49 protein-coding genes and 2 pseudogenes (1 of these 51 only partly in view) are annotated in these 56,775 nt (G+C 71.1%); 22 read left to right on the top strand and 29 right to left on the bottom strand.

Annotated features, from left to right (window positions below):
- From AB0O67_RS07235 to AB0O67_RS07220, 4 genes are all read right to left on the bottom strand, one after another.
- Positions 1-61 carry the beginning of an Nramp family divalent metal transporter gene (locus AB0O67_RS07235; protein WP_365447085.1) on the bottom strand. The gene continues 1,268 nt to the left of window position 1, outside the view, so the window shows 61 of its 1,329 coding nt (coding positions 1-61); the start codon lies at positions 59-61; its stop codon lies beyond the left edge, outside the window.
- Positions 62-205: 144 nt separating this feature from the next.
- Positions 206-700, bottom strand: coding sequence for an ATP-binding protein (locus tag AB0O67_RS07230; protein WP_365447083.1), 495 nt, complete (start codon positions 698-700; stop codon positions 206-208).
- An 88-nt stretch (positions 701-788) separates the two neighbouring features.
- On the bottom strand, positions 789-1,652 hold the full coding sequence (locus AB0O67_RS07225) for an MEDS domain-containing protein (RefSeq protein WP_365447081.1): 864 nt from the start codon (positions 1,650-1,652) through the stop codon (positions 789-791).
- Between the two features lie 347 nt (positions 1,653-1,999).
- A complete protein-coding gene (locus AB0O67_RS07220) occupies positions 2,000-4,345 on the bottom strand; it encodes a LuxR C-terminal-related transcriptional regulator (protein ID WP_365447079.1) in 2,346 nt (781 codons plus the stop codon).
- Between the two features lie 356 nt (positions 4,346-4,701).
- On the opposite strand from AB0O67_RS07220, the gene AB0O67_RS07215 reads away from it, so the two are divergent.
- Positions 4,702-6,054, top strand: a complete 1,353-nt coding sequence (locus AB0O67_RS07215) for a M14 family metallopeptidase (RefSeq protein ID WP_365447077.1) — start codon at positions 4,702-4,704, stop codon at positions 6,052-6,054.
- A 24-nt stretch (positions 6,055-6,078) separates the two neighbouring features.
- Here AB0O67_RS07215 and AB0O67_RS07210 read toward each other — a convergent pair whose 3' ends face one another.
- The 6 genes and pseudogenes from AB0O67_RS07210 to AB0O67_RS07185 form a co-directional block, all read right to left on the bottom strand.
- Positions 6,079-6,633 (bottom strand): hypothetical protein, encoded by a 555-nt coding sequence (locus AB0O67_RS07210; protein ID WP_365447075.1) that lies wholly within the window; start codon positions 6,631-6,633, stop codon positions 6,079-6,081.
- A gap of 33 nt (positions 6,634-6,666) precedes the next feature.
- A pseudogene (locus tag AB0O67_RS07205) lies at positions 6,667-6,831 on the bottom strand (ATPase); the annotation flags it as partial.
- 198 nt (positions 6,832-7,029) lie between these two features.
- Complete coding sequence (locus AB0O67_RS07200; protein WP_365447073.1) at positions 7,030-8,505, bottom strand: gluconate:H+ symporter; 1,476 nt, start codon at positions 8,503-8,505, stop codon at positions 7,030-7,032.
- A 153-nt stretch (positions 8,506-8,658) separates the two neighbouring features.
- Positions 8,659-9,069, bottom strand: a complete 411-nt coding sequence (locus AB0O67_RS07195; RefSeq protein WP_365447071.1) for a RidA family protein — start codon at positions 9,067-9,069, stop codon at positions 8,659-8,661.
- A complete protein-coding gene (locus tag AB0O67_RS07190; protein ID WP_365447069.1) occupies positions 9,066-9,827 on the bottom strand; it encodes an IclR family transcriptional regulator in 762 nt (253 codons plus the stop codon). The genes AB0O67_RS07195 and AB0O67_RS07190 overlap by 4 nt, the downstream gene beginning before the upstream one ends.
- Positions 9,824-11,278: a sugar kinase gene (locus AB0O67_RS07185; RefSeq protein ID WP_365447067.1), complete on the bottom strand. Its 1,455-nt coding sequence runs from the start codon at positions 11,276-11,278 to the stop codon at positions 9,824-9,826. The genes AB0O67_RS07190 and AB0O67_RS07185 overlap by 4 nt, the downstream gene beginning before the upstream one ends.
- Before the next feature lie 138 nt (positions 11,279-11,416).
- On the opposite strand from AB0O67_RS07185, the gene AB0O67_RS07180 reads away from it, so the two are divergent.
- From AB0O67_RS07180 to AB0O67_RS07160, 5 genes and pseudogenes are all read left to right on the top strand, one after another.
- Positions 11,417-12,703, top strand: a complete 1,287-nt coding sequence (locus AB0O67_RS07180) for an amino acid deaminase (protein ID WP_365447065.1) — start codon at positions 11,417-11,419, stop codon at positions 12,701-12,703.
- Positions 12,704-12,713: 10 nt separating this feature from the next.
- Positions 12,714-14,330: a D-aminoacylase gene (locus AB0O67_RS07175; RefSeq protein WP_365447063.1), complete on the top strand. Its 1,617-nt coding sequence runs from the start codon at positions 12,714-12,716 to the stop codon at positions 14,328-14,330.
- A 251-nt stretch (positions 14,331-14,581) separates the two neighbouring features.
- Complete coding sequence (locus AB0O67_RS07170; RefSeq protein ID WP_365447061.1) at positions 14,582-15,793, top strand: pyridoxal phosphate-dependent aminotransferase; 1,212 nt, start codon at positions 14,582-14,584, stop codon at positions 15,791-15,793.
- A 101-nt stretch (positions 15,794-15,894) separates the two neighbouring features.
- Positions 15,895-16,311, top strand: coding sequence for a hypothetical protein (locus AB0O67_RS07165; protein WP_365447059.1), 417 nt, complete (start codon positions 15,895-15,897; stop codon positions 16,309-16,311).
- A gap of 257 nt (positions 16,312-16,568) precedes the next feature.
- A pseudogene (locus AB0O67_RS07160) lies at positions 16,569-17,123 on the top strand (hypothetical protein); the annotation flags it as partial.
- 139 nt (positions 17,124-17,262) lie between these two features.
- Here AB0O67_RS07160 and AB0O67_RS07155 read toward each other — a convergent pair.
- The gene (locus AB0O67_RS07155; protein ID WP_365447057.1) at positions 17,263-19,101 is read right to left on the bottom strand and encodes a phosphoenolpyruvate carboxykinase (GTP); all 1,839 of its coding nucleotides are present in this window, start codon (positions 19,099-19,101) and stop codon (positions 17,263-17,265) included.
- 326 nt (positions 19,102-19,427) lie between these two features.
- Here AB0O67_RS07155 and AB0O67_RS07150 point away from each other — a divergent pair, with 326 nt between their 5' ends.
- The 3 genes from AB0O67_RS07150 to AB0O67_RS07140 all read left to right on the top strand — a co-directional run bounded on the left by AB0O67_RS07150 (position 19,428) and on the right by AB0O67_RS07140 (position 21,648).
- Positions 19,428-20,141 carry a hemolysin III family protein gene (locus AB0O67_RS07150; protein ID WP_365447055.1) on the top strand — a complete coding sequence of 238 codons (714 nt, stop codon included), beginning with the start codon at positions 19,428-19,430 and terminating at the stop codon, positions 20,139-20,141.
- A gap of 103 nt (positions 20,142-20,244) precedes the next feature.
- Positions 20,245-20,883, top strand: coding sequence for a TetR family transcriptional regulator (locus AB0O67_RS07145; RefSeq protein WP_365447053.1), 639 nt, complete (start codon positions 20,245-20,247; stop codon positions 20,881-20,883).
- Positions 20,884-20,916: 33 nt separating this feature from the next.
- Positions 20,917-21,648 (top strand): Mut7-C RNAse domain-containing protein, encoded by a 732-nt coding sequence (locus AB0O67_RS07140; protein ID WP_365447051.1) that lies wholly within the window; start codon positions 20,917-20,919, stop codon positions 21,646-21,648.
- Here AB0O67_RS07140 and AB0O67_RS07135 read toward each other — a convergent pair.
- The 5 genes from AB0O67_RS07135 to AB0O67_RS07115 form a co-directional block, all read right to left on the bottom strand.
- Entirely contained in the window at positions 21,645-24,047 is a 2,403-nt protein-coding gene (locus AB0O67_RS07135; protein WP_365447049.1) for a galactose oxidase-like domain-containing protein, read from the bottom strand. The two genes, AB0O67_RS07140 and AB0O67_RS07135, sit on opposite strands and share 4 nt — an antisense overlap.
- On the bottom strand, positions 24,044-25,246 hold the full coding sequence (locus AB0O67_RS07130; RefSeq protein ID WP_365447047.1) for a glycosyltransferase family 2 protein: 1,203 nt from the start codon (positions 25,244-25,246) through the stop codon (positions 24,044-24,046). Before AB0O67_RS07130 ends, AB0O67_RS07135 begins: the two co-directional genes overlap by 4 nt.
- The gene (locus AB0O67_RS07125) at positions 25,243-26,892 is read right to left on the bottom strand and encodes a phospholipid carrier-dependent glycosyltransferase (RefSeq protein WP_365447045.1); all 1,650 of its coding nucleotides are present in this window, start codon (positions 26,890-26,892) and stop codon (positions 25,243-25,245) included. Before AB0O67_RS07125 ends, AB0O67_RS07130 begins: the two co-directional genes overlap by 4 nt.
- Positions 26,889-28,151, bottom strand: a complete 1,263-nt coding sequence (locus AB0O67_RS07120; protein WP_365447043.1) for a glycosyltransferase — start codon at positions 28,149-28,151, stop codon at positions 26,889-26,891. Before AB0O67_RS07120 ends, AB0O67_RS07125 begins: the two co-directional genes overlap by 4 nt.
- Before the next feature lie 194 nt (positions 28,152-28,345).
- Complete coding sequence (locus tag AB0O67_RS07115) at positions 28,346-30,379, bottom strand: thioredoxin domain-containing protein (RefSeq protein WP_365447041.1); 2,034 nt, start codon at positions 30,377-30,379, stop codon at positions 28,346-28,348.
- Positions 30,380-30,573: 194 nt separating this feature from the next.
- Between AB0O67_RS07115 and AB0O67_RS07110 the strand changes: the two genes are divergently transcribed.
- Positions 30,574-33,774 carry a tetratricopeptide repeat protein gene (locus AB0O67_RS07110; protein ID WP_365447039.1) on the top strand — a complete coding sequence of 1,067 codons (3,201 nt, stop codon included), beginning with the start codon at positions 30,574-30,576 and terminating at the stop codon, positions 33,772-33,774.
- Between the two features lie 291 nt (positions 33,775-34,065).
- Here the strand turns inward: AB0O67_RS07110 and AB0O67_RS07105 are convergent, their stop codons facing one another.
- Complete coding sequence (locus tag AB0O67_RS07105; RefSeq protein ID WP_365447037.1) at positions 34,066-34,326, bottom strand: hypothetical protein; 261 nt, start codon at positions 34,324-34,326, stop codon at positions 34,066-34,068.
- Positions 34,319-35,179 (bottom strand): mycothiol conjugate amidase Mca, encoded by an 861-nt coding sequence (mca, locus tag AB0O67_RS07100; RefSeq protein WP_365447125.1) that lies wholly within the window; start codon positions 35,177-35,179, stop codon positions 34,319-34,321. The genes AB0O67_RS07105 and mca overlap by 8 nt, the downstream gene beginning before the upstream one ends.
- Positions 35,180-35,347: 168 nt before the next feature.
- Between mca and AB0O67_RS07095 the strand changes: the two genes are divergently transcribed.
- Positions 35,348-35,746, top strand: a complete 399-nt coding sequence (locus tag AB0O67_RS07095) for a DUF4307 domain-containing protein (protein WP_365447035.1) — start codon at positions 35,348-35,350, stop codon at positions 35,744-35,746.
- 168 nt (positions 35,747-35,914) lie between these two features.
- Positions 35,915-36,415, top strand: a complete 501-nt coding sequence (gene greA / locus AB0O67_RS07090) for a transcription elongation factor GreA (RefSeq protein ID WP_365447033.1) — start codon at positions 35,915-35,917, stop codon at positions 36,413-36,415.
- Positions 36,416-36,563: 148 nt separating this feature from the next.
- Here greA and AB0O67_RS07085 read toward each other — a convergent pair whose 3' ends face one another.
- The 3 genes from AB0O67_RS07085 to ilvA all read right to left on the bottom strand — a co-directional run bounded on the left by AB0O67_RS07085 (position 36,564) and on the right by ilvA (position 39,867).
- Complete coding sequence (locus tag AB0O67_RS07085) at positions 36,564-37,409, bottom strand: ABC transporter permease (protein ID WP_365447031.1); 846 nt, start codon at positions 37,407-37,409, stop codon at positions 36,564-36,566.
- Positions 37,406-38,428, bottom strand: coding sequence for an ATP-binding cassette domain-containing protein (locus tag AB0O67_RS07080; protein ID WP_365447029.1), 1,023 nt, complete (start codon positions 38,426-38,428; stop codon positions 37,406-37,408). The genes AB0O67_RS07085 and AB0O67_RS07080 overlap by 4 nt, the downstream gene beginning before the upstream one ends.
- A 209-nt stretch (positions 38,429-38,637) precedes the next feature.
- Complete coding sequence (gene ilvA / locus AB0O67_RS07075; RefSeq protein WP_365447027.1) at positions 38,638-39,867, bottom strand: threonine ammonia-lyase; 1,230 nt, start codon at positions 39,865-39,867, stop codon at positions 38,638-38,640.
- A 161-nt stretch (positions 39,868-40,028) separates the two neighbouring features.
- Between ilvA and AB0O67_RS07070 the strand changes: the two genes are divergently transcribed.
- The 3 genes from AB0O67_RS07070 (at position 40,029) to AB0O67_RS07060 (ending at position 41,532) form a co-directional block, all read left to right on the top strand.
- On the top strand, positions 40,029-40,535 hold the full coding sequence (locus AB0O67_RS07070; RefSeq protein ID WP_365447123.1) for a MarR family transcriptional regulator: 507 nt from the start codon (positions 40,029-40,031) through the stop codon (positions 40,533-40,535).
- Positions 40,536-40,766: 231 nt separating this feature from the next.
- Positions 40,767-41,270: a sigma factor-like helix-turn-helix DNA-binding protein gene (locus tag AB0O67_RS07065; RefSeq protein ID WP_365447025.1), complete on the top strand. Its 504-nt coding sequence runs from the start codon at positions 40,767-40,769 to the stop codon at positions 41,268-41,270.
- A gap of 13 nt (positions 41,271-41,283) precedes the next feature.
- On the top strand, positions 41,284-41,532 hold the full coding sequence (locus AB0O67_RS07060; RefSeq protein ID WP_365447023.1) for a hypothetical protein: 249 nt from the start codon (positions 41,284-41,286) through the stop codon (positions 41,530-41,532).
- Positions 41,533-41,535: 3 nt separating this feature from the next.
- Here AB0O67_RS07060 and AB0O67_RS07055 read toward each other — a convergent pair whose 3' ends face one another.
- The gene (locus AB0O67_RS07055) at positions 41,536-42,696 is read right to left on the bottom strand and encodes a cystathionine gamma-synthase (RefSeq protein ID WP_365447021.1); all 1,161 of its coding nucleotides are present in this window, start codon (positions 42,694-42,696) and stop codon (positions 41,536-41,538) included.
- Between the two features lie 184 nt (positions 42,697-42,880).
- Here AB0O67_RS07055 and AB0O67_RS07050 point away from each other — a divergent pair, with 184 nt between their 5' ends.
- The 3 genes from AB0O67_RS07050 to AB0O67_RS07040 all read left to right on the top strand — a co-directional run bounded on the left by AB0O67_RS07050 (position 42,881) and on the right by AB0O67_RS07040 (position 46,463).
- Entirely contained in the window at positions 42,881-43,999 is a 1,119-nt protein-coding gene (locus AB0O67_RS07050; RefSeq protein ID WP_365447019.1) for a hypothetical protein, read from the top strand.
- 153 nt (positions 44,000-44,152) lie between these two features.
- Positions 44,153-44,818 (top strand): peptide-methionine (S)-S-oxide reductase MsrA, encoded by a 666-nt coding sequence (gene msrA / locus AB0O67_RS07045; protein WP_365447017.1) that lies wholly within the window; start codon positions 44,153-44,155, stop codon positions 44,816-44,818.
- A gap of 421 nt (positions 44,819-45,239) precedes the next feature.
- Entirely contained in the window at positions 45,240-46,463 is a 1,224-nt protein-coding gene (locus AB0O67_RS07040; RefSeq protein WP_365447015.1) for an FG-GAP-like repeat-containing protein, read from the top strand.
- A gap of 7 nt (positions 46,464-46,470) precedes the next feature.
- On the opposite strand, the gene AB0O67_RS07035 is transcribed toward AB0O67_RS07040, so the two are convergent.
- Complete coding sequence (locus AB0O67_RS07035) at positions 46,471-47,388, bottom strand: helix-turn-helix transcriptional regulator (RefSeq protein WP_365447013.1); 918 nt, start codon at positions 47,386-47,388, stop codon at positions 46,471-46,473.
- 171 nt (positions 47,389-47,559) lie between these two features.
- Between AB0O67_RS07035 and AB0O67_RS07030 the strand changes: the two genes are divergently transcribed.
- Together AB0O67_RS07030 and AB0O67_RS07025 are read left to right on the top strand one after the other, a co-directional pair.
- A complete protein-coding gene (locus AB0O67_RS07030; RefSeq protein ID WP_365447011.1) occupies positions 47,560-48,600 on the top strand; it encodes an NAD(P)-dependent alcohol dehydrogenase in 1,041 nt (346 codons plus the stop codon).
- A gap of 167 nt (positions 48,601-48,767) precedes the next feature.
- Complete coding sequence (locus tag AB0O67_RS07025) at positions 48,768-49,151, top strand: VOC family protein (RefSeq protein ID WP_365447009.1); 384 nt, start codon at positions 48,768-48,770, stop codon at positions 49,149-49,151.
- Positions 49,152-49,234: 83 nt separating this feature from the next.
- On the opposite strand, the gene AB0O67_RS07020 is transcribed toward AB0O67_RS07025, so the two are convergent.
- The 5 genes from AB0O67_RS07020 to AB0O67_RS07000 all read right to left on the bottom strand — a co-directional run bounded on the left by AB0O67_RS07020 (position 49,235) and on the right by AB0O67_RS07000 (position 54,641).
- Positions 49,235-50,005, bottom strand: coding sequence for an antibiotic biosynthesis monooxygenase (locus tag AB0O67_RS07020; RefSeq protein ID WP_365447121.1), 771 nt, complete (start codon positions 50,003-50,005; stop codon positions 49,235-49,237).
- Between the two features lie 366 nt (positions 50,006-50,371).
- On the bottom strand, positions 50,372-51,055 hold the full coding sequence (locus AB0O67_RS07015) for an ABC transporter ATP-binding protein (RefSeq protein WP_365447007.1): 684 nt from the start codon (positions 51,053-51,055) through the stop codon (positions 50,372-50,374).
- 155 nt (positions 51,056-51,210) lie between these two features.
- Complete coding sequence (locus tag AB0O67_RS07010; protein ID WP_365447005.1) at positions 51,211-52,656, bottom strand: ABC transporter permease; 1,446 nt, start codon at positions 52,654-52,656, stop codon at positions 51,211-51,213.
- Positions 52,657-52,806: 150 nt separating this feature from the next.
- Complete coding sequence (locus tag AB0O67_RS07005) at positions 52,807-54,057, bottom strand: Ig-like domain-containing protein (protein ID WP_365447003.1); 1,251 nt, start codon at positions 54,055-54,057, stop codon at positions 52,807-52,809.
- Positions 54,058-54,296: 239 nt separating this feature from the next.
- Positions 54,297-54,641, bottom strand: coding sequence for a hypothetical protein (locus AB0O67_RS07000; RefSeq protein ID WP_365447001.1), 345 nt, complete (start codon positions 54,639-54,641; stop codon positions 54,297-54,299).
- A gap of 110 nt (positions 54,642-54,751) precedes the next feature.
- Here AB0O67_RS07000 and AB0O67_RS06995 point away from each other — a divergent pair, with 110 nt between their 5' ends.
- Both AB0O67_RS06995 and AB0O67_RS06990 read left to right on the top strand, forming a co-directional pair.
- Positions 54,752-55,126, top strand: a complete 375-nt coding sequence (locus tag AB0O67_RS06995) for an LPXTG cell wall anchor domain-containing protein (RefSeq protein ID WP_365447000.1) — start codon at positions 54,752-54,754, stop codon at positions 55,124-55,126.
- A 56-nt stretch (positions 55,127-55,182) separates the two neighbouring features.
- The gene (locus AB0O67_RS06990) at positions 55,183-55,989 is read left to right on the top strand and encodes a hypothetical protein (protein ID WP_365446998.1); all 807 of its coding nucleotides are present in this window, start codon (positions 55,183-55,185) and stop codon (positions 55,987-55,989) included.
- 52 nt (positions 55,990-56,041) lie between these two features.
- Here the strand turns inward: AB0O67_RS06990 and AB0O67_RS06985 are convergent.
- Positions 56,042-56,775: aromatic amino acid lyase (locus AB0O67_RS06985; RefSeq protein ID WP_365446996.1), on the bottom strand; the 734-nt coding region annotated here is incomplete at its 5' end.

Raw genomic sequence — 56,775 nt, 5'->3', positions numbered from 1 at the left:
ATTCGGAGTTCGGGCCGGGTGCCGCCCCGGCTTCACTGGTGTTTCCCGTGGTGTCCGCCATGCACGTCAAGTAAGCCCATGGACGGTCGGGGGACAAGAGGGCGTGCGGGATCTTCACTCGATGTGTCCGCCGACCCGGGAAACGCCCGGGAACGGGGACGGGCCCCGGCGGACGGGAGTGCCGCCGGGGCCCGGAACGGGCGCGTCACGGCTGTCGCCGACCGCAGCCGTCGCACGCGCAGGTGCCGAGCTCGAACCAGACGGTCTTGCCCGGCCCGTCCTGGTGGCAGCCCCAGCGCCGGGCGAACGCCGCCACCAGGAACATCCCCCGGCCGCTCTCCGAGGTGCCCGCGTCGAGCACCTGCGGGACTCGCCGGCCGCCGTCGGCGACCTCGCAGCGCAGGACGCCGTGGGCGGCGGAGAGGGTGAGCCGGAAGCGGCTGGCGGCGTGCAGCAGGGCGTTGGTGGCCAGCTCGCTGACCAGCAGCTCGGCCGTCGCCGCGAGGTCGGCGCCGGCACCGTCCCCGTCGGCCAGCCCCCAGCACTCCAGCTGCCGCCGCACCTGCGCGCGGGCCTCCCGGACGGCGGACGGACGCGGTGGGTACTCCACGCTCAGGTGGCCCGCGCCTAGGGGCGGTTGAGGATAGACGCCGTAACGGGGGTCGGGACCCGGGCGGCCGGTCCCGGAGAGTTGCAGCATGCCTTCAGGGTGCGGCGTGCCGGATCCGGGGCGCACGGGGAGGACTACCTGATTCCATACCTGCCTGGGAGCGCGCACACGGATCGGGCTACGCGTACTGCAGGCGCACGACCGCGCCCGCCTCGTCGTCGCGTACGTCGACGTACGCGCACACCTGCCGCGCGAACCACAGCCCCTGTCCGGGGGCCGGCTCCGCGGTGGGCGGCGGCACGAAGCCGGCCAGCGGGTCGTCGACGCGGCGCGGTGAGCGCAGTTCGCAGACGCAGCCGGGCGCCTCGCCCCACAGCAGGACCTGGCTGACCGGGTCGAGCGGGTCCGCCGCCTCGGAGACGGCGGCGGCGAACAGCTCGGCCTCGGCGGCGGGCAGGCCACGGCCGGCGGCCCAGGTGCGCACGGTGTGCGGTTCGGGAGCGGGCAGCGGGTGCGCGTCGTGCGGAACGGGCGAGAGGGGTACGGCGTCCAGTTCGGCGGCGATCCGCAGCGGGTCCTCGTAGACGCCGGTGCCGGGGTGGGCACGGCGGGCGGCGGCGACCACGGCCGGGCCCGCGGTGCGGGTGTCGTACGCGCACAGGGCGGTGGTCGCGAGCGGGGCGAAGAGGAGGTTGGCGAAGGCCTCGTAGCGGATCCACTCGGTGCTCTCGCGGACTGAGCGTCCGGCACGGCCGCCCCAGTCGGGTTCCATCAGCAGGTGGATACGGCCCTGGGGGCCGGCGTGCGCGGCGAGGTAACCGGCGCCCTGCGCCACGGCGTTGGCGGCGGATCCGCTGTACCACTCGGTGTGCGGCACGAAGCCGAGGTGCCGCGCGTCCCCGCCGAGGGCGTCACGGAGCAGGTCGAGCTTGCCGGGGGCGGCGATGGCGACGGGTGGGGGCTCGTCGGGAGCGGCGAGCCCTTCGGCGAGGAAGGGCAGCGCGGCGGCGACGAACTCCTCGTCGGAGGCGAAGACGGCCATACGGTGATCGAAGGTGCCTGGGGCATGTGCGGACGGGGTGGGCATGGGAGTCCTGTCGGTTGCGGTGGGTGGGGCGGTGGTACGGGTTGCGCTGTGGCGCGGGTGGGGCGGTGGTACAGGCGGGGTCATGCCGCGGGCGGCCAGAGGTGCGGGTCGCGCGGTGGGCCGGGTGCGGCGGTGGTGCGGGCGGGCGAAAGTGCGCGGCGGGGCCGTGGTGCGGGTCACGCGGTGGGCCGGGGTGGCCGGTCGTGCAGGTGACGCGGTGGTACAGGCGGGGCGGTTGGCCGGGGTGGTCGGAAGTGTGGGTGGTGGGGTGGCCGGAGTTGTCGGCGGGTCGGGTGGGGTGGTCAGCGTCGGGCGGTGATCCAGGAGGCGATCTGGCTGCGGTTGCTGAAGCCGAGCTTGCTGAGGATGCGTTCGACATGGCCCTCCGCGGTGCGGCGGGCGATGACCAGGCGGTCGGCGATCTGCTGGTTGGCGAGACCCTCGGCGACCAGTTCGGCGACCTGCGTCTCGCGGCGGGTGAGCCGGACGCCGGGGTGGCCGCGTTCGGCGGTGGGTCGCTGTCCGGGGCCGTGCGGCTCGCGGCGTTGCTCGTCCAGCGCGTAACCCACGATGCCGGTGAGGCCGAGGGCGGCGCCCTCCTCGTACGACCGCTCGTAGGCGGCCGTGCCGAGGGCTTCCCGGCACCGGGTCTCGGTGCCTCGCCGGGTGGCGCCGAGGGCCGCGGAGCCCCACCGGTCGCGGTCGACGTCGGCCCATACCCGGTCGGCGCCGCCGAGCAGCACGGCCGCGCGGTCGTGGGCGCCGTCGCGGCCGGCGATCTGCGCCAGCAGGTCGAGGGTGAGGCCGATGCCGGTGACGTCGTGGACGGCGAGCTTGAGGCGCAGGGCCTCACGGGCGTGCCGTTCGGCCCGGCGGTGGTCCTTCTTCACGGTGTGGGCGAGGGCGAGCATGCGGTGCACGTACGACAGCACCCACTCCTCGCCGTGCCGCTCACACAGCCGCCGGGTCTCCTCGCTGACCGCGATGGCCTGGTCGGCCTCGCCCAGGAAGCCCAGCGCGCAGGCGAGTTCGACGCGGTCGAGCCCGGCGAGGCTGAGGTGCTGGCCGGGGACGCGGCCACGCGCGACGCCGGCGCGGAAGTGTGCGAGGGCGGCCGGCAGGTCGTCGCTGAACAGCAGGATGACGCCGAGCACGTACTCGGCGTGCGCCGCCTCGGCCTCGTCCCCGAGCCGCCGGGCCAGCGTCCGCGCCTCCTCGGCGCGCCGGCGACCCCGGGTGAGGTCCTCGGGGCAGCCGGCGAGCAGCCCGGCGACCCACAGCGCACGGGCCCGCTCGGGCGTGGGCTCGGGGGCGGCGTCGAGCGCCCGGTCGAGCCAGTACCGGCCCTCCCGCGGCGCGCCACAGGCATGCCAGTAGAACCAGAGGGTGCCGGCCAGCCGCAGGGCGGCGAGTGCGTCGTCGGGGGTGGTGGGCTCGTCCAGGCCGAAGGCCAGGGCGGCGCGCAGGTTGTCCTGGTCGGCGTGCAGCCGGGCCACTATCTCGCGCTGGCCCGGTCCGAACCAGGCCTTTTCGCAGGCCGCGGCCCGTCGCTGCATCCAGTCCCGCTGCCGCCGCCGGGTGGCGGGTTCGTCGCCGGGGAGTTCCCGGAGATGTTCCAGACCGTAGTGGCGCAGGGTGTCGAGGAGGCGGTAGCGCACGCCGTCCGGGCCGGGCTCACGGCACAGTACGGACTTGTCGACCAGGCCGGCCACGGCCTCCATGACGTCGTACGACCGGATCCGCTCGCCGTCCGCGCACACCGCCTCCGCGGTCTCCAGGTCGAAGCCCCCGGCGAGCACCGACAGCCGCGCCCACACCAGTTGTTCCGGCCCGGTGCACAGGTCGTGGCTCCAGTCGACGGCCGCGCGCAGCGTCCGGTGCCGGGGCAGGACGGCGGGGCTGCCCGCGGACAGCAGGCGGTAGCGGTCGTCGAGGCGTTCGAGGAGCTGCTCGACGGACAGGACGCGCATGCGGACGGCGGCCAGTTCGATGGCGAGCGGCAGACCGTCCAGGCGCCGGCACAGGCGGGCCACGGCGGGCCGGTTGGCGGGGGTGAGGCGGAAGCCGGGCACCACGGCGGCGGCCCGGTCGGCGAACAGGGCTAGCGCCGGGCCGGGTCCGGCGCCGGACGGGTCGCCGTCCGGGTCCGGCACGGGCAGCGGCCGTACCTCCAGGAGGTGCTCCTCGGTGAGCCCCAGCCGGTGCCGGCTGGTGGCGAGCACCCGGACGCCGGTGGTGCCGCGCAGCAGCGCCGCCGCCAGGTCGGTGCAGGCGCCGAGCAGATGCTCGCAGTTGTCGACGACGAGCAGCAGCCGGCGCTCCCGCACCTGGGCCACCAGCGCGTCCAGTGGGGGCTGCGCGGAGTGGTCGTGCAGGCCGAGGGCGTCCGCGGCGGCGACCGGTACGAGTGCCGGGTCGTGCAGGCCGGAGAGGTGGACGACGTGCACGCCGTCGGGGAAGGCGCGGGCAACGCGGGCCGTGATGCGTCCGGCGAGCCGGGTCTTGCCGACGCCGCCGGGTCCGGTGAGCGTGACCAGACGAGCCCGGGCCAAGAGCTCGCGGCCTTCGGCAAGTTCGGCCCGACGGTCGACGAAGCTGGTCGTCTCGACCGGCGGCCGGCGGTCCCGTCGTGGCGCTGATCCGCCCATGATCAGCCAGTCCTTGGGAGGTGGGTGAGGTCGTGTGCGCGCACCTCACTCTTCCGCCATGTGTACATATATGCACGCGCCGGTCACACCGGCGGGTGGTATTTGCCGGGGACCCATTCCGGCGGGGCCGGCCCGCGTACACTGCGCGGCTCTCCACCCGGCGTCGGGGCGCGGCCGTTTTCCGCCGGTTTCCGGGCGGCACTTCAGGGACTGCTCTTGACCTGCTCATGCCAGGACCGCACGATGAGCGCCACACCCGCACCAGAACCTCGTACGTCGCACGGAAGAACCACCCCCACAGCTCCACTCCCCCACTTCCGGAGAATCCGGAACTCCTGGAGATCCAAGGAGACTTCATGCGACTTCGTATCCGCGGCTCAGGCGTTGGAAGCGACAGACGCACCGCCGCGCTCGCCACCCTGCTGGCCCTCGCTCTCGCGGCCCCGCTCTCGTCGTCGGCCTCCGACGCCACGGCCGACAGCGCGGGCAGGGCGGCGGCCTCGGTGGACGACATCCGCCAGTACGAGATCCACACGCACTCGACCGCCGAGGACCGCACGGCGATCCAGCGGACGGGCGTGAGCGTGGACGACGCCGACGACCACACCGTCGTCGTCTCCGGCCGCGCGGACCAGATCAAGAAGCTGCGCTCGCTCGGCTACGAGATCACCCCGCTCGGCGCCGTCCCCGATCGCTCGGCCGGCGAGGACGACGTCCGGCTCTTCGACTTCCCGTCCGCCGACTCCCGCTACCACAACCACGCGGAGATGACGAGCGAGATCAACTCCGTCGTCGCGGCGAACCCGGGCATCGTCAGCCAGCGCGTGATCGGCACGTCGTACCAGGGCCGGAACATCGTCGCCGTCAAGATCAGTGACAACGTCGGCACGGACGAGGCCGAGCCCGAGGTGCTGTTCACCCACCACCAGCACGCCCGTGAGCACCTCACCGTCGAGATGGCGCTGTATCTGCTGCGCGAGCTGACGTCCGACTACGGCACGGACTCCCGCGTGACCGACATGGTGAACAACCGGGAGATCTGGATCGTCCCCGACCTCAACCCGGACGGCGGCGAGTACGACATCGCCTCCGGCTCGTACCGGTCGTGGCGCAAGAACCGGCAGCCCAACTCCGGTTCGTCGGCGATCGGTACGGACCTGAACCGGAACTGGAACTACCGGTGGGGCTGCTGCGGTGGCTCGTCCGGCTCGCCGTCCTCCGAGACGTACCGCGGCGCGGCGGCCGAGTCGGCGCCAGAGGTGAAGGTCGTGGCCAACTTCGTACGCAGCCGTGTGGTGGGCGGGAGGCAGCAGATCAGGGCCGGGATCGACTTCCACACGTACAGCGAGCTGGTGCTCTGGCCGTTCGGGTACACGTACTCCGACACGACCACGGGGATGACGGCGGACGACCGGAACGCGTTCGCCACGGTGGGCCAGAAGATGGCCGCGAGCAACGGCTACACGCCTGAGCAGGCCAGCGACCTGTACATCACGGACGGGTCGATCGACGACTATCTGTGGGGCTCGCAGAAGATCTTCGCGTACACCTTCGAGATGTATCCGCGTGGGTCCTCCGGGGGTGGGTTCTACCCGCCCGACGAGGTGATCGAGCGGGAGACCTCACGGAACCGGGACGCGGTGTTGCAGTTGCTGGAGAACTCGGACTGCATGTACCGGTCGATCGGGAAGGAAGCCCAGTACTGCTAGCCCAGTACTACTAGCCCAGTACCGCTAGTCGCCGTCCTCGGCGTCCGCTTCGAAGTAGGCGTCGAGGACCTCGTCCAGCTGTTCGTCCCAGTGCTTGTGCTGGGACTTCGACTTGGCCTCGATCTCGATCGGGTACCAGCGGCGCTCCGGCGTGTGCACGGTCACCGTGAACCGCTTGCCGAAGCGCGGGGACTCCGTCTCGATCGCGCCGATCTCGTCCCAGCGGAACTCACAGCTTTCTTCGTCGAGGCTGAGGCGTACGCCCTTGGCGTCGGCGACGACGCGGGCCCGGCGGTCGGCGGCCTCGAACACGGGGCCGCCGGACACCTCCGCGACCTCGGCGTCCTCCGCCTCCGCGACCTCGGCGTCCTCCGCGTCTTCCGCGGCCTCGGGCTCCTCGGGGTCCGCCGGTGCGGAGGCCTCCTCGGCGGCCTCCTCCTCGACCGGGGCCGCGTCCTCGGGCTCGGCGGCCTTCTCCGGGCCGGTGAGCCCGGGGATGTGGGCCGGGTTCACCCCGGCGTCCAGGGGCTGACTGCTCGTACCTATGCGCTGCTCCACAGCGGGCAGTATGGCGGACATCGCTGTGCCATGGGGCGCCGGGGGCGGATGAGGTCACTCGTCCATGCCGACGATCCTCCGTGACGGAGTGGCCGCGCCCGGCGCCGCGGTCGGCACCGCACGGCCGGCCGGCACCGCCCGCTCCCGGCCCCACGCGCGGATCTCCTCGATCTGCTCGGGGTTGACCCGGCTCAGCGGCACCGTGTTGGCGAAGGTGTCCAGAACGAACGACGGCTCCCGTGATCGAGCGGGTGAGGCGGCGGCGACGGCATGACGATCGGCATCGCACCGCCCCGTGCCCCACACAAGCCCGTTCCGCCCTTCCATTGCAGCGCACGGCCCGGTCGCGAACGGGGCGCAAACAGGGCGCGTCCAGGGCCGGACACGGCCCTGGACGCGCCCCTCGCACAGCACCGTCTACACGAAGAGGCTGAGCACCGCCGCCGCCACGAACCCGGCGACCGACAGCACCGACTCCAGCACCGTCCACGTCTTCAGCGTGTCCCGCTCGCTGATGCCGAAGTACTTGGCGACGATCCAGAAGCCGCCGTCGTTGACGTGCGAGGCGAAGATGGAACCCGCGGAGATGGCCATGATGACCAGGGCCACGAACGCCTGCGAGTGGTCGCCCTCCGCCAGCAGCGGGGCCACGATGCCCGCCGTCGTCACGATCGCCACCGTCGCCGAGCCCTGGGCGACCCGCAGGACGAGCGAGATCAGGTACGACAGGACGATCACCGGCAGGCCGACGTCGTTGAAGGTGTCCGACAGGGCCTGCGCCACGCCGCTCGCCTTGAGGACGGCGCCGAAGACGCCGCCCGCGCCGACCACCAGCAGGATGTTGCCGACGGGCTTCAGCGACGAGGTGGACACCGTCTCCAGCGACTTGCGCGACCAGCCGCGCCGGATGCCGAGCAGGTAGTACGCCAGCAGCAGCGCGATGGTGAGGGCCACGAACGGGTGGCCGAAGAACTCGATCACCGAGCGCGGGGTGGAGGGATCCAGCGCGATGGAGGAGAAGGTGGCCGCGAGGATCAGGACCAGCGGCGTGCCGATGATGGTGAGGACGGTGCCGAGGGCGACCGGCGCCTCACGGGGCTCCGTGCCGCCCGCACGCTGCTCGTCGAGCACGGCGCGCCTGGCCTCCTCCGCCGCCTCGGCCATGTCCTGCGGGACCGGCACGAAGATCCGGCGGCCGATCCACGCCGAGTACGCCCAGGCGGCCAGTACGGCGGGGAGGCCGCAGACGATGCCCATGAGGATGACCCAGCCGAGGTCGACGTGGAGCAGACCGGCGGCGGCGACGGGACCCGGGTGCGGGGGCAGGAAGGCGTGGGTCATCGACAGGCCGGCCAGCAGCGGCAGGCAGTAGAGCAGCACCGACCTGCCGGAGCGCTTGGCGGCCGCGTACACGAGCGGCGCCAGGACGAAGATGCCGACGTCGAAGAAGACCGGGATGCCGAAGATCAGGCCGGTGAGGCCCATGGCGAGGGGGGCGCGCTTCTCGCCGAAGAGGCCCAGCAGGCGCGAGGCCAGCACCTCGGCGCCGCCGCTGACTTCGAGGATCGCGCCGAGCATGGTGCCCAGGCCGATGATGATCGCGACATGGCCGAGGATGCCGCCCATGCCGGACTCGATGGTGGAGACGGCGTCGGACTTCTGGACGGTGCCGAAGAGTTCGGTCACCGACAGGCCCGCCATCAGGCCGACGGCGATGGAGACCGCGAGGAGGGCGACGAACGGCTGGAGGCGGACCTTGATGATCAGGAAGAGCAGCAGTGCGATGCCGATCGCGGCGACGGTCAGGAGGCCTGCCGTGCCGTCGACGAGGAGGAGCAGCCCGCCCGTGTGGGGTGGGGTCTCGGGGGCCGGCGCGGCGGATATGTAGGACATGCGGAGGTCCTCTGCGTAAACACATGGTGCTTTCGGGCATGGGGGATCACGGCACGGCGCCCAAGGGGAGAGGGCGCCGTGCCGTGACGGCAATCGGTGTGCGCGTGATCGAGGGGGCTGAACGGGCCAGGAGACCTGAGGGTCTGTCAGGTGTCAGCCCAGGACGGCGAGGGCGTCGATCTCGACGAGGAGGCCGGCGGGCAGTCCGACGTAGACGGTGGTCCGTGCGGCCGGCGGCTGGGTGAGGCCCTGCTCCTCGAAGTAGGCGTTGTAGATCGCGTTCATCTCCGCGAAGTGGTCCACGTCCGTCAGATAGACGCGGATCATCATCGCGTCGTCCCAGGAGGCGCCGCCCTCCTCCAGGATCGCCTTGACGTTGGCGAGCGTCTGGAGGGTCTGCTCACGCAGCGTCGGGCCGGCCGGCGTCGGGGGCTGCCCCTCGACCGCGGGCAGGAAGCCCACCTGGCCGGCGACCTGGAGGATGTTGCCCTTCTTCACGCCGTGGGAGAACTTCGCGGGCGGGGTGGTGTGGGTCTTGGGGGTGAGGGCGGTCTTCTCGGTCATGCCAGCTCTTTCGTCGGGGTCCTGCCGGAGTACTCGCCGCTGATGGCGTCCGCCGTGCGGCGGACCAGCGGGAGCAGGGTGAGGAGTTCGTCGCCGGTGACGACGACGTTGGGCGCCGAGACCGACATCGCGGCGACGACCCGGCCGTCCGCGCCGCGGATCGGTGCGGCGACGCAGTTGATGGACTCCTCGTGGCCACCGAGGTCGGTGGCCCAGCCCTGTTCGCGCACCTTGGCCAGTTCCCGGAGGAAGGCCTCGGGGTTCGGTGTCGAACGGGCCGTGTACATGGGGTAGTCGAGCTTCTCCGCGAGGGCGCGGCGCTCGTGCTCGGGGAGGTCGGCGAGCAGCAGCTTGGCGACGGCGGCGACCGTGATGGCGACGGGTTTGCCGATCCGCGAGTACATCCGCACCGGGTAGCGGCTCTCGACCTTGTCGATGTAGAGGACCTCGTTCTCCTCGTACACCGCGAGGTGCACGGTGTGCCCGCACTGCTCGTTCAGCCGGACGAGGTGGGGGTGGCCGATCTCGCGGATGTCGAGGTTCTCCATCGCCTCCTGGGCGAGGGCGAAGAGGCGGGCGCCGAGGCGGTAGCGCTGGTCGGACTGGCGGTAGACGAAGCCGTGCTCGTGCAGGGTGCGCAGGAGGCGGAGCGCGGTGGACTTGTGCACGCCGAGCCGGTCGGCAACCTGCCCGAGGTCGGCGGGGCCCTCCGCGAGCAGCGGCAGGATGCTCAGCGCGCGGTCGACGGTCTGACTCATGGCGTACGTCCCTCCTCGGGGGCCCGATCAACGGCGTGCGTCCAGCCGGGGCCGAGTCGAAGTGTCCCCCACGCGTCGTCGTCCAGGGCCGCGAGCCGGTCGGCGTGGTCCCGCGTCGGAGGGGTGGCGAGGTCGCCGGGGACGGTGAGGGCGGCGGCGGCCATGAGATGCCCGTGCCGCAGCCGGTCCCGGGTGGGCAGGTCGCGCAGGGTGGCGGAGAGGAACCCGGCGGCAAAGGCGTCCCCGGCCCCCACCGCGGCCGCGACGACGACCGCGGGCGCGGGCACGAAGGTGACTGCGCTGCCCCGGCCCGGCGCCGTGGCCGGGGCAGCGCCGGACGCATGGCCCGGCCCCGACTGGGTGACGCCCGCGTCCACCGGCGGCGTCCCGGCGGCACCACCGCCCGTGGCAGACGAACCCGGCCACCCGCCCACGTCACCCGCGCACCCCGACACCACCGCTTCCCCCGAGTCGCCCGCGCGCCCCGGCACCACCGCTCCACCGGAGTGGCCCGCGCACCCCGACACCACCGCTCCGCCCCCGTCGTCGGCACGCACCACCGCCCCGCCCGAGTCGCCCGCGCGCCCCCACACCGTCGCCCCCGCCGCCCCGTCCCGCACGGCGCCCGGCTTCGGTGCCGGGGCCGGGGCCGGCTCGGTCGTGTGGGGCGGGGGCGGCGGGACGTCGGCCCCGGCCGCTCGTGGTGCGGTGTGCTCGAAGGCCGTCGCCCCGCGTGCCCCGTCCTTCACCACCAGGACAGCCGGCTCAGGCAGCAGCGCGCGGATCGCCGCCGCGCCGCCCGTCACGCCCCAGGCCTCCTCCGCCTCGTCCTCCCCGACGAACACGATGTCCGCGCGCCGCGCCAGTTCCAGCAGGACCCGGGCCCCGTCGGCGTCCCGCCACAGACCGGGCCGGTGGTTCACGTCGAAGGAGATCAGCGGGCGCCCCGCCGTGGGGGCGGTCAGTTCGCGCAGCAGGCGCAGGCAGTCCGCCGACAGCGCGGCCGTGATGCCGGAGAGGTGGAGGACGCGTGCGGCCCGGATCGCCGCCATGTCGACGTTCTCCACGGTCATGGCGGACGCCGCCGAACCGGCCCGGTAGTACGCCACCTCGTGGCCGTCACCGGCCCGGTCCCCCGCCGTACGGAAGTACACGCCGGTCGGACGCGCCGAATCCCGCCGGACCACCGACACGTCGACGCCGTACGCCCCGATCGCCTCGACCAGGTGGTCGCCGAAGCCGTCCTCGCCGACCCTGCTGACCCATCGCGTCACGTGTCCGGCCGCCGCCAGCACGCAGGCCACGTTGGACTCGGCGCCGCCGATGCCGCGTTCGAAGGACGGAACGTCGGCGAGGCGCCCTGGACGCGAGGGCAGGAACGTGACCATGGACTCGCCGAGCGCGACGACGTCCACGACGTCGGGGGCGGTGCAAGGGCCGTTGGCGGTCACGATGGTCAGGGCTCCTCGTCGACGTCGCGGGTCGCGGCGGCTCCGTTGACCCCGCGTTGGCCGAGATGTTAGACAGCAGTAAGCGACATACGCAATGGACGTTGCATTCAGCGCAACGCACCAGATCAGGGAGGCTCCATGGCCCTCGACCCCGGCGGCACCGCCACCGAAGCGCTCGCCGCCCTCGCCGAGGAACGCGTCGACCACCGCTTCAAGGGCCTCCCGCCCGACGCCGACGGACTGACCGTGGCGGACCTCGCCGCCCAGCGCCGCAACCTCTTCACCGGCGGCTTCAGCACCCCGGTCCTCGCCCTCTCCGCCGAGCACCTGGAGCACAACCTCCGGCTCATGGCGACGTACACCGAGCGCCACGGCCTCGCGTTCGCCCCGCACGGCAAGACCACGATGGCGCCGCAGCTCTTCCAGCGGCAGATCGACAACGGCGCCTGGGGCATCACGCTCGCCGTGCCGCACCAGGTCCGGGTGGCGCGGGCGTTCGGAATCCGGCGGATCTTCCTGGCGAACGAGCTGGTGGACGCGGCGGCCCTGCGCTGGATCGCCGCCGAGCTGACCGGCGACCCTTCCTTCGCCTTCGTCTGTTACGTCGACTCCGTACGCGGCGTCGAGCTGATGGACGCGGCACTGCGCGGCACGCGACGCCCCGTGGACGTCGTCGTCGAGCTGGCCGCCGGTGACGGCGCCCGCACCGGCGTGCGCACCGAGGCGGAGTGCGCCGAGGTCGCCGACGCGGTGGCGGCCGCACCGGCCCTGCGTCTGGTCGGCGTCGCGGGCTACGAGGGCGAGGTGCCGGACGCGAACCCCGAGCGGGTGCACGCGTGGCTGCGCCGGCTGGTGGCGCTGGCCGCGGACTTCGACAAGGCGGGACGCTTCCAGGGGCTGGACGAGATTGTGGTCAGCGCGGGCGGCAGCGCGTGGTTCGACGCGGTGGCGGACGTGTTCGCGGAGATCCCCGGCCTCAGCGCACCGGTACTGAAGCTGCTGCGTTCCGGCGCGTACGTCTCGCACGACGACGGCCACTACCGCAAGCTGACCCCCTTCAACCGGATCTCGCGGGAGGGCGCCCTGGAGCCCGCGTTCCGGCTGTGGGCACAGGTGGTGTCGCGACCGTCGGCGGAGCAGGCCTTCGTCAACGCCGGCAAGCGGGACGCGGCCTACGACCTGGACCTGCCCTTCGCGCAGGTCGTCCGCCGGGACGGCACCGAGCGCCCGGCGACCGGCGTGGAGGTCACCGCACTGTCCGACCAGCACGCCTGGCTGCGCACCGCCCCGGAGACGGACCTGCGCGTCGGTGACTGGCTGGGCATGGGGCTGTCCCATCCGTGCACGTCGTTCGACAAGTGGCAGCTGATCCCGGTGGCCGAGGCCGACGGCACGGTCGTCGACTACGTCCGCACGTTCTTCTAGGAGGCCCGGCATGGCAGACCTCGTCATCCGTGACGCGGACGTCGTCGACGGCACCGGCGCACCCGCGTATCGCGCCGATGTGGTGGTGGACGACGGCCGGATCGTCTCGATCGTCAAGGAAGCGGCGGCGGCGGGCTGCCAGCGCCCCACCGCGACCAGGGAGTTGGACGCGGAGGGCCTCGTCCTGTCCCCCGGCTTCGTCGACATGCACGCCCACAGCGACCTCGCCCTGCTGCGCGACCCCGACCACAGCGCGAAGGCCGCACAGGGCGTGACCCTCGAAGTGATCGGGCAGGACGGGCTGTCGTACGCCCCCGTCGACGACCGCACGCTCGCCGAGGTCCGCCGCGCCATCACCGGCTGGAACGGACACGGCGACGACATCGACTTCGACTGGCGCTCGGTCGGCGAGTACCTGGACCGGCTGGACCGGGGCATCGCGGTCAACGCGGCCTATCTGATCCCCCAGGGCACGGTCCGCGCGCTGGCCGTCGGCTGGGAGGACCGGGAGGCCACGCCCAAGGAGCTGGACCGGATGCGCCGGCTCGTGGCGGAGGGCCTGGAGCAGGGCGCGGTCGGCATGTCGTCCGGGCTCACCTACACGCCCGGCATGTACGCCGCGGACGCCGAACTGACCGAGCTGTGCCGGGTGGTGGCGGAGTACGGCGGCTACTACTGCCCGCACCACCGCTCCTACGGGGCCGGGGCCCTTCAGGCGTACGAGGAGATGGTCGCCCTGACCCGGGAGGCCGGCTGTCCGCTGCACCTCGCCCACGCCACCATGAACTTCGGCGTCAACAAGGGCCGCGCGCCCGAGCTGCTGTCCCTGCTGGACGACGCGCTCGCCGCCGGTGCGGACATCAGCCTGGACACCTATCCCTACACCCCCGGCTGCACGACGCTGGTGGCGCTGCTGCCGAGCTGGGCGAGCGAGGGCGGGCCGGACGCGATCCTGCGACGGCTGACGGACGACGCGACGGCCGAGCGGATCCGCCACGACCTGGAGGTCGTCGGCGCGGACGGCTGTCACGGCGTACCGGTCGAGTGGGAGACGATCGAGATCTCCGGGGTGACCGACCCGGCCCTGGAGGCGTATGTCGGCCGTACCGTCGAGGACTCGGCGGCCCTGCGCGGCGAGGCCCCCTGGGTCATCGCGCGCCGGCTGCTGGTCGAGGACCGGCTCGGGCCGACGATCCTCCAGCACGTCGGCCACGAGGAGAACGTCCAGGCGATCATGCGGCACCGGGTGCACACGGGCGGCTCGGACGGCATCCTCCAGGGCGCCAAGCCGCACCCGCGCGCGTACGGCACGTTCCCGCACTACCTCGGCAGGTATGTGCGGGAGCTGGGGGTCCTGTCGCTGGAGGAGTGCGTGGCCCGGCTGACGGGGCGCCCGGCGGCTCGGCTGCGGCTGCCCGACCGGGGTGTGGTCCGCGAGGGGTACCGGGCCGACCTGGTGCTCTTCGACGCGGTCACGGTCGCGGCGGGCTCCACCTTCGACCAGCCGCGCAAGCTCCCGACGGGTATCCCGCACGTGCTGGTCGACGGCCGTTTCGTGATCGAGGACGGCCGGCGGACGGACGTGCTGGCGGGGCGGGCCGTCCGCCGGACGCCCGCCCTCGGCTGAGTCACGGCTCGGGCAGGGCGCACCCGCCCGCGTAAGGGTCCAGCTTGTCGTCGATGCCGAAGCAGGCGGCGAGCAGCGTCGTCTCCGACGGAGACGTCCGTGTCGGTCATCGTCGAGTACGCGATCACCCTGCCTTGCCATGCCCATTTTCAACACGGAAGAGTGAAGGAACAAGGAGGCGTCCATCCCTTTCGTCTCATGTGGCGGAAAGCACGAGCCGTGACGCGTTACGCGGCCGTAAGCTCCCAGACATGCAGGTGATCCAGTCGACGAAGCTCGCCAACGTCTGTTACGAGATCCGGGGGCCGGTACTCGAAGAGGCGATGCGCCTGGAGGCGGCAGGCCACCGCATCCTGAAGCTGAACACCGGCAACCCGGCCGCCTTCGGCTTCGAATGCCCGCCGGAGATCCTGGAGGACATCCTCCGCAACGTCTCGTCGGCCCATGGCTACGGCGACGCCAAGGGCCTGCTCGCCGCGCGCCGGGCGGTCGTCATGCACAACCAGACCCTCGGCATCGAGACGGACGTCGAGCACGTCTTCATCGGCAACGGCGTCTCCGAGCTGATCACCATGGCCATGCAGGGCCTCCTGGACGACGGCGACGAGGTCCTCGTACCGGCGCCGGACTACCCGCTGTGGACGGCCGCCGTGTCGCTGTCCGGCGGTACCGCCGTCCACTACCGCTGCGACGAGCAGTCCGACTGGATGCCGGACCTCGCCGACGTCGAGCGCAAGGTCAGCGACCGCACCAAGGCGATCGTGATCATCAACCCGAACAACCCGACCGGCGCGGTCTACGACCAGGCGGTGCTCAAGGGCCTGACCGACATCGCCCGCCGCCACAACCTGCTGGTCTGCTCGGACGAGATCTACGACAAGATCCTTTACGACGACGCCACGCACTTCCCGACGGCCGCGGTCGCCCCCGACCTGCTCACCCTCACCTTCAACGGCATGTCGAAGGCGTACCGGGTGGCCGGCTACCGGGTCGGCTGGATGTCGATCTCCGGCCCCCGCGCGCACGCGGACTCCTACATCGAGGGTCTGACGATCCTGGCGAACATGCGCCTGTGCGCGAACATGCCGGGCCAGCACGGCGTGGTCGCCGCACTGAGCGGACGCCAGTCGGTCAACGACCTGGTGCTGCCGGGCGGCCGTCTGCGGGAGCAGATGGAGGTCGCCCACGAGATGCTGACGCAGATCCCGGGCGTGACGTGTGTGCGCCCCAAGGGCGCCCTGTACCTCTTCCCCCGCCTCGACCCCAAGATCTTCAAGGTCAAGGACGACCGCCGGATGGTGTTGGACCTGCTCCGGCGCGAGAAGATCATGGTCGTGCACGGCACGGGTTTCAACTGGCCGGAACCGGATCACTTCCGGGTCGTCACGCTGCCCACGGTCGTGGACCTGCGGGACGCGATCGACCGGATCGGCAGGTTCCTGGACGGCTACAGCCAGCCCTGACGCTCACGCTGCGGATACGCGGCCGCCTCATTTGTGAACGAGCTCAACTTTAGACGAAATCCAAGGTAGGATGGCTTCTGCCAAGCACAGGAGGCCATCCCATGTACGAACCGATCCGCGCCAAGTCGGTCCACACGATGGCCGACGCCCCCTCCGACTTCCCTCACCGGTCTCGTGAGGAAGAGCTGGACATCCAGCTCGCCGGGCACCTCGCCGCACTGCTCGCCGTCACCGACGAGTTGCGCGCGCTGGCCCCTTCGGCCGACCTGGACACCGCTGCGGTACGGCTCGCGGAGCAGGTGGCCCGCCTGCGGGGAGGCAGTACGCCGGCCCGCACGACGGCGACGGCGACCGCCGAGCCGCATCTCGCCGCACTGCACCGGCGCGCCCACACCCTCGCCGGCCGGGCGCTGGTGGTCGCCGCGTCCCGGGCGGACACGGCGGTGGCGATCCTCACGGCCGAGCGGATGGACGCGCACGCGGCCGTGCTCGAACCTCGCGAGCTAGCCGCCCACTGAGCCCTTCCGGGCCCTCGACCGGCCCCGGTCCGCGTGCACCCGCAGCGACGCGCGGACCGGGTGCCACACACAGCGTCGGCCTTCGCCGACGCTGTTCGCCGTAGGACGCCTTGACGTCCTGCGGCCTTCCGGACTGGGTGGCTTGTCGCACAGTTCCCGGCGCCCCCTCACGGCGTTGCCGTGCCGGGACTGGTAAGTCACCCGTCGTTCACCCTGGACGCCGGGGAACGTCGGGTTCCGGGAGCACGCTCCCCGGCGTGAGACGAATCTCAGGGATTGTCCTCGCGGTGTTGCTGATCGGCGGCGTGGTGGCCGCTGTCGTGGCGGGCCGGGACAACGGGGACCAGGGCACGGCAACGAAGACCGTGCGTGGCGTGGTCGGGTCGGAGAAGGCGGAGTTCTTCGCCGATCCCCAGGTGGTGGACGCCCTTGCCGCCAAGGGCTACACCGTGAAGGCGGAGCCGTCCGGTTCGTGGGCCATGGAGGAGCTGGACCTCAAGGGCTACGACTTCGCCTTCCCGTCCAGCAAGGCGCCCGCCGACTCGCTCGCCGCCAAGTACAGGGCGCAGCAGCCGCTGCCGCGCCCCTTCTACTCGCCCCTCGTCGTCGTCGCCCACCGAGGCGCCGCCGAGGTGCTCCGGGCCAACGGGCTGGCCACGCTCGACGAGCCCCACCGCGGCACGCTGAAGATGGGCGCCTATCTCGACGCCGCCCGGGACGATCGCACCTGGCAGCAGCTCAAGGGGGCTAGCGAGTATGGGGAGTTGAGCGGCACGCTCTACATCGCCAGTACCGACCCCGTCACCCCCAACTAACAGGGGGCCGTGACAGCCAACGGCGAAGGCCGCGCACCCCGTTGTGCGCGGCCTTCACACCTGTCACCGCGGTCGGCCGTGACGATATTGCTGGTCAGGGCACGATCGGAGCCGGCCGCGGCGTCCTTGGGGGCGCTCAGCCCAGCCGCTGCACCAGCGCCCGGTACTCGTCCCACAGCTCCTTCGGCGTGTGGTCGCCGAAGGTGTTCAGGTGGTCGGGGACGAGCCCGGCCTCCTCGCGCCACACTTCCTTGTCCACGGTGAGCAGGAAGTCCAGGTCCTCGTCGGCCATGTCCAGGCCGTCGGTGTCCAGGGCGGCCCTGGTCGGCAGGACGCCGATCGGCGTCTCGACGCCCTCGGCCCTGCCCTCCAGGCGCTCCACGATCCACTTCAGGACGCGGCTGTTCTCACCGAAGCCGGGCCAGACGAACTTGCCCTCGTCGTTCTTGCGGAACCAGTTGACGTAGTAGATCTTCGGGAGCTTCGCCTGGTCCTTGTCCTTGGCGACATTGATCCAGTGGCCCATGTAGTCGCCCATGTTGTAGCCGCAGAACGGCAGCATCGCGAACGGGTCGCGGCGCAGCTCGCCCACCTTGCCCTCGGCGGCGGCGGTCTTCTCACTGGCCACGTTGGCACCCAGGAAGACGCCGTGGTTCCAGTCGAAGGACTCCGTCACCAGCGGTACGGCGGTGGCGCGGCGCCCGCCGAAGAGGATCGCGGAGATCGGCACGCCCTTGGGGTCCTCCCACTCGGGCGCGATGATCGGGCACTGCGCGGCCGGGACCGTGAAGCGGGCGTTGGGGTGGGCGGCGGGCGTGCCGGACTCCGGCGTCCAGTCGTTGCCCTTCCAGTCCGTCAGGTGGGCCGGGGTCTCCTCCGTCATGCCCTCCCACCAGACGTCGTTGTCGTCGGTGAGGGCGACGTTGGTGAAGACGGAGTTGCCCCACAGCGTCTTCATCGCGTTGGCGTTGGTGTGCTCACCGGTGCCGGGCGCGACGCCGAAGAAGCCGGCCTCGGGGTTGATGGCGTACAGCCGCCCGTCCTCGCCGAAGCGCATCCAGGCGATGTCGTCGCCGATCGTCTCGACCGTCCAGCCGGAGATCGTGGGCTCCAGCATGGCGAGGTTGGTCTTGCCGCAGGCGGACGGGAAGGCGGCGGCGACGTACTTGGGCTCAGCCCGGCCGGAAGCAAAGGGGGGCGGGGTGAGCTTGAGGACCAGCATGTGCTCGGCCAGCCAGCCCTCGTCACGGGCCATCACGGAGGCGATGCGCAGGGCGTAGCACTTCTTGCCGAGCAGGGCGTTGCCGCCGTAGCCGGAGCCGTAGGACCAGATCTCGCGGGACTCCGGGAAGTGGGAGATGTACTTGGTGCTGTTGCACGGCCAGGGCACGTCCTGCTCGCCGGCCTCCAGCGGCGCTCCGAGCGTGTGCACGGCACGCACGAAGAAGCCGTCGGAGCCGAGCTCGTCCAGGACGGGCTGTCCCATGCGGGTCATGGTGCGCATGGAGACGGCCACGTAGGCGGAGTCGGTGATCTCGACGCCGATCGCGGACAGGTCGGAACCGAGCGGGCCCATGCAGAACGGGACGACGTACATCGTCCGGCCGCGCATCGAGCCGCGGAAGACGCCCTTGTCACCGGCGAAGATCTCCCGCATCTCGGCGGGGTCCTTCCAGTGGTTGGTCGGGCCGGCGTCCTCCTCCTTCTCGGGGCAGATGAAGGTCCGGTCCTCGACGCGGGCGACGTCCGTCGGGTCGGAGGCCGCGTAGTAGGAGTTGGGGCGCTTGATCGGGTCGAGTTTGCGGAAGGTGCCCTTCTCGACGAGCTCCCCGCACAGGCGCTCGTACTCGGCCTCGGATCCGTCACACCAGACCACGCTGTCCGGCTCGGTCAGTTCGGCGATCTCGTTCACCCAGGAGATCAGTTCCTGGTGGTTGGTCGGGATGACGGGGGGAGCCGCGATGTCGCGCGCCACGATCGCTCCTAAATGAGGGATTTTTTTGTCTGTCTGCCCCGTGGGGGCCGCGACCCGGATGCTTCGCTTACTCCCTTTGGCGCTCATCCGGTGCCGACCGCACTCATTTGATCATCCGAGGTGTCCGCCCATTTGTCCAGAGGGCCGCCCACCTGAGCGGCGTGAGGAACGCCACCACCTCCATGTTCCCTCTCGTTTCTTTACGCGCACGTTGAGTTCGGATGACCGACCCTTGAGGGGTGCGGAATCCAACTGCCGTGAGATGATGGCCACTCCCGTGGGTGACCCGATTCGTAACCTACGGTTCCGTAGGTACGATGCGAGCCATGACTCCGTCCGCCTCCGACACGCCCTCGGACAAGCCGGTCGCCGACCGGATCTCCGAAGCGCTCTCCCTGCCGCATCCGATCAAGCCCAAGCTCCGCGGCTGGCTGCACCTCGGCATGTTCCCGGCGGTGGTGGTCGCGGGCCTGACACTGACCGCCCTCGCGGACTCGCCGCGCGGCCGCGTCGCCTGCGGGATCTACGCCTTCACGGCCTGCCTGCTGTTCGGCGTGAGCGCCCTCTACCACCGGGGCACGTGGAGCCCGCGGATGGACGGCGTACTGCGCCGCCTGGACCACTCCAACATCTTCCTGATCATCGCCGGCACCTACACCCCGCTGACCCTGCTGCTCCTGCCGGGCAGCAAGGGACGCTGGCTGCTGTGGGGCATCTGGGCCGCGGCGCTCGCGGGCATCGTCTTCCGCGTCTTCTGGGTCGGCGCCCCGCGCTGGCTCTACACGCCCTGCTACATCGCGATGGGCTGGGCGGCGGTCTTCTTCCTGCCCGACTTCATGCGCACCGGCGGTATCGCCGTCCTGGTCCTCGTCATCGTCGGCGGCCTGCTCTACAGCGCGGGCGGCGTCGTCTACGGCTTCAAGCGGCCGAACCCCTCACCCCGCTGGTTCGGCTTCCACGAGGTGTTCCACTCGCTCACGCTGGCGGCCTTCGTCGTGCACTACGTGGGGATCTCGCTAGTGGCCTACCAGCACTCGTAGGCGGTCCGGATCCCTGAGCCCAGCATGTGACAGCGACTGCCCTCTGGCAGTCGCTGCCATTTCAAGCCGATGTCATTTGATGGGGCTGCCCCGACGGCGGACAATGACCCCCATGATGGCAGCTCACCCCATCAGCCCCGCCGAACGCTCCCGGCCGGGACTCCGGGAGCGGAAGAAGATCAGGACCCGCGAGGCGATCCGCTCCGCGACGTACGAACTGATCGAGGAGCGGGGGTACGACGCCACGACGATCGAGCAGATCGCCGACCGCGCCGAGGTGTCGCCGTCGACCGTCCTGCGCTACTTCCCCGCCAAGGAGGACATCGTCCTCACGGACGAGCTCTGCCCCCTGCTACTGGCGCAGTTCCGGGCCCGCCCGGCGGACGAGCCCTGGCTGGACTCCCTGCGGAATGTCCTGCGCCGAGCGATCGACCACGGCATCGGCGAGCGGCCCGAGGTCACCCGGCTGCGCTGCCGGCTGATGGCGGAGGTCCCCGCGGTGCGCTCCCGGATGCTGGAGAACCTGGCGGGGACGGGGCACCTGCTCGGCGCCGCCATCGGCGAGCGCGCCGGACGGGACCCGGAGAGCCTGGAGGTGCGTGTCCTGACGACCTCCCTGCTCGCCGCCCTGACGGAGGTGGCCCAGTACTGGGCGCGCACCGGCTTCCGCGACGACCCGGCCGATCTGGCCGATCGCGCCCTGGCCGTCTACGACCCGGACCTCGGCGCCGAAAACCCCTGAGGCAGGCGCTTCCTCCCGTGGGATGCTGATCAGGTGAACCGACCCGAGATCCACGTCGAATTCGCCGCCGGACTGCGCTTGTTCGTACCGAACGGCCGGCGCCGCGGCGCCACCCCGGTCAGCACGGACGGGGTCTCGACGCTCGGCCATGTCGTCGAGTCGCTCGGCGTCCCGCTCACCGAGGTGGGCGCGCTCGTCGTCGACGGCCGCACAGTGCCGCCGGCCCACGTCCCGAAGGACGGCGAGACGGTCACCGTCCGCGCCGTCCGGCGCCCGCAGCAGATCGCGGGCGCCCCGCTGCGGTTCCTCCTCGACGTCCACCTCGGCACCCTCGCCCGCCGGCTGCGCCTGCTCGGAGTCGACACGGCCTACGAGTCCACGGACATCGGCGACCCGGCGCTCGCCGCCCGCTCGGCAGCCGAACGCCGCGTCATGCTCAGCCGCGACCGCGGCCTGCTGCGCCGCCGCGAGCTGTGGGCCGGCGCCTACGTGTACAGCACCAGCCCCGAGGACCAACTCCGCGACATCCTCGACCGGTTCTCCCCCGAGCTGCGCCCCTGGACCCGGTGCACCGCCTGCAACGGCCTGCTGCGGGAGGCCACCAAGCAAGAGGTGGCCGAGCAGCTCAAGGGCGGAACGCACCGGTCGTACGACGTCTTCGCGCAGTGCCGCGAGTGCGGGCGGGCGTACTGGAAGGGCGCGCACCACGAGCAGCTGGTGGCCATCGTGGAGCGCGCCCTCACCGAGTTCCCGAGCCGCGGCTAGCGCCGGCGCACATCACCCTTTCCGCAGGCCACGCCGTCCCGGTCGGGGTCGAGGCGCAGCGGGTCGTCCTTTCCGTTGACCTTCAGCCGGCCGTAGTCGTGCTGCTTCAGCCAGGTGCAGCGGGCCACCGTGGTCCTCTTCACCTCCGCCGGGAAGGCGGTCGGCACGCAGACGTTCGCGGAGCCGTAGTGGCGGTCGCAGCCGGCGACCGTGGCGGGGACCTTCTGCGAGGCCCGCTTCTTGCCGGGCCTGGTCACCTTGCCGGACAGGTCGTCAGCAAAGGAGTGCACGTGCGCGGAGGCGTCCGTCGCCCTCATGGCCTGCGGGCCCGACAGGTGCACCCACTTGGCGACCGACGGCACGCCGTTCGCGTCGACCGCGAAGAGCATGTACCAGCCGGGCGGAGCCATGTTGGGGTTGCTCGTCACGTTGAGGTCGATGTTGTCGCCGTCCACGCTCAGCGGCAGGTCCACGAACCGCTGGTTCGGGTCGGACGAGTGCGTCACCGCCGCCGGGCGGATCAGCTCGGCCTTGGCGATGGGCCGGTCGACCGTGATGCGCTGGGTGTCGCCGTAGGTCCACTGGGTGTCGATCACCGAAGTGATCGACGGGCGCTCGCCGTTGAGCAGGTACGGCGGGGTGTAGATGGACACGTTGTGGTTCCAGGTGCCGTTGCCCGGGTTGTCGCCGGTGGTCATCACCCGGCCGTCGGGCAGCAGGAACGCCGAGGAGTGGTAGCCGCGGGCCTCGGGGTCGGCGGCCACCGGGTCGAACGTGTTGGTGGCCGGGTCGTAGATCGACGTCTCGAAGACCGGGTTGGCACGGTTGTGCAGCGCGCCGCCGGTCTCCAGGACCTTGCCGTCCGGCAGCAGCACCGCGGAGACGTACATCTTGCCCTGGTTGCCCGTCTGCGGGACGGGCCCGTTGCCGAGGTCGACGGTGCCCTGCGGGATGGGCGGGCCGGCGACGTACGCCGGGTTCGGCTGCTTGAGGTCGATGACGTCGGTCAGCCGGTTCGCCACCGGGTTGGAGTCGATGTTGCCGCCGCCCAGGGTGAGCACCTTCTGGTCCTGCGCCGGGGGCAGCAGCACGCTCGCCGACTGGTCCCGCTCGTCCTTGTTCTGCAGGCCGGGCACCTGGGTGACGGTGTTGGCGCCGTAGTCGTAGATCGCGGAGCCGGTGCCGGGGATGTTGTTGCCGAAGACATGGCTGCCCGAGTAGAAGAGGCGGCCGTCCTGCATCAGGATCATCGACGGGTACAGACCCCAGTAGGACCAGGTCTGGTTGACCTTCCACAGCGGCTGCCACTGCTGCTCGTCGTCGGACCACAGCTCGGCGGTCACCGAGCCGGTCGAGTCCTCCCGCAGCCCGCCGAAGGAGATGACGTCACCGTTGCCGAGGATCGTCGCCGACGGGTACCAGTGCCCGTCGTTCATGTCGTTCGTCTTGATGTACGACTCGGTCGCGGGGTCGAAGATGTACGAGTCCTTGTACCCCTGGTAGCCGACCGTGCCGTCCGCCGACGGGTAGCCCTTGTTGCCGCTCATGATCAGCACCCGGCCGTCGGACAACTGCACGTGACCGGCGCAGAACATGTCGTCCGGCGTGGGCACGACCTTGTAGTTGCCGGTCTGCGGGTCGTAGACCGCGGAGGTGAACGTGCCCGCCTCGAACATGTCGGTGTCGTTGCCGGAGCCCGCGATCAGCAGCACCTTGCCGTTGTGCAGCACCACGGAGTGCATCGAGCGCACCGGGTTCTGCACCGGCAGCACCTCCCACCTGCCGTTGGCGCACTCCTGCGGCGTGCCCGTGCACTCCGGCTCCGGGACCGGCTCGGCGACCTGCTCCATCGTGTAGTCGTCGGTGGTCACGGAGCCGGTGCCGTAGACGGAGACACCCCAGGAGATCCGGTCCGTGCCCGCCGGGACCTCCGGCGTACGCACCGTGGCCTCGGTCCAGGGGCCCGCCATCTCCAGCGTCTTCAGGTCGGTCCAGTACTGCCAGCCGGCGGTGGCGTCGTGCCGGAACAGCGTGATGTTGGCGTCCGGCGTGGTCGACTTGTACCAGAGGCCCAGGTCGTACTGCTTGCCCGGCGTGACGACCGGCGCGCAGGTGGCGGACTCGGTGATCAGGGCCTTGCGGTCGCCCTCGACCCGCCGCGTGAGCGTGACCTTCATGGCCTTGCTGCCGGTGTGGGCGTCGGCCACCGTCTCGAAGGCGAAGTCGTTGTCGCCCCAGCCCGACTTCGACCAGCAGTACGGCATGTCGACGGTGCCCGCCGTCTCGAAGCCGGGGTTCTTGATGAGGTTGGCGGCGGACGCGGGCTGGGGTGCCGTCAGAAGCAGCCCGCCGGTGAGGCCCGCGACGGCCAGCAGTGCGGTTCTGCGTCTTGATCTCATGTGGTGCTCCTTGCTGTGCGGCTCCGTTTTCCGTGGCGGCCTGGACGGCGCGGGAGATACACCAGCGCTTCGGTCCCCACGAAGCGCAGGACGAAGGTGATGACGAGCGCCAGCGCGGTGGCAGGGAGCGCGCCCATCCCGAACGTGGCGACCAGCAGCGCGATCAGCGGGATACGTACCAGCAGGTCGGCGTTGGCGAGCAGGGCGAACCGCGCCGTGCGGTCGGCCCAGTGCCGGAACTGCCGCCGCTCACGGAACAGCAGCTTCTCGATGAGCAGGAAGTTCCAGGCCACGCCGAGCTGGTTGGCGAGAATCTCGGCGGGCAGGTAGTGCATCCCGGCCGCGGTGAGCGCCCACAGTCCGGCGAGGTTCGGCACGAAGCCGGTCAGCCCGATCAGCCCGAAGACGATCATGCGGGCGAGCGGGGAGGCCGTGCGCAGCCCGACCAGGTGCCGCAGGAAGCGCATCCCCTCCTGCGCGGTCGACTTGGACTCCCCGGCGAAGCGGTCCTGAAAGACGAACGGGACCTCGGTGACCCCACGGGGGCGGCTGCGCACCGCGAGTTCGAGGAGGATCTTGTAGCCGAGCGGCTGGAGGACGTCGGCGGTGACCGCGCTGCGGCGGATGGCGAAGAATCCGCTCATCGGGTCGCTGATGCCGTGCAGCCTGCGCGGGAACAGCGACTTCGTCAGCCAGGTCGCCACCCGTGAGACGGCCACGCGGTAGCTGCCGGCGAGTCCGGCGCGGCTGCCTCCCTTGATGTAGCGGGAGGCGACGACCAGTCCGGCGTTCGCCCGCTCCCCCGTCGCGACCAGCTCCGGCACCAGTGAGGGCGGATGCTGGCAGTCGCCGTCCATGACGACGATCCAGTCGGACCCGGCCGCCTTCATGCCCTCGACCACCGCACCGCCGAGCCCGCCCACGGGCTCCTCGCGGTGCAGCACGGTCACCGGAAAGGGACAGTCCTGGGCGGCCTTGTGGATCACCTCCGGGGTGTCGTCCGTGGAGTCGTCCACGAACACGACCTCGCAGGGCAGCCGGGACGGCACCGACTCGGTGATCTGGTGCAGCAGTTCACGGATGTTGGCGGACTCGTTGAAGGTCGGTACGACGATGGTGACGGCGCCCGGCTCGGGCACCTCGGCGGCGTACGCCGCCGGATCCCCGAGCTCGCCGGGGACCACTGACTCGTGGCTCATCGGTCGCCTCCCGTCCCGGCACCCTGGATCCGCCGGATCTCGATCCGGTCCTCACCGGCGCCGAACACGGCGACCGGCGTCGAGTGGTCCATCGCGGCCTTGACGTTCGGCAGGTCGACCGCGTCGCGGCGTACCGTCGGCGAGGCGACCACGTAGTCGAGATCGCGCCAGCCGTTCGGCATGGTCTTGGTGACGGCCGGGTCGAGGTCGGCCTTGTAGAACCAGATGACGCCGAGCCCGGGCCGGTAGCCCTGGTGCACGAGGTCCAGCCAGAGGGCGTCGTCGACGAGGACGCGGGTGTCCTCGGGGTCCTCGACCTCGGCGGCCAGCCACTTGGAGGCGGCCCGGTAGGGGGCGTTGGCGTCGGCGGTCATGGCGGTGCGGTCGCCTTCGTACCAGCGCGGTACGACGTACGCGCCCGCGGCGAGCGCGAGAACGACGGCGAGCGCGTACCGCCCACCCGTCAGGTACTTCGTCTCGCCCGCCCGGCGCCACCGCCGCAGCACCGCGTGGGCGACGGAAGCCGTGCCCCCGGCGAGCACCAGGGCGAGGAACGGCAGCGCCTGGATGATGTACATGGCCGGCAGATAGCCCGGCCGCAGCGCCATGCCGGCGAGGATCGCCACGGCCAGCGCGGGCCCGGCGAGCGCCCGCGCGGTCACCGACCAGCGCCACGTGGCCAGGAGCAGCAGCGCGCCGGCGAGCCCGCCGAGAGGCAGCACGCGGTCGTAGTACAGCCAGGACTGGAGCACGCCGTAGGAGCCGGTGCCGGGTTCGAGGATGAACCCGGAGCCGGGGCGGCTCATCTGGTAGACGATGCCGTCCCACAGCGAGACATGCCCACTGCCCGGCAGCAACTCGCCCTTCAGCAGCGCGAAGAGGGGGTACGAGATCCCCAGCAGCACACACGCGGTGATCGCGCCGGTGATCGCGAACTTGCGGGTGTCGCGATGGCTGTGCCGCCACATGGTGATCAGCACGGCCGGCAGCACGAGCAGCATCGTCTCCTTGGTGAGCACCGCGGCCGCGGCCGCCATGCCCGCCCCGAAGTGGTGCCACAGATGACGGCTCGGGGACGCGGCGAGGGTGAACGCGAGCAGCGTCCACATCACGGCGATGTTGTCCAGGAAGATTTCGCGCTGCAGGACCACCGACAGCGGGGAGAGCCCGAACAGCGCCATCGCGAGCCCGGCCGCCCAGCGGGGCAGCGACAGGCGGCGCGCGAGGACGTACACGAGGACCGCGCTGATCGCGCTGATCAGCAGCATCATGACGCGCATCGAGCCGACGGTCATCGACTCGGGCGCGAAGTACGCGGGAATCCAGGTCAGCACGGCGATCTGGATCCAGCCGAACGGGGGGTGGTCGTACCAGTAGGTGTAGTGGGCCAGGCCCCGGCCCTCCTGCACGGCCCAGGCCTGCGCGAGGTAGGTGCCCTCGTCGTCGCTGAGGGTCGGGTAGTCGGCGATGTTCCAGCCCTGCACGACCAGGATCGCCACGAGCAGCAGACCGCACACGATGAGGTCGAGGCGGGAGGAACGGAGTCTCTTGGGTGGCTTTGCCCGGTGTGTCGCACCGGATCTGGGCACAGCTGTCCGCTGCGCGGGGACCTTGACTCCGGTCGCCGCGGGAAGTGTGGAGGTCACGCAGGAACGTCCTCTCGGTTCACGTGCGCGAGATGTGCGCCGACGTGGCTGGTCAACTCCCAGTCGTTACGGCCGCGTTGTTCACGCCACACTGCGCGGACAGCGGCTCCGGCGAGGAGCACCTGGTAGAAGGGCCCGCCGATGATCAGCTTCAGGTAGTGCACCAGACGGACCCGGAGCCCGTACTGCTTGCCGAAGTCGTGCAGCCCGACGAGCTCGAACACGAAGGTGACGAGCGCGGTGACGGCCGGCAGGAAGGTGATGAAGGCGACGCCGACCGGCACGTCGAGGAAGAGGGCGATGGCCACGTTGAGCGGAATGATCACGCCGGAGATCGCCTGGAGGTACGGCGTCATCAGGGTGTAGCGGGCGAGCAGCCGCTGACGGAAGCCGGGCAGCTGCTTCCAGTCCTTCTTCCGGTAGACCTGGAGGAAGCCCTGGTTCCAGCGGGTGCGCTGCTTGAGCAGGGACATCAGACTGCCGGGGGTCTCCTCACGGGTGACCATGTCGGAGTCGTAGGCGACGACGACCTTCTTGCCGACGCTGGACAGCCGCACGCCCAGATCGCAGTCCTCGGCCAGGCAGTTGGGGTCCCAGCCGTCGGCCTCGCGCAGCACCTCGGTGCGGACGAAGACCGTGTTGCCGCCGAGCGGGATGAACCCCTTCTGGGCGTGCAGATGAAGCCTGGAGCGGAACCAGAAGAAGTACTCCAGGCAGTTGCGCAGGCTGTACCAGCTGGAGTGGAAGTTGATCAGCTGCACCCCGCCCTGGACCACGTCCGCGCCGGTGGACCGGAACGCGTGGTCGACATGGGCGAGCAGTTGGGGGTGCACCTGATCCTCGGCGTCGAAGACCCCTACGACATTGCCGCGGCAGTGCGGCAGCGCCGTGTTCATGGCCTTCGGCTTGTTCTTCTTCTCGTGGGTGTCGACGACGACCCGCACGCGCGGGTCACGGGCCTCCGCCCGCCGGGCCACCTCGGTGGTCTCCGGGTCGTCGTGCCCGACGATGACGATGATCTCGAAGTCGGTGTGGGTGGACTCCAGCAGGCGCTGGATGGTGTGGTCCAGTACGGCCTGCTCGTGCCGCGCCGGAAGCAGCAGCGAGAACGACACGTGCTCGGCGCCGTCCGGCCGGCTGAAACGGGTGGAGGCAAGCACTTCGGGCGTACGCCACGCGTGCATCTGCCACCACAGAGTGAAGGCCGCCATCCAGAACAGGGCAAGCGAAACGGCGGCGATGAAGACAGACGTCAGCAAAAGATCCCCCCAGATCTTCAAAATCCCCCCAGGCGCGGCGGAGCAGTTCGTCCGCCGCGGCACTGTGGAGAGAGTAGGGGGGAACTGTGAAGCGCGGTAGCTGTTCCGATAAATAGCTTGTTTCGGAACGGGGCGGCGCCTAGCGGGACGTGTCCGAACACGTGCCCAATTGCGCAGCCCCGACCGGCGCCTGATCAGGCCTTCAGCGCCACGCGCAGCCGTTCCGGATCCGTCGTCGGCGCGTCACAGGTGAAATTACGACACACGTACGCAGTCGGTTCACCGCCGACCAGCGGACGGTCGGCGAGCAACGGGAACTCCTCGTTCCCCGGCACGCCGTACGCGACCACCGCACCCGGCGCGGTGCCCAGAAGTGCCGTGCGGTGCAGGGACCTCGTCGCCTCGTCGTCGAGCGCGGGACCCACGACGGCGACCTCACGCGGCCCGTCCAGCCAGGCCTCCGCGACCGCGAGGCCCCAGCCGATGAACCGCGGCACCCGCGACCCGAGCGCCTTCACCACACCCAACGCCTGCTCGGCGGCCGCGCGATGAGGCTCGGCGCCGGTCTGGGCGGCATAGCTCAGCAGCGCGCCCGCGGCCGCGGTCCACCCGGACGGGGTGGCGTTGTCGGTCGGGTCCTGCGGACGGCGGATCAGCTTCTCGGCGTCGGCAGCGGTGTCGAACAGGCCACCCGTCTTCTCGTCCCTGAACCGCACAAGGACGTGGTCGAGCAGCAGCCCGGCGAATTCGAGCCAGACGCCCTCACCGGTGACGGACGCCAGCGCGAGAAAGCCCTCGGCCACGTCGGCGTAGTCCTCCAGGACGCCCGCGCTGCCGCCGACCCGGCCGTCCTTGCTGGTCCGCGCCAGGCGCGCCTGGTCGTCGAGGTGGACGCGGACGAGCAGGTCGGCGGCGGCGACAGCGGCCTCCACCAGGTCGGGGCGGTCGAAGTAGGCGCCGGTCTCGGCCAGGGCGGCGATCGCCAGGCCGTTCCAGGCGGCGACGACCTTGTCGTCCCGTCCCGGCGCCGGACGCTCGGCACGCGCCGCCAGCAGCCGCCGCCTGACGGACTCGACCTTCTGCGCATCGAACACGCCGTCGGACTGCGGAAGTTGCAGGACCGAGGCGCCCTCCTCGAACGTGCCCTCCTCCGTCACCCCGAAGTACCGGACGGCGAGTTCGGCGTCGTCGTCCCCGAGGACCTCGCGCAACTGCGCGGGCGTCCACACGTAGTACGCCCCCTCGACGTGCTTCCCCGTCCCGTCGTCGCTGTCCGCGTCCAGCGCGGAGGCGAAACCGCCCTGTTCGGTGCCGAGTTCGGCGACCAGGAAGTCCGCGGTCTCCAGCGCGACCCGCCGGGCCGGCTCGGATCCCGTCGCACGCCACAGATGGGCGTACACCCGGCACAGCAGGGCGTTGTCGTACAGCATCTTCTCGAAGTGCGGCACCACCCAGTCCCGGTCGACGGAGTACCGGGCGAAGCCGCCACCGAGCTGGTCGTAGATCCCGCCCCGGGCCATCCGCTCACAGGTGTCCTGCGCCATCTGCAACGCGCCCTCGGCACCCGTCCGGGCGTGATGGCGCAGCAGGAACTCCACGACCATGGACGGCGGGAACTTCGGCGCCCCGCCGAAGCCACCGCGCTGCGCGTCGTACTCCCGGGTCAGCCCGAGCAGCGCCTGCGCCAGCTCCTGCTCACCGGGCGCCTCGGAGCCGCCGAACCCGATCTCCCGCTCCGCGAGATCCCGCGCGATCTTCCCCGCCACGTCGGTGACCTCCGCACGGCGGTCCCGCCACGCGGAGCCGACCCCCTCCAGCACCTGCCGGAAGGAGGGCATCCCGTGCCGGGGCGCCGGCGGGAAGTACGTCCCGAAGTAGAACGGCTCGCCCTCCGCCGTCAGGAACACCGTCATCGGCCACCCGCCCTGCCCGGTGGCCGCCTGCAGGGCCTCCATGTACACGGCGTCGACGTCGGGCCGCTCCTCACGATCGACCTTGATGTTGACGAAGTGCTCGTTGAGGTAGTCGGCGGTGGCCTGGTCCTCGAAGCTCTCCTTGGCGAGGACATGGCACCAGTGACAGCTCGAGTAGCCGACGCTCAGGTGCACGGGGACGTCGAGCCGTCGTGCCTCCTCGAACGCCTGCTCCGACCAGGGCCACCAGTCGACGGGGTTGTCGGCGTGCTGAAGGAGGTACGGGGACGTCTCGTGCGCCAGTCGGTTCGGCATACCTCCATCCTGCCCGACGGCGCGGGAGGCTGCCGATACGACCGGCCGGGGGCAGGTGGGGGCGAGCGGGGCGGAGAGCTGTCGCAACGGCCGGCCGCCATCTCCCCGGGCCGGTGATCGCCGCCCTCTCGCCATCGCGGGCTCGCGCAAGGACACTCGTAGCTATGGCAGTTGGCGCCGGAGGGGGACGGGACATGCGGGACGGTCATCGGGTGGAGGCCGAGCGGCTGTTGGTACGGGCGGTGGAGGAGGAGGTTCGGCGCTCCGGTGGCCGTAGCGACGGCAAGGTGCTGCTGGCGCGGGCGCGTGGGGAGCTGGACGCGATGGCGCGGACCGCCGCCGAGGAGTACGAGGCCTACACGCGGGCCCTGGACGAGACGGAGGCCGGCCGGCTGACGTTCGGGCAGCGCTACGCGCGTGAAGGTGCCGGTACGCCGCTGGTCGTGGCGGGGGTGGCCGCCGTGGCGGCGGTGGTCGCCGATCTGGCGTTCGGTACGGGGACGTCGACGGCGCTCGGCGCGGGCGTGACCGTCGGGGTGGTGGGCGCGGCGACGACCGTGCTGAAGGTGGCCGGTTCACATCTGCCGGCCGCGCACCACCGGGCCGGTGCGGTGGGCCAGCCGGGCGGGCCGGAACAGCTGCGGTTGCAGTGGCTGACGGCGCTGGAGGTACGCGGTATCCGTCCGTTCCTCGACCAGCAGCGGGTGCTGGCCGCGTCGACCGGTCCGAAGAAGCCCGGGCCCAAGCTGCTGGGTGCGGACAAGAGCGGGGCGGCGCGCGGGCGGAGTGTGCTGCAGCAGTCGTTCGGACAGCTCCCGGAGCCGGTGGGTCCGTTCGCGGGCCGGCGGCAGGAGATGGCGCGGATCCGGCAGTGGGTGCAGGCGGCGCGCGCCAGTACGCAGACCCGGCCGACGGTGGTCGTGCTGCACGGGGCGCCCGGCAGCGGCCGCAGCACTCTCGCGGTGCGTGCCACCCACGACCTGAAGGACCAGTTTCGCGGCGCGTGCGTCGTCGATCTGCGCGGCGACAGCCGGGACGAGCCGCCACTGTCCACCCGCGAGGCCCTGCTGCATCTGCTGAACCGGCTGGGCGCGCCGCGCGAGCAACTGCTGTTCCGGGAGCGTTCGTCGGCGGACCAGCAGGTCAAGCGGCTGAGTGAGCTCTACCACCACCATCTGACCGGTGTGCCCGTCACCGTCGTGCTCGACGACGCCTCGGACCCCGGCCAGGTGCGCGCGCTGATCCCCGAGCGGTCCGACAGCCTGGTCCTGGTCACCGCGCGGGCGCCGCTCGACCTGCCCGGCGACCTCCCGGCGTGGGTGCACCAGCTGGCCGTCGAGCCGCTCGACACGGCGAGCGCGGAGGAGCTGACGGGCGCGGCGGCGCAGGGCGAGACGGGGCCGTACGACGCCGAGTCCGCCGGGCTGATCCGGCAGTTGTGCGGTGGTCTGCCGCTGGCGCTGCGCATCGCGGGCTCCTCGCTGGGCCCTCGCTCACCCCGCCGACTGGCGTCCGACCTCGGCGCGTACGGCCCCGTGGACCCGGTCGAGCGGGCCCTGTGGCTGCGCTACACCGACCAGAACGAACCGGCCCGGCGGCTGCTGCGGCGCCTCGCCCTCGTCGGCCGGGCCTCGCTCGGCGCCGCGGCGGCGGCGTCCCTGCTCGCCACCGACGAGGCCGAGGCGTCCCGGCATCTCGTCGCGCTGTCCCGGGCGGGTCTGATCGACCACGTCCGCGGCAGCCGCTACCGCCTGCACGACCTCGTCCGCGCCTTCGCGCACGCGCGGCTGGTGGACGAGGAGGAGGCGAACGAGCGGGCGGCGGCACAGGAGCGGCTGATCGTGAACTACGCCGACCTCGCCGACTCCGTGCTGCGCCTGGTCGACGGCAACATGTCGACCCGCTCCGACCGCTTCGGCCCGCACGGCTTCACCTCGCTGGACGAGGCGCTGCGCTGGCTGGACGACGAGTCCAGCTTCATCACGGCCGCGCTGCGGCACGCGGAGGGCGTCGACCAGGGAGCCGTGCTGAACCTGCTGGGCGCGCTGTGCGACTACTGCCTGCTGCGCGGCGACCTCTACCGCCTCGGCGAGATCAGCGAACTGGCCCAGGCCGTCGACCAGGGCCTGCTGATCCGGTCGGTGCAGTGGCGCACCGGCATCGCGGCCCGCCAGCTGGGCGAGCTGGACAAGGCGCGCTCGACGCTGACGTCGGTGGTCGACCTGTACCGGGAGGCGCACCACGACGCGGGCGCTGCCCGCGCCCTGTGCTCTCTCGGTATCACCCTGCACCACCAGGGCAACCTCACCGAGGCGGCGGCCCGGCTCCGGGAGGCCCTCGACATGCAGTCCGCGCCGTCGCTGGCCACGGACCGGGCCTGGACGATGCACGCGCTGGCCGCGGTGGAACGCGATCGCGCGCACCTCGCCGAGGCCTTCGACCTGCTGAACCGCTCCCTGGAGCTGCACCGCGCCGGAGAGTCCCTGCACGGCGAGGCCTGGGCCCACTTCCAGCTCGGTCAGCTGTACCTGCGCCTCGGTGACGTGCCGCGCGCCGAGGCGGAGCTGCGCCGGGCTCTGGAGCTGTACGGCCGTACGCGCGACGCCCGTGGCCAGGCGTGGGCCCTGACCCAGCTGGCCCGGGCCCGGCTGGTGGCGGGTGACGCGTTCCCGGCGGTGGAGGAGCTGCGCCGGGCGGCGGCCCGGCACCGCGACAACGAGGATGCGCGCGGTGAGGCGTGGACCCTCTTCTACCTTGGCCAGTCGCTGGAGGAGGCGGGCGAACTCGATCAGGCGGTCCGCGAGCTGGAGCGCTCCCGCACGATGTTCTCGCGGATGCGTGACGTCTACGGCCTGGCCTGCGCCCGCCACCACTCGGCCCGGGCGACCCGCGACCAGCGCGCGGCCCAGACGGGCTCGCTGCGCAACTCGGGTTTCGCCCGCCAGCTCCTGGTCGACGCCCGCGCCGACTTCCACCGCATCGGCGTCGCCCACGGCGAGGCCTGGACCTGCCTCGAACTGGCCGTGGTCGACGCGGGCAACGCGCGCACTCCCGCGGCGCTGGCGCTGTGCGACGAGGCGGTCGGCCTGTTCGCGTCGTACGGCGACCGCCGCGGTGAGGACTGGGCCCGCTTCCTGCGCTGCACCCTGCTGCCGTACGCCGCCCCCGGTGGTGTGGAGGTCGGTACGGCGGTGGCGCAGGAGGAGCTGGCCCAGCTGTCCCGGGCCGGCCATCCGGCACGGGACGAGAAGCTGGACGACTATGTGGAGGCGTACCAGCTGCTGCTGGAACGGGGTGTGGAACTGGAGGCCGGCTGGCAGGCCTGGCGCCTGGGAATGACCCCCGGCCGCCACGCCCGCGAGGTGATGGGGGTGGCGGTGGCTACGCCGTCCTGAGGCCGGGAGGACCAGGCGGGCCCGCTGACCCGCTCGGCCGCACCCTCAGGCGGCCCTGCCGACCACGAGCGCACGCTCAGCAGGCAGCGCCGCCGACCCCGCGGCCGCGCACGCTGCAACCCAGGGCGCGCACGCTCAGCGACGACCCGCGGAGGCACGCTCAGTCCCCCGGGCCCACGCTCAGGCGGGCCTGCCACCCGAGGGCGGACGCCCGGTCGCTACCGCTGGCGCACGCTCGGGTGCGCCCGCGGAGCAGGTGGTCCTCGTCGCTCTCCCCGGCGGGCCGGCCGCTCAGGCCTGGGACGTCCTGCCCGGCGTGCCGGTTTCCGCCGTGTCCCTGCCGGAGGTCCCCGCCGGGTCCGGGGCCTCCTTGAAGTCGACCCGGCCCATGTGCCGGCTCATCGACTTCATCAGGCCCCAGACGGCCAGGGCCATCACCGCGAAGACGATGAAGCCGAGGACGCCGGGGGTCACCTTGTCCTCGTCGATCTCCTTGGCGAGGGTGACGAGGTGGGTCATTGCCATGCTCGCGCTTGCGCTCATGTCAGGCATTGTCCCGGACGCCCGCGAAGAGGTCGTCCTCGGGGAGGGAGGTATCGGCGAGCGACTTCGCGAGCTCGTACTCCTCGGTCGGCCAGACCTCCTTCTGAAGCTCCAGCGGCACCCTGAACCAGCCCCCGTCGGGGTCGATCTGCGTGGCGTGCGCGATCAGCGCCTTGTCACGGATCTCGAAGTAGTCGGCACACGGAACGTGCGTGGTCAGCGTGCGGTCCTTGTGGCCGAACTCGTCCCAGCGCTTGAGCCACTCCCCGTAGGGGGACTCCATGTCACGGTCCACCAGCGCCTTGTGCAGTGCCTCGGTACGCGGCCGGTTGAAGCCCTGGTTGTAGTACAGCTTCAGCGGCTGGTACGCCGGGCCGTACTCCGACTCCGGGTACTTCTCGGTGTCCGCCGCACCCTCGAACGCCACCATCGAGATCTTGTGCGTCATGATGTGGTCGGGGTGCGGGTACCCGCCGTTCTCGTCGTAGGTCGTGATCACCTGCGGACGGAAGGTACGGATCTTCCTCACCAGCTCACCGGCCGCCTTGTCGACGTCCTCCAGGGCGAAGCAGCCCTCCGGCAGCGGAGGCAGCGGGTCGCCCTCGGGCAGGCCGGAGTCGACGAAGCCGAGCCACTCCTGCTTGACGCCGAGGATCTCGCGCGCCTCGTCCATCTCCTTCTTGCGTACTTCGTGGATGTGCTCCTCGATGTACTTGTCGCCCTGCAGCTTGGGATTGAGGATGGAGCCGCGCTCCCCGCCCGTGCAGGTCACGACCAGCACGTCCACCCCCTCGGACACGTACTTCGCCATCGTGGCCGCGCCCTTGCTCGACTCGTCGTCGGGGTGCGCGTGGACGGCCATCAGTCGCAGCTGGTCAGTCAAGACTCAATCCTCGTTTGGTCGGCGCCCGGTGTGACCGGGTGCGAACGGCGGCTTCTATAGTGACCGAATCGGGGGGCGAATAATTCCGGGGGTACGGCCCGGAAGCCCCTTCGGGACATGGATCCCGCCCCGGCCGAGAGGACGATCATGAGCACGGCGAGCACTCGACTGCCCGAGGGCCGTTACGGCCGTTCCTCGGACGAGCGTGCCGACCGCACCCTCAAGGTCGTCGGTCTGGTTCTTGGTGCGCTGCTCATCGCTGTGATCGGTTATTTCGCCTACCACTACATCGCGCAGAACAAGATCAGCGCCGAGGTGATCAGCTTCGATCTCTCGGACGACGCGGTGAAGGTCGAGCTGGCGGTGGAGAAGGACGCGGGCGCCTCGGGCTACTGCACGGTCCGCTCCCAGGCCGCCGACGGCGCCGAGGTCGGCCGGGCCGACTTCCGCTTCGGCGGGGACGCCGAGCGCGTCACCGAGGTGGTCACACTGCGCACCACCGCTCCGGGTACCACGGCGGAGCTGCTGGGCTGCCACGCCGACTGACGTCACTCCTCATCCGCAGGCTCTGACCTGCGCTGACGTGATTTTGGGCACGAATGTCCTACCCCTTCCGCCCCTGAATTGTTAGGCTCGTGGTTTCGCCCACTCGCTGAGGAACATTCTTCTGGGTAGGGCGATGCTTTGTATCCCCAGTACCGACGAGGAGCACCTGTGACCCAGACCAGCGAGAACGTCACCTGGCTGACCCAGGAGGCGTACAACAAGCTCAAGGATGAGCTTGAGTACCTTACTGGTCCTGCGCGCACGGAGATCGCCGCCAAGATCGCGGCCGCGCGCGAGGAGGGCGACCTGCGCGAGAACGGCGGGTACCACGCGGCCAAGGAGGAGCAGGGCAAGCAGGAGCTTCGTGTGCGCCAGCTGACCCAGCTCCTCGACAACGCCCAGGTCGGCGAAGCGCCGACCTCGGCGGACGGCGCCGTGGCGCCCGGCATGGTCGTGACGATCGCCTTCGACGGTGACGAGGACGACACCCTGACGTTCCTGCTCGCCTCGCGCGAGTACGCGAGCGCCGACATCGAGACCTACTCGCCGCAGTCCCCGCTGGGGGCCGGCGTCATCGGAAACAAGGTCGGCGAGGACGCGGAGTACGAGCTGCCGAACGGCAAGAAGGCCTCCGTGAAGATCCTGAAGGCCGAGCCGTACAGCGAGTGAGCTGACGGGAGGCGCGGCGGCGAACCACTGCCGCGCCCCTCTCGGTCCGCCCGCTCTCGACAGCCCCCGGCGTCCGCGCGACGCCGGGGGCTTCGTCATGCTCAGGTCAGCCGGGATGGGCGGCCGACCGGACCCGGGCACGGCTGCCTCACGCCGTGGCCGAGCGGTACTTCCGTACCGCGAGGGTCCGGAAGATGACGATGATCACGGCCGAGTAGATCAGTGAGGCCCAGACCGGGTGCTGCATGGGCCAGGCGTCCGACTGGGAGACGCCAGGGTTGCCGAAGAGCTCGCGGCTGGCCTGGACCGTGGCACTGAAGGGGTTCCACTCGGCGATGTGCCGCAGCCAGGGCGTCATCTGGCTGGAGTCCACGAACGCGTTCGACACGAAGGTGACCGGGAAGAGCCAGACCAGTCCACCGGAGGTGGCCGCCTCGGGCGTCCGCACGGAGAGGCCGATCAGCGCGCCGATCCAGGTGAACGCGTATCCCATCAGAAGCAGCAGCCCGAACGCGCCGAGCACCTCGCCCACGTTCGTGTGGGTGCGCCAGCCGACCAGCAGGGCGACGATCGCGAGCACCAGCAGGGTGAGCGACGTCTGCACCAGGTCGGCCAGGGTGCGCCCGGTCAGCACCGCACCACGCGCCATGGGCAGCGAGCGGAACCGGTCGACCAGGCCCTTGTGCATGTCCTCGGCGATGCCCGCACCCGCGCCGGCCGTGGCGAAGGTCACGGTCTGGGCGAAGATGCCCGCCATCAGGAACTCGCGGTAGACGCCGGGCTCCGTGCTGCCGCCGATGTTCATGGAGCCGCCGAACACATAGCTGAACAGCACCACGAACATGATCGGCTGGAACAGCCCGAAGATGATCATCTCGGGGATCCGGGACATCCGGATCAGGTTGCGCTTGGCGACGATCAGGGAATCCCGGACGGACTGGCCGAGCGGATGCGGGCGCGCGGCCCGCTGGGTGGCGTCGGTGACGGCACTCACTTGACGGACTCCTTCTTGCGCTTGCGGCCCTTGGCGTCGGCGGACGTGTCGCCGGCCTCGCCCTTCTCCTCTTCCCTGACCTCGGCCGCGTGTCCCGTCAGGGACAGGAACACGTCGTCGAGGGTCGGGCGGCGCAGGCCGATGTCGTCGATCTCTATACCGCGGACGTCCAGTTCGCGGATCACCTCGGCGAGGAGCTTGGCACCGCCGCTGACGGGCACGGTCAGCTTGCGGGTGTGCTCCTCGACGGTCGTCTCGCCCTTGCCGAAGCCGGCCAGCACCTCGGCGGCGGCGGCCATGTGCTCGCGCTCGTGCACCACGACCTCGACGCGCTCGCCGCCGGTGCGGGCCTTGAGCTGGTCGGAGGTGCCACGGGCGATCACGCGGCCCTGGTCGACCACCGCGATGTCGTGCGCGAGGTGGTCGGCCTCCTCCAGGTACTGCGTGGTCAGCAGCAGCGTCGTACCGCCGGAGACGAGCTGCTTGATGACCTCCCACAGCTGCTGGCGGTTGCGCGGGTCGAGGCCGGTGGTCGGCTCGTCCATGAACATCACGGGCGGCGAGACCACCAGCGCCGCGGCCAGGTCGAGCCGGCGGCGCATGCCTCCGGAGTAGGTCTTGGCGGGCCGGTCGGCGGCGTCCGCGAGATGGAACTGGTCGAGCAGCTCTCCCGCGCGGGCCTTCGCGGCCTTCGCGTTCATCTGGTAGAGCTGGCCGACCATCTGGAGGTTCTCCCGGCCGGTCAGGTACTCGTCCACGGCGGCGAACTGGCCGGACAGGCCGATGGAGCGCCGCACCTCGTCGGGGTGCGCGAGCACGTCGACACCCGCGACGACGGCACGGCCGCTGTCGGGGCGCAGCAGGGTGGTCAGACAGCGGACCGTCGTCGTCTTGCCGGCGCCGTTCGGCCCGAGCAGGCCGAGGACGGTGCCCTCGGGGACATCGAGGTCGACGCCGTCCAGTGCCCTTACGTCGCCGAAGGTCTTGACCAGACCTTCGGCGTAGATGGCGCCTGGCATATGAGTCTCCACGTCGGTTGGGGTGCTGCGAGAGCACGGGGTCTGCGGGATTCGTCCCGACTGATGGGCGGGGCCACGAGACACACCATAACGCGATGTATCGCGTCTCTCAATGACGGTTGCCCGGACGAGTGACGAAGAATTGGCGATCTTGACCCGGTCCCGGCCCGACCCGGGCCTTCGCCAGCAGTCCGCCGCCCGGCGGCGGCTCAGTCGATGACGGTGTAGCCCGCCTCGCGCAGGGCCTCCCCGACCTCGACGCAGTGCGCCGGGCCCTTCGTCTCCAGGTGCAGTTCGACCTCCGCCTCCGTGAGCCCGAGCCGAGGATCGGTCCGTACATGACTCACGTCGAGGACGTTAGCGTCCACCACTGACAACGCCCCGAGAAGCGTCGCGAGGGCACCCGGCCGGTCCGTCAGCCGCAGCCGTACGGCCAGGTAGCGGCCTTGCGCCGCCATCCCGTGCCGCAACACGCGCTGCATCAGCACCGGATCCACGTTGCCGCCCGAGAGCACCGCCACGACCGGGCCCTCGAAGGCACCCGGATCGCTCAGCAGCGCCGCCACCGGACTCGCCCCGGCGGGCTCCACGACCAGCTTCGCCCGCTCCAGGCAGAGCAGCAGCGCGGTGGACAGCTCATCCTCGCTGACCGTCCGGACCTCGTCCACCAGATTTCCGACGAGTGCGAACGGCACGTCGCCGGGCCTGCCGACCTTGATGCCGTCGGCCATCGTCGCCGGGTTCTCGATCGACACCGGGCGTCCCGCCGCCAGGGAGGGCGGGTAGGCCGCCGAGCCCGCCGCCTGCACACCGACGATCCGCACCTCGGGCCGCAGCGCCTTCACCGCGACCGCGACACCGGCAACCAGTCCGCCGCCGCCCATGCCGACGACGATCGTGCGCACCTCCGGGCACTGCTCCAGGATCTCCAGGCCGACGGTGCCCTGACCCGCGATGACGTCCGGGTGGTCGAACGGGTGGATGAACACCGCGCCGGTCTCGGTGGCGTACTCCTGTGCGGCGGCCAAGGTCTCGTCGACCACGTGTCCGTGCAGGCGTACCTCCGCGCCGTAGTCCCGGGTCGCGCTGATCTTGGGCAGCGGAGCGCCCTTCGGCATGAACACCGTGGAGTGGACCCCGAGCAGCGAGGACGCCAGAGCGACGCCCTGCGCGTGGTTGCCGGCGCTCGCCGCAACCACGCCGGCGGCGCGCTCCTCGGGAAGCAGGCCGGCGATCCGGACGTAGGCGCCGCGCAGCTTGAACGAGCCCGTCCGCTGGAGGTTCTCGCACTTGAGGTGGACGGGGGCGTCCACCAGCTGGGTCAGATACCTGCTGCCCTCCATCGCGGTGACCCGTGCGACGCCGCTCAGCATCTTCTGCGCACCACGTACGTCGTCCAGGGTGACCGAGGGCAAGGAGGGGGCCTTGCGGTAGTTCATGACTCAAGTCTCGCAGTTCACACACCGCGAAACGCGTTGTGACCAACGTCCGAGACGGGTTTGCGCAGCGCCGGTACGACCCGCCTCCCGGCCGCGTACCCTGTCCCCCAACCCAGCACCCAGCATGAAGTGAGCCCCCGGCCATGCCCACAACACCTGGAATGTCGATGGACATGACGACCGTCGGTGACACCGGCCTTCTCGACGCGCTGCAGCACGAGGTGGCCGTGTTCGCCCGACGTGCCGAACAGACCCGGCTCGGCGGGGTCGGGCAGGTCCGCAACTCCATGGACCGCGCCGCGTACCTGCTGCTCAACCGGCTCGACAAGGAGGGGCCGATGGGCGTCAAGGCACTCGCCGCGAGCATGGGCATCGACTCCTCGACCGTCACCCGGCAGGTTGCTCCGCTCGTCGACACGGGCCTGGTCAAGCGGACCTCGCACCCCGAGGACGGACGGGCCGTGGTGCTTCAGCTCTCCCCGCGCGGGTCGGCGCGGCTGGAGGAAGTGCGCTCGTCGAGACGTCAGTTGATGGCCGAGCTGACGCAGGAATGGGACCCCGAGGAGCGCGAGGCGTTCTGCACCCTCCTCACCCGCTTCAACCACGCCCTCTCGGCCCGGATGGCCGTACCGGGCGTGCCGGGGGCGGAAGCGCCGTCGGCTTCCTGAGGTCCGTGGCCTCTCGAGGAACCACGTCGCCTCACGGCCGTGGCCCCGCATGCCCCCGTCGCGTCCGCAATCGGCATCCCACCGTGCGCGGCTCTTGACCGAAAGGGCGCGCCTGCCCTCATATGAGACCGGGTCCCCGCGGACGGACGCGGGCGCGCGACCGGCACGCCGGGTGCGCCGGGTGCGTGGGCGGGATCCCCTTCCTCAGGTCGGCCTCAGGCGGGAGGCGCGGTGCGAGAACGGCAAGCGTCCCAAGACGCCCGTCGGGCCCGGGAGTTCGAGGCGTTCGTCGCCGGCGCGGCGGGGCGGCTGCTGCACACCGCAACGCTGCTCACCGCCGAGGCCCCGAACGCCAACCCGCGCGCGCGGCGCCTGCTCACGCTGGCCCTGGCCCGGACGTACGCCTCCTGGGACCGGCTGCGCGGCGAGGACCCGTACGACCGCACGCGCGCGTGCCTCGCCGTCCGCTTCGCGCACCACTCCTGGCATCGGTACGGCGCCCTCGGCCGGGCCCGCCCACACCCCGCCGGAACGCTGGCCGAGCTGACACCGCAGGAGCGCCTGGTCGTGGTCCTCAGGCTGTACGAGGGCGTGGGCGAGGAACAGACGGCGGCCCTGCTCGGGCTGCCCACGGAACGGGTCCACGCCCTCTGCGACCGGGCGACGGCGACCCTGCTGCACCCGCCCCGGCCGCCCGCGCCCGCGGTGACCGGCGCCGAGATGGCGGCGTCATGATCGGGAGGTCCCCGTGAGCCGGGCCGAAAGGGAGTCCGCCGCGCGGCGGATCATGGAGCGGACGCCGCCCCGGGTGCCGCCGGACCTGGGCGCCGACGCCGTACGCCTCGGCGACCGCCTGCTGCGGCGCCGGGCCATCGCCCTGCGTCTGGCCTGCCTGCTGCTGTTCGCGGTGACCGTGGCCTTCACCGTCTGGGCACTGACCGAGCGTCCCTGGGTGGAGCCGCCGTCGGAGACGACTCCACCGCTCACCGGCTGGTAGCCGTCAGGACCCGCCAAGTGCCTGCTGGAGGTCTTCCAGCAGGTCCTCGACGTTCTCGATGCCCACCGAGAGGCGCACCAGGTCGCCGGGGACCTCCAGGGCCGAGCCGGTCACGGAGGCGTGCGTCATCCGGCCCGGGTGCTCGATCAGCGACTCGACGCCGCCGAGGGACTCACCGAGGGTGAACACCTGGGTGCGGTTGCAGACCTCGACGGCCGCCTCCTCGCCGCCGTCGACCAGGAAGGAGATCATGCCGCCGAACGACCGCATCTGCTTGGCGGCGATCTCGTGCCCGGGGTGGTCGGGCAGCCCCGGGTAGAGCACGCGCGTCACGCGCGGGTGCCGGGTGAGCATGTCGGCGACCTTCACGGCGTTCTCGCTGTGCCGGTCCATGCGCACGGACAGGGTCTTGGTGCCGCGCAGCACCAGCCAGGAGTCGAAGGGCCCGGCGACCGCGCCCATCGCGTTCTGGTGGAACGCCAGCTCCTCGCCGAGTTCCGTGTCACCGACGATCAGCGCGCCGCCCACGACGTCCGAGTGGCCGCCCATGTACTTGGTCAGGGAGTGCACCACGACGTCCGCGCCGAGCGAGAGCGGCTGCTGGAGGTACGGCGTGGCGAAGGTGTTGTCGACGACCAGGCGGGCGCCGGCGTCCCGGGCGATCTGGGCGACGACCGCGATGTCGGTGATGCCGAGCAGCGGGTTGGAGGGGGTCTCCACCCACACGACCCTGGTCTTCGGGGTGAGGGCGGCCCGCACGGAAGCCGGGTCGCTGGTGTCGGCGACCGACCACTCCACGCCCCAGCGGGCGACGACCTTCGCGAACAGCCGGAACGTGCCGCCGTAGGCGTCGTTGGGGATGACCACGTGGTCGCCGGGACTGAGCAGCGTACGCAACAGGCAGTCCTCGGCCGCCAGTCCGGACGCGAACGCGAGTCCGCGGCGTCCGCCTTCCAGGGCGGCGAGGTTCTCCTCCAGGGCCGTCCTGGTCGGATTGGCGCTGCGGCTGTACTCGTAGCCGCCGCGCAGGCCGCCCACCCCGTCCTGTTTGTAGGTGGACACCTGGTAGATCGGCGGGACGACCGCGCCGGTGACGGGGTCGGCCGTGTTGCCCGCGTGGATGGCGAGCGTCTCGAAGTGCTGACTGATGTGCCTGTCGCTCATGAGAACCGAGCGTAGGCGTTCCGCAGGGGGTGTCGCAGGGCGCGCAGCGAGGTATTTCCGTGCCGCGCCCGTCGTGCGGGCTGCTCAGCGGCTGTTTCGCGCCTCTTCCAGAGGCCGGGGGAGTTTTCCACAGGGTCGCGGAGGGGGTTGGCCAATTGTCGGCGGCGTCTGGTTCGCTTGAGGCATGGAAATTCTCTGGGTGCTGTTCGCCCTGCTCATGATCGGCTTTGTGCTGGGTCCCGTCGTGATGCGCAGGCGCAGGGGGATAGAGCTGGTCACACCGGGCCACCCGGACGCGGCGGACCCCGCGAACTACGGGTTCGTCCTCCAGGAGGAGCTGGACATCCGCATGCCCGGCCCCGACCAGGACCTGCTGGACGTGCTGGACCTGGTGCAGCGCACCCAGGACCACCGCGCCGCCGCGCAGCTCCTCGCGGGTACGGAGGCGGAGGGCGAGCGGCGCTGGCAGCGTGTGCAGGCCTTCGCCGGTGCCGCCTCGCTGGAGCTCCAGCAGCGACCGGGCGGCGTCAGCGAGACGCCGGGTGGCCAGTGGCTGCGGGTGTGGCGCACGGAGGCGCCCAAGGACGCGGGCGGCGCGGCGGTGCACGCCGAGTTCCTGGTCCAGCAGGCGTGGCGGACGGCGACGCCGGGCACGGACGACTTCCGGATCATCATGGAGGAGGCGAAGGCGGCGTGCGGCGACGCGGCGCTGCTCGCCCCCGGTGACCCGATTCCGTACATCATCGAGCTGTCCGTGGCCCGTGGCCTGGGCTACCCGCGCGCCGAGTTCGAGCAGCTCTGGCTGAAGATCCTGGACCGCGCGCCGAACCACATGGGCGCGCACCTGGCCGCGCTGCACTACTGGTGCGAGAAGTGGCACGGCTCGCGGGAGCTGGCGACCCAGTTCGCCGAGGCGGCCGCGGCCCGCGCCCCGCAGGGCTCGCTGCTGGCGGCGATGCCGCTGTTCTCGGTGTTCGAGCACCTCCCCGAGGTCAACCTGGTTGCCGGGTTCTACCAGAGCGAGGTGGTGACCAAGGCGATCCACGGCGCTCTCCACGCGGTCCACTCGGCCCGCGCCGACGACCCGATGCTGGCGCACGTGCGTCACCTCCTGGTCTTCTTCCTGGTCCGCTCGGAGCGGTGGGCGGAGGCCATGAGCCAGCTGATACACATCGACGGCCACGTCGGGGCCCTGCCCTGGACGCTGTCGCCCGACCCGGCCGCGGAGTTCGCGGTCTACCGGGCGCTGGCGGTGGCCGGCTACGAGGCGAACGGCGGCAGCCCGGCGACGCTGCTGCGCTGAGCACGCGGGCAGCGGACACGGACGCCGGGCCGGGCCGGCGTCCGCGTGGAATGCGGGGCGGTGTTCGAATGTTCAACAAAATACCGCCCGCCCCGCCGCCATATGACGACGACGAGGCGGGCCCCGTATTCACCCCGGCAGAAGGAGCCCCCCATGCTGTTCCGCCGTACGCCCAGCCTGCCCACCCCTGAGCAGGCGCTGCAGGGCCGCGCGGAGCCCGCCTTCACCGTCCCCGACCGCCACACCGTCCTCGGCAACCCGCTGAACGGCCCCTACCCCGAGGGCCTGGAGATCGCCGACTTCGGTCTCGGCTGTTTCTGGGGCGCCGAGCGCAAGTTCTGGCAGTTGCCCGCGGGGGTCTGGACGACCCTCGTCGGCTACCAGGGCGGTCACACCGAGAACCCCACGTACGAGGAGGTCTGCTCCGGACTGACCGGCCACACGGAGGCCGTGCGCGTGGTCTACGACCCGGACGTGATCTCGTACGACCGCCTCCTGAAGACCTTCTGGGAGGCGCACGACCCGACGCAGGGCTTCCGCCAGGGCAACGACGTCGGCACGCAGTACCGCTCGGCGGTCTACACCCACACCCCGGAGCAGGCCGCGGCGGCGGAGGCGTCCCGCGAGGCGTATCAGAAGGTCCTGACCGGCTCCGGCCACGGCCGCATCACCACGGAGATCCTCCCGGCGCAGACCCGCCCCTTCTATGCGGCGGAGGGCTATCACCAGCAGTACCTGGACAAGAACCCGGCGGGCTACTGCGGCATCGGCGGCACGGGAGTGTCGTGTCCGATCGGAGTGGCCACAGCCGAGGGGTGAGCCGCCGGACGCCGGTCGGGGTCCCGGCGGACGCCGGATCGGCGCAGGTCACACAGGGCGCGGCCGTGCGGCGGAAACGTCGCGCGGCCGCGCCCTGGTTCGCGGAGACTCAGCGCAGCACTCCGCCTGCCGCCGTGCGTGCCCGTCGCGCAGCAGACCAGCAGGAACACGTGGTCCTCCAGGGCCCTCGTGCGCGTGCGGAGCCGCCAGTGGCCGAGCCGCGCCCTCCACCGTGGCCCCAGCCCGCCGTGTCGGCCGATTCGGAGTCCGCACCGGTGGTGCCGTGGATCGCGCCGCTGCCTTACGATCACCTCGCATGCGCCGGCCGCCACCTCGGGCACCCGCAGCCACCGCCCAGGAGACCCGGCGGGCTGACGGGACGAGGTTCCGGCGTGCGTCACCTGGGAGGGGAAAGCGGCATATGCAGAACCGTTTCAACCGGGGCGTGGCCACACTCGTCGGCATCGCGCTCGCCGGCACCGGCCTGGCCGCCGTGAACGCCGCTCCGGCAGCCGCCAGCTCGTACGACTGCCCGGCAGGCTACTTCTGCGGATGGACCGGCCAAAGCGCCGACGGCACGATGTGGAAGACGAACAAGAGCGTCGCCGACCTGGGCAGCTGGGACAACAAGATCCGCTCGTACGTCAACCGCACGACGTCGATCGCCTGCGTCTACGAGGACAAGGACTACTCGCCGTGGGGCGGCTACTGGTCCCAGGAGCCGAACACGCCCGGCGAGTGGAGCGGCGACCCGGTCGCGACCACCAGCTCGATCAAGTTCGTCCGTACCGACCGGGAGTGCAGCCAGACCGCCTACCCGCGCTGGTACTCGGAGATCTCGCCGAAGCCTCTGGGCTTCGGCGACATGAACGGCGACCGCAAGGCCGACGTGATCGCCCGTGACGAGGCCGGACGGCTCTGGTTCACCCCGGGCAACGGCGGCGGCAAGCTCATCGGTGCGGGTGGCTGGAACAGCATGAACGCCCTCACCCGGCACGGCGACTTCAGCGGTGACGGCCGGGAGGACCTCATCGCGCGGGAGGCGTCCACCGGCAGGCTGTGGCTCTACCCCGGCACCGGCACCGGCTCGCTCGGGGCCCGCAAGCTGCTGGGCTCGGGCGGGTGGAACTCCATGACCCGCATCACCGCCTTCGGCGACCTGACCGGTGACAAGCGCTCCGACCTGCTCGCGGTGGAGAAGGCCACCGGCAAGCTGTGGCTCTACCCCGGCACCTCCACGGGCAGACTGGGTGCTCGCAGGCTCGTCGGCTCGGGCGGCTGGAACAGCATGAACGCCCTGGTCGGCATGGGCGACGTGACCGGTGACGCCCGTCCCGACCTGTACGCGCGGGAGGCGTCCACCGGCAAGCTGTGGCTCTACCCGGGCACCTCCACCGCCCGGCTCGGGGCCCGCAAGCTCATCGGCGCCGGCGGCTGGAACGCCATGGCGAACCTCTTCTCGGTCGGCGACTTCTCCGGCGACGGGCGCCCCGACCTCGCCACGGTGACCAACGAGAAGTACATGATCGACGGCTATCCGGGCCACCTGGGCTGGCTGGTCACCTACCGGGGCCGGGACACCGGCGCCCTGCTGGCCGGCGAACGGACCGACGGCGAGTGGTGGGGCCTGAACGGCCTCTTCTAGCCCCGCCTCAGTTCGACGCCGTCGAGGACCCCGTCCCGGCCCGGGTCGCGTCCCTGCCCCAGCTGGCCAGGAGGCGCAGGCCCTCCGCGGACGGGGAGCCCGGCTCCGCGTGGTACGTGATCAGGGACTGCTCGGCGTCGTCGACCAGGCGGAAGGTCTCGAAGGACAGGGCCAGGTCGCCGACGAGCGGGTGACGGAGCCGCTTGACGCCGTGGCTCTTCTCCTTGACGTCGTGGGTGGCCCACAGACGCCGGAATTCGGAGCTCTTGACGGAGAGCTCGCCCACCAGGGCCGACAGGCGCGGGTCGTCCGGGTGGCAGCCGGCGTCCATGCGCAGGAAGGCGACGATGTCGAAGGCCTTCTGGTCCCAGTCGAGGAACAGGTCGCGGTACTCCGGCTTCAGGAACACCAGCCGCGCCCAGTTCCGCTCCTGCGCCGGCATCTCCGCCCAGTCGCCGAAGACGGCCGCGGCCATCCGGTTCCAGACCAGGATGTCCGAACGGCGCCCCACGATGTACGCCGGGACGCCGTCGATGGTGTCCAGCAGCTGCCACAGCGCGCCCCGCACCTGCTGCGTACGTGGCGCCGTCTTCTTCTTTTGCTGCTTCGGCCTGGCCAGGTGTGTGAGGTGGGCGTGCTCGGCGTCGGTCAGCCGCAGCGCCCGCGCGATCGCGTCGAGCACCTCCCCCGACACGTTGCGTCCGTTGCCCTGCTCCAGCCGCGTGTAGTACGCCACCGACACTCCGGCCAGCTGCGCCAGCTCCTCACGGCGCAGCCCGGGGACCCTGCGGTGCCGTCCGTAGTCCGGCATCCCCACGTCCTCCGGCTTCAGCCGGGCCCGCCGACTGCGCAGGAACTCGCTGAGTTCGGCACGCCGGCCCAGGCCGCCGCCGGGCTCCTCCACGCTCGCGGGCTGTTCGTCCATACGTCCAGTATTCACGGTCGTACGCACATGAACCTGCCCCCGCCAGTGGTAGGCACAGCGAACGTACGCAAAGCCGTGGCCTGGGTGGATGTGCCGTCCGGCGGCAGCCTGGACGATGCGCCCGGCAGGAAGGCAGCCGGGCGCGGATCACATCGCTAGGAGACCCCCGGCATGACCACTGTCACCGCGTACGCCGCCCCCGCCCCCAAGGCCCCGCTGGAGCGCACCACGATCGAGCGGCGGGAAGTCGGTGAGTTCGATGTCCTGATCGACATCAAGTACTCCGGAATCTGTCACTCCGACATCCACCAGGCCCGTGAGGGCTGGGGCGAGGCCATCTTCCCGATGGTGCCCGGCCACGAGATCGCCGGCGTCGTCGCCGAGGTCGGCACCGGCGTCACCAGGTTTGCCGTCGGCGACCGGGTCGGTGTCGGCTGCATGGTCGACTCCTGCCGTGAGTGCGACAACTGCGAGGCCGGCCTGGAGCAGTACTGCACCAAGGGCGCCGTGATGACGTACAACGGCGTCGGCAAGGACGGGCAGCCGACCTACGGCGGCTACTCGCAGAAGATCGTCGTCGACGAGAACTACGTCGTCGGCGTCCCGGAGGGCATCGGCCTCGACGAGGCCGCGCCGCTGCTGTGCGCCGGCATCACCACGTACTCCCCGCTCAGGCACTGGAACGCGGGCCCGGGCAAGAAGGTCGCCGTCCTCGGCATGGGCGGCCTCGGTCACATGGCCGTCAAGCTCGCGCACGCGCTCGGCGCGGAGGTGACGGTCCTGTCGCAGTCGCTGCGCAAGCAGGAGGACGGGCTGAAGCTGGGCGCCGACCACTACTACGCCACCAGCGACCCCAGGACCTTCGAGGAGCTGGCGGGCACCTTCGACCTGATCGTGTCGACGGTCTCGGCCCCGCTCGACTTCGGCGCGTACCTCGCGCTGCTGAGGACCGACGGCGCGCTGGTGAACGTGGGCGCCCCCGAGGAGCCCATCTCGCTCAACCTGTTCTCGGTGATCACCGGCCGCAAGACCCTCGCCGGGTCGGGCATCGGCGGGATCCAGGAGACCCAGGAGATGCTGGACTTCTGCGCCGAGCACGGCCTCGGCGCCGAGATCGAGGTGATCCGCGCGGACCAGATCAACGAGGCGTACGCGCGGGTGCTGGCGAGCGACGTCCGGTACCGGTTCGTGATCGACACCGCCACGATCTGATCGTTGAGGTCGTACCCCGGCGGCCCGGCGGCAGAGCGCTTCCTGGCCGCCGGGGGCCGAGGGCCCGACTCCCGGGGTCCGCGCGGAAGAGTCCGCCCCCGCGTGGGCGTTGCACGAGGAAGACGGGGCGAGGCCGAAAGCCCCGCAGGAGACCGAGGAGGCCACCGATGACCGTCCAGCTGAACCACACCATCGTCGCCGCCCACGACAAGGAGGCCTCGGCACGCTTCCTGGCGGAACTCCTGGGCCTGGAGGTGAGCCCGCCCTACGGGCCCTTCACCCCCGTCGAGATCCCCAACGGCGTGACCCTGGACTACATGGACACACCGGGCGACATCACGCCCCAGCACTACGCCTTCCTCGTCTCGGAGTCCGACTTCGACACGATCTTCGCCCGCATCGAGGAGCACGGCCTGACCCACTGGGCGGACCCGCACCACTCCCGCCCCGCGGCGATCAACCACAACGACGGCGGCCGGGGCACGTACTTCGAGGACCCGAGCGGACACAACATGGAGATCCTCACCCGCCCCTACGGCAGCGGCGACTGACTACCCCGGCGGCCTCCGATGACGGTTCACGTCGATCCCGAAGCGGTCGCGGCTCAGGACTCGTTGGCCCTGGCAGCCGCCCCTCACCCCCGATGAGGCGGCATCACACCCCACCCCCACCTCGGTACCGCCTGCTCCGCCGGTGTCGTCGCCTGGGTGCCCGAGAAGTGCGCCGCGAGCCTCGTGCCCCACTCCACGTACGCCAGGAACGCCGAGCGGAACTCCGCGTCCGTCGGGAGGCCCGCCTCGTCCGCGGCGTCCTGGATGAGGTCGACCCAGCGGCGGCGCTGGGGCTCGGTGACGCCGCGGCCCATGTGCTCGGCGACCATGTGGCCGTGGCCGCCCTGGGTCCCTGAGTAGGCCGGCGGGCCGCCGAAGACCTCGGCGAACCACAGGGCCACGTGCTCGGCGTGCTCGGGGGACAGGCCGGCGAAGACGGGGGCGAGGACGTCGTCCTGGACGACCTTGGCGTAGAAGGCCTCGGTGAGGCGGGAGAAGGCCTCGGCGCCGCCCGCCCACTCGTAGAGGGTGGGCAGCGCGGCCCCGGCGCCGCGGACGGTCGTCGGCGTGTAGTGGCGCATCTCGTCGATGGCGCCGGTGTACGGGCGGATCTCGGCGAGGAAGTCGGGGAACGCCTCCGACTTGCGAAAACCCTCCAGGTGGCCCTCCGTGGAGGTCCACACGATGCGCAGGACGTAGTGCTCGAAGTCCTCCTCGCAGCGGGCGAGCTCGTAGTCGACGCACTGCGGGGCCGCCGCCAGGTGGACGGCGGCGCGGGTCCAGGCGGCCAGGAACTCCGCCGACTGCTGCTCGGAGATGCGGTACCTGATGTATTCGACCGTATGGGCAGTCATGTGCTCACCGAAGCACGAAAGCCCGCCGGAGGCAGAACTTCCGGCGGGCTTTCGCTCATGGCTCCACCGGCGCCGCGCCAACCCGGCGCGACAGGTGATCACTTGCCGTAGCAGGCGTTGCAGATCGAGATCGTCGACTTGTTGTCCCACGGCGATCCAGGCGTCCAGCAGATAGGTGCCCTTGGGCACGCGCACGGTGGTGGTGCCGGAGGCGACGGCCGGAACCTGGTAACCGCGGCCGTCGCCCAGGCCCGAGTAGCCGGGCAACGCGGTGTTGCAGTCGGCCGTCCCCTGCCCGTCCCGGCCGATGTGCCTGACCGTGGCGTCGTACGACTCCGCCTCACGTTGCACGGCGGCCGAGTGCCGCTATGAGTTGGCGTTCTCCGTCACCGTGATCCGGCCCTTTCGGATCGTGGCCACCCGCGGGGCCTTCCGCGCGATGGCGGAGTCGTGGGTGACCATGATGAAGGTCAGCCCCAGCTCCTTCCAGGTGCGTTCGAGTAGGTCCATGATCTCGTCGCGCATCGACTCGTCGAGGTTTCCGGTCGGTTCGTCGGCCAGCAGCACCTTCGGCCGCTTCACCAGCGCCCGCGCGATGGCGACGCGCTGCTGCTGACCGCCGGACAGTTCCCCGGGCAGATGCCCGAGCCGCTCACCGAGCCCCACCGACTCCAGCGCCTCGGCGGCACGTTCCCGCCTCTCCTTGGCCTTGACGCCGAGGGGTACGAGGGCGGTCTCGGCGTTCTCCTGGGCGGTGAGCGTGGGGATGAGGTTGAAGCTCTGGAAGACGAAGCCGATGCTCTCGCTGCGCACCCGGGTGAGCCGGGCCTCGGGCAGCCGGGCCAGGTCGGTCCCGTCGAGGACGATCTCGCCGGAGGTGGGCCGGTCGAGCCCGCCGAGCATCTGGAGCAGCGTCGACTTGCCGCCGCCGGTGGGGCCCTGGATGACCAGCCGGTCGCCGTCGGCGACGACGAGGTCCACGCCGTCCAGCGCGCGCACGGTGTCCTTGCCCCTGCTGTAGTGCTTGGTGACGCCTTTGAGTTCGTACATGGTGGTGCAACTCCTGGGATGTGTCGGGGTGGGGGCCGGCGTGCGGAACGGCCGGGCAGGTGCGGTGCGCACCGAAGGGCGAGGGGGAACCGGCGAACCGGCCGCGACGGGACCGCGGACGAGCCACGGCACGGCCCCGTCGCGGCGGCACGCGGCTACTCCACGCGCCGCAGCGCGTCCGCCGGCCGCAGGCGCGAGGCCCGCCACCCGCCGAACGCGCCGGCGACGAGCCCACCGGTCACGGCCAGCCCTACGGCGAGGGCGATGGTCGCGACGCCGACCGGGGCCGTGAGGGCGACGTCGAGCGTGCGGGCGGCGGCCTGCCTCGCCGGGCCACCTCCGAAGCCACCGCCGGGGCCGGCCGGTCCGCCCCCGGTGCCGCCGAGTTCGGCCTGCAGGGTCGGGCTGATCGCGGTGACGACGTACGCCCCCGCCAGCCCGAGCGCGATCCCGAGCGCACCGCCGACCAGGCCGGTGACCACGGCCTCGCCGACCACCTGCCGGGTCACCCGCCCCGACCGCCAGCCCAGCGCCTTCAGCGTGCCGAACTCCCGTACCCGCCGGGACACCGCCGAGGACGTGAGCAGCCCGGCCACCAGGAACGCGGCCACCAGCACCACGAGCGACAGCCACTTGCCGACACTGCCGGTGAGGTCGGAGGCGGTGGACAGGGAGCCGGAGACGGTGTCCGCGAGGTCGGCGGAGGTCGTCACGGTCGTCCCGGGGATGTTCTTCTGGATCTGCGACTTGACGGCGTCGATCCGCTGGGAGTCGGTCGCCTCGACGTAGATCGTGGTGACCTTGTCCGCCGCGTCGCCGAGCGTCTGCGCCTGCTTCAGAGGGATGTAGAGGTCGGCCGCCGCGTCGCCGCTCTCCGGGGTGGCGATACCGATGACCTCATAGGTGACACCCTTGATGGTGACCGTGTCGTCGACGGCCAGTTTCTTCTCCTTGGCGTATGAGGCGTCGGCGACCGCGACCTTCGCGTCGGTCTCGGCGGCCCCGAAGGCCCGGCCGCTGGTGATCTTCGATGAGGTCAGCGGGCCGAGCCCGCGCTCGGTGACGTCGGTGCCGAAGACGGAGTAGCTGTTGACGCCGAAGTCCGCGCCACCGCCCTGGATCCGGCCCTCGCCGGGCTGACCGGACGGCACTCCGCCGTCACCGCCGCCGCCCTGCTGGATCCGGCCGCGGGTGAACTCGCCGCTGACCTTGAGGACCTGCAGGCTCAGGCCGCCGACCGCGTTTGAGACGCCGTCCTGCGAGCCGACCTTCGCGACGGTGGAACTCGCCAGGGTCTCGAAGCCCTGGACCATGACCCGGTCGCTGCTCTGCTCCTCGCCGGAGCCGCTGTCGCGCGCGTCGAACCGGAACCGCGGCCCCTGTGCCTGTCCTTCCTCGGCGGGGTCGGCCGCCTTGGTGACGGTCATGTCGGTGCCCAGGCCGTACAGGGACTGCAGGATCTTGTCCTGTGCCTGCCCCATGCCGGACGACACGGAGTTGACGACGATGACCAGCGCGATGCCCAGCGCGAGTCCGGAGGCGACGACGAGGGCCGCCTTTCTGCGGCGGCGCAGTTCGCGCCTCAGGTAGGTGAAGAACATGCGCCGCAAACTAGGCACGCACCGTGATGACCGAATAAGGCGGAGATAAAAGAAGGATGAGAAGCCGCCGGGAAATCACCGGTGGGAAAAGGCCGAAGGCCGCCCTGGGCGGGCGGCCTTCGTCTTGGAGCGGGGGTGGCTGAACGCGGGTCAGACGGCGGAGCCGGCCTTCCACTGCTCCCAGCTCATGTTCCAGCCGTTGAGGCCGTTGTCCGGTGCGATGGTCTTGTCACCCGTGTTCTGGACGACCACGAGGTCACCGACGATCGAGTTGTTGTAGAACCACGCGCCCTCGGTGTTCGGGTCGTTCGCGCCCTTGGTGTCGTTCAGGCCGACGCAGCCGTGGCTGGTGTTGACGCTGCCGAAGATGGAGTCGTCGCCCCAGTAGTTGCCGTGGATGAAGGTGCCGGAGCCGGACAGCCGCATGGCGTGCGGGACGTCCTTGATGTCGTACTCGCCCTTGCCGTCGTCGTCGGTGAAGCCGACCGTCGCGCCGTTCATCCGGGTCTCCTTGAACTTCTCGGAGATCACCATCTGGCCCTCGTACGTCTTGTTCTCGGGCGAGCCGGCGGAGATCGGGATGGTCTTGACGACCTTGCCGTCCTGCGTGACCTTCATCTGCTTGGTCTGCGCGTCGACGTAGGAGACCTGGTTGCGGCCGATGGTGAAGGAGACCGACTTCTGCTGGACGCCGTAGACACCCTCGGCGCCCTCGACGCCGTCGAGCGCCAGCTTCAGCGTGACGGTCGAGCCTTCCTGCCAGTAGTCCTCGGGGCGGCAGTCCATGCGGTTGGCGTTGAACCAGTGGCAGGCGACCTCCTGGCCGCTGCTGGTGGTGACGGTGACGCCCTTCTGGACGTCCGCCTTGTTGGTGATCGCCTTGTCGAAGTTGATCGAGACGGGCATGCCGACGCCGACGGTGGTGCCGTCGTCCGGCGTGAACGAGCCTATGAAGCTGTTGTCCGGGGAGACCGTGGTGAAGGACGCGTTCTCGTGGGCTTCCAGGCCCTTGGCGTCCTTCGCGGTCACGGCGACCTTGTAGCGCGTGGAGCGCTCCAACTGGACGCTGGGCTTCCAGCTGGTCTTGTCGGCCGAGATCTCGCCCTCGACGGCGCCGCCGTCGGCCGTCGTCATCGTCACCTCGGTGAGCGTCCCCTTGCTCACCGTGACGGCCGCCGAGTTGTTGATGGAGGCGTTGGCCGACCCGTCCTTGGGTGTGATCTTGATCTGGGCCTCTGAGGTCTTCTGCGCGGCCGCCTCGTCGACCTTGGACTGCGAGCTGTCGTTGCCGCCGTCGCTGCCGGCGGCCTCTTCGCCACTGGAACACGCCGAGAGCACCAGCACGCCACCGAGCAGTACGGACGCGACCGTCAGGCCCCTGCGCCGCTTACTGTTCGTCATCACACGCTTCTCCATCGTTGCCGAATCCCCAGAACCCCGGGAGTCCCCGCCGAGAGTCCCCATCAACCAATTTCAACGCTACGACCGGTTCGTCCCGTTCCACATTCCTTCGATGTGTGGGCCACACCACGTCCGCCGGGCCGGCGGCCCGTGGTGCGGACGTCGGACCGTGCGCCCCTTGAGACGAACGAACCCCGGGCGGTGGTTGCCGCCCGGGGTCACGATTTTCCCAAGCCGCGTCAACCGACCCGCTCTTCCTCTTCCTCGTCGTCCACATCATCCTCGTCGAGGTCCCAGTCCGGCGAATCAGGGTCGTAGTCCACCTGCTCGCTGCTCCAGGAGGCCTGCTGGAGTTCGATCCCGGGCACGTCGCTGACCAGGTCGAACGGATCGACGAGATACGCGAGTGCCTCCGCGGTGTCTTCCGTCACAGTGCTCTCGGCGTGTACCCGCTCCTCGGCCGGCATGTCGCCGTCCTCGGAGATCCGCCGCTGTGCCGCCCGGGTCACGGCCTCGGCGTCGTCGATCTGGAGGACGAGTTCCACCCGAAGCCGTACAAAACCTGCTGTCTCTGGAGTGCTCATGCCCGGAGCGTACGGCCAGGGGCCTCCGCGACTTTCCCACGACCCGCGACTTTCACTAGCATCGCCCCACACGGCCAATTCGCCAGCGTCACAAGGGGGATCGATATTCCGTGTCATCCGCTCGCCGTCCGTTGCTGACCGCCACCGCCGCGGGCACCCTGCTGGGGGCCCTGTGGTTCGTCCCCTCCGCCAACGCGACATCGGACGGGCCGCCGAGAGAGCCGGCCATGGCGGTGATGACGCAGGCCAGGGCCGCGACCACGGACGCCTCCACGACCACGGACGCGGACCCGGCCGCCGTCACCGACACGGACACCGGTACGCAGTCGGAGACGGAGACGGCGATATCCGGGACCGGCGGGACCCGGCTCGCCGACACCGGCAGCTTCGACAGCACTCCCTACGTCCTCGGCGGTGCGCTCTGCCTCACGCTGGGTGCCGGATTCGTCGTGTACTCGGTGCGCCGCGAACGCGTGGGACTCTGAGCGCGGTGCCATAAGTTCACTTGACGGGCTCTTGACCTGCACCGCATAGTCCGATCATGAACAGAACATCGGGTGCACGGTGGTGCGCCACGGTTGCCGTGAGTGCGCTGTCGTTCGCCCTCGTCACGGGTTGCGCCGAAAGCGGTTCGGACGACTCAAAGGGGTCGGACTCGTCGTCGGCCGCTCCTGCCGCCCCGGCCGAGAAGGCCCTCGGCGCCGCCGAGTTGCAGAAGCTGATCATCGCCCAGGGCGATGTGGAGGGGTACGAGGTCAAGGCGCCCGACGCCCAGCTCCCCGCCTCCAAGAGCGAGGTCAAGGTCGACAAGGCCGAGTGCGAGCCGCTCGCCTTCGCGATGAGCGGACTCGCGCCGGGTGAATCGGCCGCGGACGCCCGCAACATGGCGACCGAGAAGAAGTCCCCCACCGACGCGGCCTCCAAGTCCATGGAGGACATGGCGGAGGGCGAGTTCGAGGACGCGTTCTCGGACGCCCTGAGCGTCGACATGACCGCCGTCGGACTCTCCTCCTACGACGGTGACGGCACCGCGGCGACCTTCAAGTCCGTCTCCGACGCGCTCGCCGACTGCGCGGGCGGCTTCACCCTCACCGCCAAGGGCACCGCCCAGAAGGTCGTCAAGGTCGCCGCGGAGAAGGGCTCCGGCACCGGTGACGAGTCGGTGGCGTTCTCCGCGTCCGTCGAGATGGAGGGCCAGGAGGCCCCCGGCACGGTGCACGCCGAGGTGGTGCGCCACGGCGGCACGCTCGCGACGTACTACACGATCAACATGGGCGCGCTGCTGACCGGCGAGGAGTACAGGATCCCCGCCACGGTGGTCGAGGCCCAGGCCGCCAAGCTCAAGTAACCCTTTGCGGGGCCCCGGCCGGCGTACGCCGGGGCCCCGCCGTCCCTTCGGGCTACCGCAACGGCCCGGTGACCGTCTGCGCCGCCTCGACCAGCCGCCCGTCCCGCACGAACGCGTCGGCCGCCGCCAGGTCGGGGGCGAGGAAACGATCCGGCCCGGGACCGGCCACCCCGGCGGCCCGTGCGGCGTCGATGACGGCCCGCGTGGCCGGGGCCGGGGTCAGTCCCTCACGCAGCTCCACGGCCCGGGTGGCGGCGTACAGCTCGACCGCGATGACCCGGGTCAGGTTGCCGACGGCCGTGCGCAGCTTGCGCGCCGCCGACCAGCCCATGGACACGTGGTCCTCCTGCATCGCGGAGGACGGGATGGAGTCCGCGGACGCCGGTACGGCGAGCCGCTTCATCTCGCTCACCAGCGCGGCCTGCGTGTACTGGGCGATCATCAGCCCGCTGTCCACCCCGGCGTCGTCGGCGAGGAACGGCGGCAGCCCGTGGCTGCGGTTCTTGTCCAGCAGCCGGTCGGTGCGCCGCTCTGCGATGGACGCGAGGTCGGCTGCGGCGATGGCGAGGAAGTCCAGCACGTAGGCGACCGGTGCGCCGTGGAAGTTGCCGTTGGACTCGACCCGTCCGTCGGGGAGCACGACGGGATTGTCGACGGCGGAGGCGAGTTCGCGGTCGGCGACGAGGCGGGCGTGGGCGAGGGTGTCGCGTCCGGCGCCGGCGACCTGGGGCGCGCAGCGCACGGAGTAGGCGTCCTGGACGCGGGGCGCGTCGTCCTGGTGATGGC

The sequence above is a fragment of the Streptomyces sp. NPDC086077 genome (genome assembly GCF_040686175.1).
Taxonomy (GTDB): Bacteria; Actinomycetota; Actinomycetes; order Streptomycetales; family Streptomycetaceae; genus Streptomyces.
The sequence above is the reverse complement of the archived record's forward strand: the minus strand, read 5'-3'. Positions and strand labels throughout refer to the sequence as shown.

Bases quoted from the DNA above. Each gene is read 5' to 3' on its own strand.
- AB0O67_RS07190 (WP_365447069.1), bottom strand. From the start codon at position 9,827: ATGAGTCAGACCGTCGACCGCGCGCTGAGCATCCTGCCGCTGCTCGCG.
- AB0O67_RS07095 (WP_365447035.1), top strand. From the start codon at position 35,348: ATGAGCACGGCGAGCACTCGACTGCCCGAGGGCCGTTACGGCCGTTCC.
- AB0O67_RS07010 (WP_365447005.1), bottom strand. From the start codon at position 52,656: ATGTTCTTCACCTACCTGAGGCGCGAACTGCGCCGCCGCAGAAAGGCG.
- AB0O67_RS07080 (WP_365447029.1), bottom strand. From the start codon at position 38,428: ATGCCAGGCGCCATCTACGCCGAAGGTCTGGTCAAGACCTTCGGCGAC.
- ilvA (WP_365447027.1), bottom strand. From the start codon at position 39,867: ATGAACTACCGCAAGGCCCCCTCCTTGCCCTCGGTCACCCTGGACGAC.
- AB0O67_RS07130 (WP_365447047.1), bottom strand. From the start codon at position 25,246: ATGAGCCACGAGTCAGTGGTCCCCGGCGAGCTCGGGGATCCGGCGGCG.
- AB0O67_RS07055 (WP_365447021.1), bottom strand. From the start codon at position 42,696: ATGAGCGACAGGCACATCAGTCAGCACTTCGAGACGCTCGCCATCCAC.
- AB0O67_RS07070 (WP_365447123.1), top strand. From the start codon at position 40,029: ATGTCGATGGACATGACGACCGTCGGTGACACCGGCCTTCTCGACGCG.
- AB0O67_RS07110 (WP_365447039.1), top strand. From the start codon at position 30,574: ATGCGGGACGGTCATCGGGTGGAGGCCGAGCGGCTGTTGGTACGGGCG.
- AB0O67_RS07165 (WP_365447059.1), top strand. From the start codon at position 15,895: ATGTACGAACCGATCCGCGCCAAGTCGGTCCACACGATGGCCGACGCC.
- mca (WP_365447125.1), bottom strand. From the start codon at position 35,179: ATGGCCGTCCACGCGCACCCCGACGACGAGTCGAGCAAGGGCGCGGCC.
- AB0O67_RS07170 (WP_365447061.1), top strand. From the start codon at position 14,582: ATGCAGGTGATCCAGTCGACGAAGCTCGCCAACGTCTGTTACGAGATC.
- AB0O67_RS07105 (WP_365447037.1), bottom strand. From the start codon at position 34,326: ATGCCTGACATGAGCGCAAGCGCGAGCATGGCAATGACCCACCTCGTC.
- AB0O67_RS07020 (WP_365447121.1), bottom strand. From the start codon at position 50,005: ATGACTGCCCATACGGTCGAATACATCAGGTACCGCATCTCCGAGCAG.
- AB0O67_RS07180 (WP_365447065.1), top strand. From the start codon at position 11,417: ATGGCCCTCGACCCCGGCGGCACCGCCACCGAAGCGCTCGCCGCCCTC.
- AB0O67_RS07025 (WP_365447009.1), top strand. From the start codon at position 48,768: ATGACCGTCCAGCTGAACCACACCATCGTCGCCGCCCACGACAAGGAG.
- AB0O67_RS07230 (WP_365447083.1), bottom strand. From the start codon at position 700: ATGCTGCAACTCTCCGGGACCGGCCGCCCGGGTCCCGACCCCCGTTAC.
- AB0O67_RS07225 (WP_365447081.1), bottom strand. From the start codon at position 1,652: ATGGCCGTCTTCGCCTCCGACGAGGAGTTCGTCGCCGCCGCGCTGCCC.
- AB0O67_RS06990 (WP_365446998.1), top strand. From the start codon at position 55,183: ATGAACAGAACATCGGGTGCACGGTGGTGCGCCACGGTTGCCGTGAGT.
- AB0O67_RS07040 (WP_365447015.1), top strand. From the start codon at position 45,240: ATGCAGAACCGTTTCAACCGGGGCGTGGCCACACTCGTCGGCATCGCG.
- AB0O67_RS07015 (WP_365447007.1), bottom strand. From the start codon at position 51,055: ATGTACGAACTCAAAGGCGTCACCAAGCACTACAGCAGGGGCAAGGAC.
- AB0O67_RS07135 (WP_365447049.1), bottom strand. From the start codon at position 24,047: ATGAGATCAAGACGCAGAACCGCACTGCTGGCCGTCGCGGGCCTCACC.
- AB0O67_RS07150 (WP_365447055.1), top strand. From the start codon at position 19,428: ATGACTCCGTCCGCCTCCGACACGCCCTCGGACAAGCCGGTCGCCGAC.
- AB0O67_RS07005 (WP_365447003.1), bottom strand. From the start codon at position 54,057: ATGACGAACAGTAAGCGGCGCAGGGGCCTGACGGTCGCGTCCGTACTG.
- AB0O67_RS07000 (WP_365447001.1), bottom strand. From the start codon at position 54,641: ATGAGCACTCCAGAGACAGCAGGTTTTGTACGGCTTCGGGTGGAACTC.
- AB0O67_RS07035 (WP_365447013.1), bottom strand. From the start codon at position 47,388: ATGGACGAACAGCCCGCGAGCGTGGAGGAGCCCGGCGGCGGCCTGGGC.
- AB0O67_RS07030 (WP_365447011.1), top strand. From the start codon at position 47,560: ATGACCACTGTCACCGCGTACGCCGCCCCCGCCCCCAAGGCCCCGCTG.
- AB0O67_RS07050 (WP_365447019.1), top strand. From the start codon at position 42,881: ATGGAAATTCTCTGGGTGCTGTTCGCCCTGCTCATGATCGGCTTTGTG.
- AB0O67_RS07175 (WP_365447063.1), top strand. From the start codon at position 12,714: ATGGCAGACCTCGTCATCCGTGACGCGGACGTCGTCGACGGCACCGGC.
- AB0O67_RS07195 (WP_365447071.1), bottom strand. From the start codon at position 9,069: ATGACCGAGAAGACCGCCCTCACCCCCAAGACCCACACCACCCCGCCC.
- AB0O67_RS07200 (WP_365447073.1), bottom strand. From the start codon at position 8,505: ATGTCCTACATATCCGCCGCGCCGGCCCCCGAGACCCCACCCCACACG.
- AB0O67_RS07145 (WP_365447053.1), top strand. From the start codon at position 20,245: ATGACCCCCATGATGGCAGCTCACCCCATCAGCCCCGCCGAACGCTCC.
- AB0O67_RS07210 (WP_365447075.1), bottom strand. From the start codon at position 6,633: ATGTCCGCCATACTGCCCGCTGTGGAGCAGCGCATAGGTACGAGCAGT.
- AB0O67_RS07215 (WP_365447077.1), top strand. From the start codon at position 4,702: ATGCGACTTCGTATCCGCGGCTCAGGCGTTGGAAGCGACAGACGCACC.
- msrA (WP_365447017.1), top strand. From the start codon at position 44,153: ATGCTGTTCCGCCGTACGCCCAGCCTGCCCACCCCTGAGCAGGCGCTG.
- AB0O67_RS07220 (WP_365447079.1), bottom strand. From the start codon at position 4,345: ATGGGCGGATCAGCGCCACGACGGGACCGCCGGCCGCCGGTCGAGACG.
- AB0O67_RS07115 (WP_365447041.1), bottom strand. From the start codon at position 30,379: ATGCCGAACCGACTGGCGCACGAGACGTCCCCGTACCTCCTTCAGCAC.